Origin of the sequence: Streptomyces sp. MJM8645, from assembly GCF_001625365.1 — a bacterium.
Taxonomy (GTDB): Bacteria; Actinomycetota; Actinomycetes; order Streptomycetales; family Streptomycetaceae; genus Kitasatospora.
Genome location: NZ_LJJF01000001.1, coordinates 6,484,776 through 6,540,780 on the forward strand (window position 1 = coordinate 6,484,776; position 56,005 = coordinate 6,540,780).

At 73.9% G+C, this 56,005-nt stretch carries 49 protein-coding genes, 1 tRNA gene and 1 pseudogene (2 of these 51 only partly in view); 20 read left to right on the forward strand and 31 right to left on the reverse strand.

Translation table 11 applies throughout. The features are described from left to right. Nucleotides 1–149 carry the 5' end (the start) of an AEC family transporter gene (locus A6F73_RS27620; protein WP_063350247.1) on the reverse strand. 775 nt of this gene lie to the left of the window's left edge, so 149 of the gene's 924 nt are visible here — the first part of the coding sequence; it begins with the start codon at nt 147–149; its stop codon lies off the left edge, out of view. A gap of 108 nt (nt 150–257) precedes the next feature. On the opposite strand from A6F73_RS27620, the gene A6F73_RS27625 reads away from it, so the two are divergent. Next, nucleotides 258–737, forward strand: coding sequence for an HD domain-containing protein (locus A6F73_RS27625; protein WP_063350248.1), 480 nt, complete (start codon nt 258–260; stop codon nt 735–737). Between the two features lie 207 nt (nt 738–944). On the opposite strand, the gene A6F73_RS27630 is transcribed toward A6F73_RS27625, so the two are convergent. Beyond that, nucleotides 945–1,319: a transglycosylase SLT domain-containing protein gene (locus tag A6F73_RS27630; RefSeq protein WP_244293519.1), complete on the reverse strand. Its 375-nt coding sequence runs from the start codon at nt 1,317–1,319 to the stop codon at nt 945–947. 551 nt (nt 1,320–1,870) lie between these two features. After that, on the reverse strand, nt 1,871–3,514 hold the full coding sequence (locus A6F73_RS27635) for a carboxyl transferase domain-containing protein (RefSeq protein ID WP_167745877.1): 1,644 nt from the start codon (nt 3,512–3,514) through the stop codon (nt 1,871–1,873). Nucleotides 3,515–3,865: 351 nt separating this feature from the next. Here A6F73_RS27635 and A6F73_RS27640 point away from each other — a divergent pair, with 351 nt between their 5' ends. Then, nucleotides 3,866–4,198 (forward strand): ribonuclease, encoded by a 333-nt coding sequence (locus A6F73_RS27640; protein WP_244293725.1) that lies wholly within the window; start codon nt 3,866–3,868, stop codon nt 4,196–4,198. A gap of 108 nt (nt 4,199–4,306) precedes the next feature. Here the strand turns inward: A6F73_RS27640 and A6F73_RS27645 are convergent, their stop codons facing one another. Then, on the reverse strand, nt 4,307–5,125 hold the full coding sequence (locus tag A6F73_RS27645) for an MOSC N-terminal beta barrel domain-containing protein (protein WP_063350251.1): 819 nt from the start codon (nt 5,123–5,125) through the stop codon (nt 4,307–4,309). Between the two features lie 135 nt (nt 5,126–5,260). Between A6F73_RS27645 and A6F73_RS27650 the strand changes: the two genes are divergently transcribed. Together A6F73_RS27650 and A6F73_RS27655 are read left to right on the forward strand one after the other, a co-directional pair. Next, nucleotides 5,261–5,932: a TetR/AcrR family transcriptional regulator gene (locus A6F73_RS27650; RefSeq protein WP_063350252.1), complete on the forward strand. Its 672-nt coding sequence runs from the start codon at nt 5,261–5,263 to the stop codon at nt 5,930–5,932. A 166-nt stretch (nt 5,933–6,098) separates the two neighbouring features. After that, on the forward strand, nt 6,099–6,656 hold the full coding sequence (locus A6F73_RS27655) for a universal stress protein (protein ID WP_063350253.1): 558 nt from the start codon (nt 6,099–6,101) through the stop codon (nt 6,654–6,656). Between the two features lie 172 nt (nt 6,657–6,828). Here the strand turns inward: A6F73_RS27655 and A6F73_RS41685 are convergent. Both A6F73_RS41685 and A6F73_RS27665 read right to left on the reverse strand, forming a co-directional pair. Then, nucleotides 6,829–6,904: transfer RNA gene (locus tag A6F73_RS41685), tRNA-Ala, on the reverse strand. A gap of 1,419 nt (nt 6,905–8,323) precedes the next feature. Next, entirely contained in the window at nt 8,324–9,217 is an 894-nt protein-coding gene (locus tag A6F73_RS27665; protein ID WP_079136066.1) for an IclR family transcriptional regulator, read from the reverse strand. 426 nt (nt 9,218–9,643) lie between these two features. On the opposite strand from A6F73_RS27665, the gene A6F73_RS27670 reads away from it, so the two are divergent. The 4 genes from A6F73_RS27670 (at nt 9,644) to A6F73_RS27685 (ending at nt 15,619) form a co-directional block, all read left to right on the forward strand. Continuing rightward, nucleotides 9,644–10,954, forward strand: a complete 1,311-nt coding sequence (locus tag A6F73_RS27670; RefSeq protein ID WP_063350255.1) for an extracellular solute-binding protein — start codon at nt 9,644–9,646, stop codon at nt 10,952–10,954. A 94-nt stretch (nt 10,955–11,048) separates the two neighbouring features. Further along, nucleotides 11,049–12,029 (forward strand): sugar ABC transporter permease, encoded by a 981-nt coding sequence (locus tag A6F73_RS27675; protein WP_063350256.1) that lies wholly within the window; start codon nt 11,049–11,051, stop codon nt 12,027–12,029. Between the two features lie 131 nt (nt 12,030–12,160). Beyond that, nucleotides 12,161–12,964, forward strand: coding sequence for a carbohydrate ABC transporter permease (locus A6F73_RS27680; RefSeq protein ID WP_063351601.1), 804 nt, complete (start codon nt 12,161–12,163; stop codon nt 12,962–12,964). Between the two features lie 261 nt (nt 12,965–13,225). Beyond that, nucleotides 13,226–15,619: an excinuclease ABC subunit UvrA gene (locus A6F73_RS27685; protein ID WP_079136375.1), complete on the forward strand. Its 2,394-nt coding sequence runs from the start codon at nt 13,226–13,228 to the stop codon at nt 15,617–15,619. A gap of 128 nt (nt 15,620–15,747) precedes the next feature. On the opposite strand, the gene A6F73_RS27690 is transcribed toward A6F73_RS27685, so the two are convergent. The 13 genes and pseudogenes from A6F73_RS27690 to A6F73_RS27745 all read right to left on the reverse strand — a co-directional run bounded on the left by A6F73_RS27690 (nt 15,748) and on the right by A6F73_RS27745 (nt 31,055). Next, complete coding sequence (locus tag A6F73_RS27690; protein ID WP_063350257.1) at nt 15,748–17,373, reverse strand: amidohydrolase; 1,626 nt, start codon at nt 17,371–17,373, stop codon at nt 15,748–15,750. Then, entirely contained in the window at nt 17,370–18,224 is an 855-nt protein-coding gene (locus A6F73_RS27695; RefSeq protein ID WP_063350258.1) for a PaaX family transcriptional regulator C-terminal domain-containing protein, read from the reverse strand. Before A6F73_RS27695 ends, A6F73_RS27690 begins: the two co-directional genes overlap by 4 nt. Nucleotides 18,225–18,277: 53 nt before the next feature. Continuing rightward, nucleotides 18,278–19,036: a hypothetical protein gene (locus A6F73_RS27700; protein ID WP_063350259.1), complete on the reverse strand. Its 759-nt coding sequence runs from the start codon at nt 19,034–19,036 to the stop codon at nt 18,278–18,280. 48 nt (nt 19,037–19,084) lie between these two features. Then, nucleotides 19,085–19,987: a fumarylacetoacetate hydrolase family protein gene (locus tag A6F73_RS27705; RefSeq protein ID WP_063350260.1), complete on the reverse strand. Its 903-nt coding sequence runs from the start codon at nt 19,985–19,987 to the stop codon at nt 19,085–19,087. Nucleotides 19,988–20,042: 55 nt separating this feature from the next. After that, nucleotides 20,043–21,203, reverse strand: coding sequence for a cupin domain-containing protein (locus A6F73_RS27710; RefSeq protein WP_063350261.1), 1,161 nt, complete (start codon nt 21,201–21,203; stop codon nt 20,043–20,045). Next, entirely contained in the window at nt 21,200–22,171 is a 972-nt protein-coding gene (locus A6F73_RS27715; protein ID WP_063350262.1) for a carbon-nitrogen hydrolase family protein, read from the reverse strand. The genes A6F73_RS27710 and A6F73_RS27715 overlap by 4 nt, the downstream gene beginning before the upstream one ends. 17 nt (nt 22,172–22,188) lie before the next feature. Further along, nucleotides 22,189–24,588 carry an FAD-dependent monooxygenase gene (locus A6F73_RS27720; protein ID WP_079136067.1) on the reverse strand — a complete coding sequence of 800 codons (2,400 nt, stop codon included), beginning with the start codon at nt 24,586–24,588 and terminating at the stop codon, nt 22,189–22,191. Next, nucleotides 24,585–24,986, reverse strand: coding sequence for a thioesterase family protein (locus A6F73_RS43430; RefSeq protein ID WP_244293727.1), 402 nt, complete (start codon nt 24,984–24,986; stop codon nt 24,585–24,587). Before A6F73_RS43430 ends, A6F73_RS27720 begins: the two co-directional genes overlap by 4 nt. A 15-nt stretch (nt 24,987–25,001) precedes the next feature. Further along, nucleotides 25,002–26,612 (reverse strand): annotated as a pseudogene (locus tag A6F73_RS27725) (AMP-binding protein); the annotation flags it as partial. Nucleotides 26,613–26,830: 218 nt separating this feature from the next. Next, the gene (locus A6F73_RS27730) at nt 26,831–27,820 is read right to left on the reverse strand and encodes a hypothetical protein (protein WP_063350263.1); all 990 of its coding nucleotides are present in this window, start codon (nt 27,818–27,820) and stop codon (nt 26,831–26,833) included. A gap of 254 nt (nt 27,821–28,074) precedes the next feature. Then, nucleotides 28,075–29,088, reverse strand: a complete 1,014-nt coding sequence (gene adhP, locus A6F73_RS27735; protein ID WP_063350264.1) for an alcohol dehydrogenase AdhP — start codon at nt 29,086–29,088, stop codon at nt 28,075–28,077. Between the two features lie 141 nt (nt 29,089–29,229). After that, entirely contained in the window at nt 29,230–29,733 is a 504-nt protein-coding gene (locus tag A6F73_RS27740; RefSeq protein ID WP_063350265.1) for a GNAT family N-acetyltransferase, read from the reverse strand. After that, nucleotides 29,730–31,055 (reverse strand): DUF6271 family protein, encoded by a 1,326-nt coding sequence (locus A6F73_RS27745; RefSeq protein WP_063350266.1) that lies wholly within the window; start codon nt 31,053–31,055, stop codon nt 29,730–29,732. Before A6F73_RS27745 ends, A6F73_RS27740 begins: the two co-directional genes overlap by 4 nt. Nucleotides 31,056–31,429: 374 nt before the next feature. On the opposite strand from A6F73_RS27745, the gene A6F73_RS27750 reads away from it, so the two are divergent. Beyond that, nucleotides 31,430–32,629, forward strand: a complete 1,200-nt coding sequence (locus A6F73_RS27750; RefSeq protein ID WP_063350267.1) for a peptidoglycan-binding protein — start codon at nt 31,430–31,432, stop codon at nt 32,627–32,629. Nucleotides 32,630–32,700: 71 nt separating this feature from the next. After that, the gene (locus A6F73_RS27755; protein WP_063351604.1) at nt 32,701–33,708 is read left to right on the forward strand and encodes an MsnO8 family LLM class oxidoreductase; all 1,008 of its coding nucleotides are present in this window, start codon (nt 32,701–32,703) and stop codon (nt 33,706–33,708) included. Between the two features lie 74 nt (nt 33,709–33,782). On the opposite strand, the gene A6F73_RS27760 is transcribed toward A6F73_RS27755, so the two are convergent. Continuing rightward, the gene (locus tag A6F73_RS27760) at nt 33,783–35,345 is read right to left on the reverse strand and encodes an APC family permease (protein ID WP_079136069.1); all 1,563 of its coding nucleotides are present in this window, start codon (nt 35,343–35,345) and stop codon (nt 33,783–33,785) included. A 155-nt stretch (nt 35,346–35,500) separates the two neighbouring features. Then, complete coding sequence (locus A6F73_RS27765) at nt 35,501–37,111, reverse strand: amidohydrolase (RefSeq protein WP_063350268.1); 1,611 nt, start codon at nt 37,109–37,111, stop codon at nt 35,501–35,503. Between the two features lie 261 nt (nt 37,112–37,372). Between A6F73_RS27765 and A6F73_RS27770 the strand changes: the two genes are divergently transcribed. The 5 genes from A6F73_RS27770 to A6F73_RS27790 all read left to right on the forward strand — a co-directional run bounded on the left by A6F73_RS27770 (nt 37,373) and on the right by A6F73_RS27790 (nt 41,063). Next, nucleotides 37,373–37,981, forward strand: a complete 609-nt coding sequence (locus A6F73_RS27770) for a TetR/AcrR family transcriptional regulator C-terminal domain-containing protein (protein ID WP_063350269.1) — start codon at nt 37,373–37,375, stop codon at nt 37,979–37,981. 639 nt (nt 37,982–38,620) lie between these two features. Continuing rightward, the gene (locus tag A6F73_RS27775) at nt 38,621–39,004 is read left to right on the forward strand and encodes a hypothetical protein (protein WP_063350270.1); all 384 of its coding nucleotides are present in this window, start codon (nt 38,621–38,623) and stop codon (nt 39,002–39,004) included. 88 nt (nt 39,005–39,092) lie between these two features. After that, nucleotides 39,093–40,133: a hypothetical protein gene (locus tag A6F73_RS27780; RefSeq protein WP_079136070.1), complete on the forward strand. Its 1,041-nt coding sequence runs from the start codon at nt 39,093–39,095 to the stop codon at nt 40,131–40,133. 82 nt (nt 40,134–40,215) lie between these two features. Further along, nucleotides 40,216–40,611, forward strand: a complete 396-nt coding sequence (locus tag A6F73_RS27785) for a roadblock/LC7 domain-containing protein (RefSeq protein WP_347878555.1) — start codon at nt 40,216–40,218, stop codon at nt 40,609–40,611. Between the two features lie 77 nt (nt 40,612–40,688). Then, on the forward strand, nt 40,689–41,063 hold the full coding sequence (locus A6F73_RS27790; RefSeq protein ID WP_063350272.1) for a hypothetical protein: 375 nt from the start codon (nt 40,689–40,691) through the stop codon (nt 41,061–41,063). An 80-nt stretch (nt 41,064–41,143) separates the two neighbouring features. Here A6F73_RS27790 and A6F73_RS27795 read toward each other — a convergent pair whose 3' ends face one another. The 7 genes from A6F73_RS27795 to A6F73_RS27825 all read right to left on the reverse strand — a co-directional run bounded on the left by A6F73_RS27795 (nt 41,144) and on the right by A6F73_RS27825 (nt 48,441). Then, on the reverse strand, nt 41,144–41,560 hold the full coding sequence (locus tag A6F73_RS27795) for a DUF6188 family protein (protein WP_063350273.1): 417 nt from the start codon (nt 41,558–41,560) through the stop codon (nt 41,144–41,146). Nucleotides 41,561–41,697: 137 nt separating this feature from the next. Further along, nucleotides 41,698–42,813, reverse strand: coding sequence for an NUDIX domain-containing protein (locus tag A6F73_RS39605; RefSeq protein WP_079136071.1), 1,116 nt, complete (start codon nt 42,811–42,813; stop codon nt 41,698–41,700). Nucleotides 42,814–42,921: 108 nt separating this feature from the next. Next, nucleotides 42,922–43,803 carry an SGNH/GDSL hydrolase family protein gene (locus A6F73_RS27805; protein ID WP_063350274.1) on the reverse strand — a complete coding sequence of 294 codons (882 nt, stop codon included), beginning with the start codon at nt 43,801–43,803 and terminating at the stop codon, nt 42,922–42,924. Then, a complete protein-coding gene (locus A6F73_RS27810) occupies nt 43,778–45,004 on the reverse strand; it encodes a glycosyltransferase (protein ID WP_063350275.1) in 1,227 nt (408 codons plus the stop codon). The genes A6F73_RS27805 and A6F73_RS27810 overlap by 26 nt, the downstream gene beginning before the upstream one ends. Then, nucleotides 45,001–46,218 carry a glycosyltransferase family 1 protein gene (locus A6F73_RS27815; RefSeq protein WP_079136072.1) on the reverse strand — a complete coding sequence of 406 codons (1,218 nt, stop codon included), beginning with the start codon at nt 46,216–46,218 and terminating at the stop codon, nt 45,001–45,003. Before A6F73_RS27815 ends, A6F73_RS27810 begins: the two co-directional genes overlap by 4 nt. A gap of 108 nt (nt 46,219–46,326) precedes the next feature. Beyond that, the gene (locus A6F73_RS27820; RefSeq protein WP_063350276.1) at nt 46,327–46,515 is read right to left on the reverse strand and encodes a DUF1508 domain-containing protein; all 189 of its coding nucleotides are present in this window, start codon (nt 46,513–46,515) and stop codon (nt 46,327–46,329) included. Between the two features lie 204 nt (nt 46,516–46,719). After that, on the reverse strand, nt 46,720–48,441 hold the full coding sequence (locus A6F73_RS27825; protein ID WP_244293520.1) for a serine/threonine-protein kinase: 1,722 nt from the start codon (nt 48,439–48,441) through the stop codon (nt 46,720–46,722). Between the two features lie 141 nt (nt 48,442–48,582). Here A6F73_RS27825 and A6F73_RS27830 point away from each other — a divergent pair, with 141 nt between their 5' ends. Continuing rightward, a complete protein-coding gene (locus tag A6F73_RS27830; protein ID WP_244293521.1) occupies nt 48,583–49,377 on the forward strand; it encodes an FHA domain-containing protein in 795 nt (264 codons plus the stop codon). Between the two features lie 8 nt (nt 49,378–49,385). Here A6F73_RS27830 and A6F73_RS27835 read toward each other — a convergent pair whose 3' ends face one another. From A6F73_RS27835 to A6F73_RS27845, 3 genes are all read right to left on the reverse strand, one after another. Continuing rightward, nucleotides 49,386–49,619, reverse strand: coding sequence for a hypothetical protein (locus A6F73_RS27835; RefSeq protein WP_063350277.1), 234 nt, complete (start codon nt 49,617–49,619; stop codon nt 49,386–49,388). 31 nt (nt 49,620–49,650) lie between these two features. Next, the gene (locus A6F73_RS27840; protein WP_159398554.1) at nt 49,651–52,182 is read right to left on the reverse strand and encodes an ATP-binding protein; all 2,532 of its coding nucleotides are present in this window, start codon (nt 52,180–52,182) and stop codon (nt 49,651–49,653) included. 81 nt (nt 52,183–52,263) lie between these two features. After that, nucleotides 52,264–52,998, reverse strand: coding sequence for a Crp/Fnr family transcriptional regulator (locus A6F73_RS27845; protein WP_063350279.1), 735 nt, complete (start codon nt 52,996–52,998; stop codon nt 52,264–52,266). Between the two features lie 173 nt (nt 52,999–53,171). Between A6F73_RS27845 and A6F73_RS27850 the strand changes: the two genes are divergently transcribed. The 4 genes in view from A6F73_RS27850 to A6F73_RS27865 are tightly spaced (at most 7 nt apart) and all read left to right on the forward strand, a layout consistent with a single transcriptional unit that may run on beyond the window. After that, entirely contained in the window at nt 53,172–53,915 is a 744-nt protein-coding gene (locus A6F73_RS27850; protein ID WP_063350280.1) for a hypothetical protein, read from the forward strand. Between the two features lie 7 nt (nt 53,916–53,922). Continuing rightward, on the forward strand, nt 53,923–54,339 hold the full coding sequence (locus tag A6F73_RS27855; RefSeq protein ID WP_063350281.1) for a hypothetical protein: 417 nt from the start codon (nt 53,923–53,925) through the stop codon (nt 54,337–54,339). Beyond that, nucleotides 54,336–55,538 carry a protein phosphatase 2C domain-containing protein gene (locus A6F73_RS27860; protein ID WP_063350282.1) on the forward strand — a complete coding sequence of 401 codons (1,203 nt, stop codon included), beginning with the start codon at nt 54,336–54,338 and terminating at the stop codon, nt 55,536–55,538. The genes A6F73_RS27855 and A6F73_RS27860 overlap by 4 nt, the downstream gene beginning before the upstream one ends. Then, on the forward strand, nt 55,535–56,005 hold the start of the coding sequence (locus A6F73_RS27865) for a hypothetical protein (RefSeq protein ID WP_063350283.1). 663 nt of this gene lie beyond the right edge of the window; 471 of the gene's 1,134 nt are visible here — the first part of the coding sequence; the start codon lies at nt 55,535–55,537; the stop codon falls past the right edge of the window. Before A6F73_RS27860 ends, A6F73_RS27865 begins: the two co-directional genes overlap by 4 nt.

Consider the following 56,005-nt stretch of genomic DNA (forward strand, 5'->3'; position numbering starts at 1 on the left):
GAGGCCGGCATCGCCACGTGGAAGACGAACCGGTTGAGCACCGGCTCCGCGTGCGGCCCGAGCAGCCCGGTCCGGCCGACCAGGTAGCCGATCCCGGTCAGCGCCCAGATCGGGGCGAATCCGGACAGCAGGGGGTGCAGGGATGGCATGGTTCCTCGGATCGCTCGGACAGTCTGCCGGGTGGGCCGGGGGTCTCCCGCCCCGGGGCAGTAAACCAGTGAGCGTGAACGGGCAGACCACGGGCCTACGATGAGCCGATGGAGCCCGAGAACGCGCCGACGGAACCCGAGTACCTGAGCCTGGCCGAGGTGGAGGCGATCGCCCGCCGCGCGCACGAGGGGCAGGTCGACAAGAACGGCCACCCGTACGGCGAGCACATCGCGGCGGTCGCGCACGGGACGGCCGCGCGCGGTGGCAGCGACGCCCAGATCGCGGCGGGTTGGCTGCACGACACCGTCGAGGACGACCGGCTGAGCCGGGAGTGGCTGGCGGGGGCCGCGCTGCCGGGGGCCACCAAGACGATCGTGGACGCGCTCACCCGCCGCCCCGACGAGCCGGTCGAGGCGTACACCGCGCGGGTCCTGGCCACGCCGGGCGCGCTGCTGGTCAAGCGGGCCGACCTCGCCCACAACTCGGACCCGGCCCGGCTGGCCGCGCTGGACGCCGCCACCGCCGAGCGGTTGGCCGCCAAGTACGCGCGGATGCGGGAACTGCTCGGGCTCACCGGCGAGCTCTGAGCGGCGAGCCGGGGCGCGGGCTGGGCGAACGGCGGGAGGCGCCGCGCGACCTGCGAGAGGTGTGCGCGAACCACGAGAGGGCCCGGGCCACGCGGATCGCGCGGGCCCGGGCCCTCTGGGGTCACCCCGGTGATCCCTGTCCGACCCCCGGGGTGAGGGGGGAGTGGTCAGGATGCGGGTGGAGTCCGGTGAGCCGAGGTGGTCGGCTTAGTACCAGTGGTTGGCCTGCCAGAAGTTCCAGGCGGCGTTCGGGCTGCCGTAGCGGGTGTTCATGTAGTCCAGCGCCCACTTGATCTGGGTGGTCGCGTTGGTCTTCCAGTCGGAGCCGTGCGTCGCCATCTTGGAGCCCGGCAGCGCCTGGGCCAGGCCGTACGCGCCCGAGCTGGCGTTGGTCGCGGTCACGTTCCAGCTGGACTCGTGGGCGATGATCTGGCTGAAGGAGGCCAGCTGGTTCGCCGGGACGATCTGGGCGGCCACGGCCTGCGGGGACAGGGTGGCGGCGTTCGCGGTGGCGGGCAGCACACCCGCGCCCAGGGCGGTCAGACCGGCGGCGCCGGCGAGGATCGCGGCGGAAGTGCGCATACGGAGCTTGAAAGTGGGCATCTAGAACAGGACCTCAATCAGGTTGGGCCGGGTCACGCCCCGCCTTGGACCACGGCCGGACAGGGGCCGAAACGATCGTGGGGCGTGACCTGGCAGTAAGTCGCTACCGGCGGGACAGGTGCCGGTGCGGCTGACGACTGAGCCATTGTTGGCATGCCGGATCGGGCGCCGCCAAGACCCCCTTGTTACGACCCCCGGTCGTACGGGGGGCGGCCGCCGTGGATTCGAAGGGCCGGCTGCGCGGGGCGCGCCGACCGGTCGTGACCTGTGCGAACACCCCGTCGGCAGGCTGTGGCGCGGGTGCCCGGAAGCTGCCACTATCGCCCGTCGTGGACCGCATTCCGGTGTGAGCGCACTCACCGTTTGGGCCGCTGCGGCCGTCACCCGCCGGTCTGCGGCCGGCACGTTGGGTACAGACGATCTCGCCCCCGTTGAGACCGGCGCCACACCCGCTGGGGCCCGGGGGAGACCGTCGGGCTGCGGCGGAGATCGACGGCCCCCACCAGGGGTTCAGCGGCGGTCGCCGACGTTCAGCGGAGATCGCCGAGGCGGCGGTGACGCAGTGCCCGCGCCGCGAGGCGGTCCGGCTCCGGCAGCGCCGCCAGCCCGCCGAGCGCGGCACCGACCGCCCGTCCGAGCCGTGCGCAGAACGCCTCCGGCTCGTCCGCCGCGTCCGGCCGCTCCTCGACCACCTCGTCCACCAGCCCGACCTCCGCCAGGTGGCCCGCGCCGATGCCCTGGGAGCGGGCCAGCTCGGCGGCGTGCCCGCCGTCCCGGTGGACGATCGCGGACGCGCCCTCCGGCGGCAGTGGCGCCAGCCAGGCGTGCCCGGCGGCGAGCACCCGGTCGGCCGGGAGCAGCGCCAGCGCGCCGCCGCCCGAGCCCTGGCCGAGCAGCACAGCCAGGACGGGCGTGCGCAGCGCCAGCAGGGTGGTCAGGCAGTGCGCGATCTCGACCGCGATCCCGTCCAGCTCGGCCTGCGCGGACAGTTCGGCCCCGGCCGTGTCCACGACCGTGACCAGTGGCAGCCCCAGCTGCTCCGCGACCCGCGCGGTGCGCCGGACGGCCCGCAGGTCGGCGGCGGTGAACGGGCGCTCGTGCTCCGGGGTCTGCCGCTGCTGGCCGACCACCAGCACCGGCCGACCCCCGAGGACGGCGAGGGCGCGGACCAGCGCGCCGTCCCGCCCGCCGGGGGCGTCCAGCAGCACCAGTTCCTCGGCGGTGTGGCGCAGCAGCTCGCGGGTGCCCGGGCGGTCGGGGCGACGGGTGCGGCGCACGGAATCCCAGGCGTCGGGGCGTTCGGCGGTCTCGTCGGCGGTTTTGTCGGGGGTGTGGTCGGGGGTGTGGTCGGGGGTGTGGTCGGGGCCGGGGCCGGGAGCGCCGGTGCCGCCGGCGTCGGCGCTGCCCGGGGCGGGCGCGGTGGTGGCGAGCACGGCGAGCGTGCGGCGGACCAGCTCGCGCAGCTCCTGCGGCGGCACGACGGCGTCCACCAGGCCGCGCCCGGCGAGCGTCTCCGCCCGCTGCACGTCCGGGGGCAGTTCCACGCCGCGCAGCTCCTCGTACACGCGCGGGCCGAGGAAGCCGAGCCGGGCGCCCGGCTCGGCGAACACCAGCTGGCCGAGCGTGCCCCAGGAGGCGAAGACCCCGCCCATGGTCGGGTTCCGTAGATAGGTGAGATAGGGGAGACCGGCCGCGCGGTGCGCCTGGACAGCGGCGGTGATCCGCAGCATGCACAGGAAGGCCGCCGACCCCTCCTGCATGCGCGTCCCGCCGGAGACGGGCAGGGCGAGCAGCGGCAGCCGCTCGGCGGTGGCGCGCTCGACGGCGCGGGTGATCCGCTCGGCGGTGGCGACGCCGATCGAGCCGCCGAGGAAGCCGAACTCGGAGGCGACCAGCGCCACCGGTCGCCCGCCGACCAGGCCGGCACCGGTGAGGACGGCCTCGTCGAGACCGGTGCGTGCGCGGGCCCGGTCGAGTGAGGCGCGGTAGCCGGGGTCGGCGGGCGGGCCTGCGGGCGGGTCGGTCGGCGGGTCGTCCCAGCCCTGGAAGGCGCCCGGGTCGACCAGCAGTCCGATCAGCTGCCGCGCGGTCAGCGGCGCGCCCGTGCCCGTTCCCGCACTCGGGCTCGGGTGCGCTCCCGCGCCCGTTCCCGTGCCCGTTGTCCCCGTGTTCATGCCCACCCCGTCAGCGGTCGTTCCGGCCCGACATGATCCGTCACTCTATGCGGCGCGACTGGAGCGGGGAGCGAACGTGAGGAAGCTGTGAGGAGGCCGACAGCGGTCAGGTCGCTAGTTCGACGGCGGTCGACCCATGGGGTGTCCGGGCGGTTCGTGGACGGCTCCGGCGGGGCTCGGGCCGGGGTCGGGATACGGCTCAAGTCGCTGGTCAGGCAAGTGAGTTACCCGTCGGTTAATAGTTTGTCGCAGGGCTTCCGGAGTTGTCGGTGGCTGGTCACACTGGTGGACATGACCCGCACTCTACGCGCGTGGAAGACCCGCGCTGCCGCCGTCACCGCCGTCGCCCTGATGACCCTCGCGCCCGTCGCCGTCGCCACCGAGGCGCACGCCGACGTGAGCGGCACGGTGTGTCTGTCCACCCTCCCGCCCGAGGCGACCGACACCCTCAACCTGATCGCCACCGACGGGCCGTTCCCGTACTCCCAGGACGGCGTCGTGTTCCAGAACAGGGAGCACGTCCTGCCCGGCCAGTCCTACGGCTACTACCACGAGTACACCGTCATCACGCCCGGTGCCCCGACCCGCGGCACCCGCCGGATCATCACCGGCCAGGCGACCCAGGAGGACTACTACACCGGTGACCACTACGTCACGTTCTCGCTGATCGACCAGGGCTGCTGACACGCGCCCCACGCCCCTCCCGGCCCCGGCGCACGTCTCCGCCGGGGCCGCCGGGCCCGCAGGAACGCCAGGGGCGACCCCCGCCCCGGCGGCCCGCCGCGACCGGCCTCAGAGCTCGGACGGCCCCCAGGCGTCCACCACCAGCTCGTCCCCGACCCGCAGCGTGCCGGGCCGCAGCACAGCGAACTTGCTGCCGAACGCGACCCCGCCGCCCGCCGCCCGGCGGTAGCCGGCCAGCGTCCGCAGCGGCTCCGGACCGGCCTTGGCGCCCGTCGACTGGTCGACCAGCGTCACCGAGCAGCGGATCGCGAGCTTGGCGTAGGCCAGCTCGGCGCCGCCCACGGTGATCCGGCGGGTCAGGTCCTCGGTGTGCGGTTCGTCCCAGCCGTCCACCACCACGTTCGGGCGGAACCGGTCCACCGACATGGGGAGTTCGCCGCTCAGCGCGTTGAAGCGCTCCAGCGACGCACGGGACAGCAGGTGCACCGCGCAGCTGTCGGCGTAGCCGGACGTGCCCGGTACCAGCCCGTCGGACACCCGGTCGTGCTCCGGCGGCACCCGGACCAGCCGGCTGCGGACACCCAGCACCCCGGACAGCCAGCCGGCCACCTCCTCGCCCTGGTCGATCCCGAAGAACGGGGCGCCGAACAGCTGCACCGCCCGGCGCGGACCCTCGGTGTCCACGGTGACGGTCACCGGCTCCACGCCCGGGGCGTCGAGCGTCAGCCGGCGGCCGTCCTCCCCGACCGTCGGGCGGACCGTGGCCAGGAGGCGGTCCCGGCGCTGGGAACGGAACACCCCGTCCTCGTCCACCACCATGAACGCCCGGTCGTGGGCCAGCCCCGCCGGAGTCAGCTCCGCGCGCGCCACCTCGACCCCGGCACACCCCTTCACCGGGTAGTACCGCAACTCCACCACTTCGGCCATGGCCGCCCCCTCGACTCACCGCAGCCCCTCGCGGGCCGCCGCGGACCCCGTGCGGAATCAACGCCTCCGTAGGGTAGTTGACCGCCCCCCGACCGCCGCCCGACCGCCCGCCCCCGGGATTGCTAGGGTCGGGACATGGCACCGAGCAGCGCGAACCCCCCGGGACGGCTCCGGCGCGACGCCCAGCGCAACCGCGATCTGCTGCTCGCCGCCGCCCGCGGCATGTTCTCCCGGCACGGCCTCGACGTCCCGCTGGACCAGATCGCCAAGGAGGCCGGCGTCGGCAACGCCACCCTCTACCGCCACTTCCCGACCCGTGAGGCGCTGATCGGCGAGGTGTTCGCCGACGCCGCCGTCGGCCTGGCCGGGGCCGGTGAGGAAGCCCTCGCCGCCGCGGACGCCTGGACCGCCCTCGAACGCTACTTCGAGCGCATCTTCGAACTCGTCGCCGCGGACCGGGGCATCAACGACCTCGTCACCCAGGCCATCCCCACCATCCCCGGCATGATCGAGATCAGCCGCCGGAACGCCGCCACCGTCGGCGCCCTCATCGCCCGCGCCCAGGACCAGGGCACCATGCGGCGCGACGTGGTCGCCATGGACCTGCTCTTCCTGCTCGGCCCGCTCTGCCGCGCCCTGCCCGCCACCACCGACCTGCGCCCCGACCTCTGGCGCCGCTACCTCGCCCTGCTCCTCGACGGCTTCCGCGCCCAGGCCATCCACCCGCTGCCCGTCCCCCCGATCGGCGAGGAACACCTCGACCGGATGTTCGCCGACCTCTGGGAAGCCGAACCACCCGGGGCGTAGGCGAGCTGCTTCACGCCGTAGCGGCCCCGGAGCATCAGGGACACGTACGGAACGCCCGCGCGCGCGTCAGAGGCGTGTCAACGGGCGCCGGAGGTACGGTGCCGGCCCGCTTTGCTGGAGGACGACAGCACGGCACGGCGGTACGGACCGAGAGGCGGGGCGAACCATGGCGGACAGCGAGATATCCGGCGCGGACGAGGCAGCGGAGCGGGCCGACCGCGCGGGCCGGATCGTCGTCGGCGTCAGCGGCTCGCTCGGCAGCCTCGCCGCCCTCCACCACGCCGTCGCCGAAGCCCACCGCACCGACGCCGAGGTCCTCGCCCTCCTCTGCTGGACCTCACCCGGCGAAGAGATCGGCTACCGCCGCACACCCTGCCCGGCCGCCATCACCGCAGGCCGCGACGCCGCCGTCGCCCGGCTCCGGCAAGCCCTCGACGAGGCCTTCGCCGGCCGCTACGCCGGAGTCCGGCTGCGCTGCCAGGCCGTCCGCGGCGACACCGGACACACCCTGGTCCGCTTCGCCGACCACCCCGACGACCTGCTCGTCCTCGGCGCCGGCAGCAGCCGCGGCTGCCTCTCCCGCGCGTTGCGCCCCTCCGTCGCCGCCTACTGCGTCCGGCACGCGAGCTGCCCCGTCCTGGCCGTCCCCCGGCCGCCGCTGCAGCGCGACCTGGAGGCCATGGAACGCGGCCACGGCCTGCGCTCCCTCGTCGGGGGGCGGTAGGCCGCGCCCGCCCGCGGCGCCGCCCACCTACGACAGCTCGCCCACCTACGACAGCCCGGCCGCCTCGGCGAGGACGGCGGCGGTCCGGCGGCCGGCGCGCAGCACGGTTTCGGTGGTGGTGGGGAGGCAGCGGTCGGCGCCGGCGTCGTACACGGTCATGACGACGCCCGCGTGGTCGGTGGCGGGTTCGAGAACCCGTACCGCCGACCTCTGCTTTGCCAGAGCAGCGCTCAGTTGCCGGGTGTGCTCGATGTCCAGCACCCCGTCCTCCGTGCCGTGGACCAGCCAGAGCGGGACGGGGGAGGGCTGCTCGGCCAGCAGGTCGAGGGGGGCGTCCCCGGTGGTGATCGCCGGGCGGGCGTAGCTGGAGGCGATGCCGACGGCGGCGATGGGACGCTGCTCGGCGGGGGTGCCCGGGTGAGTGGCCACGGCTATGGCCTCCCGGCCGCCCAGCGACCAGCCGGCCAGGACCAGGCGGTCCGGGTCCCCGCCGTACGCGGCGGCGGTGCGGCGGGCGTGGGCGAGCGAGGCGAGCAGTTCGGCGCGGCCGCCGTCCGGCAGGTCGGAGCGCCAGTCCGGGACGAGCACCAGCAGGCCGAGCCCGGCGGCCTCCCGGGCGAGCGGCCGCAGCACGTCGCGCTCGTCAGGGCCCCGGCCGTGCCACAGCAGTACGACGGGCGCGGGCCCGACGGTGCCGGCGGGCGGGCGGTGCACGTCCATCAGCCGCCCGTCGGCGTACGGGATGGCCTCGGGTTGAGCGCTCGTCATGCGGGGTTCGCCTCCGGTTCGGTGCCTGATCACGGAGCTGGTACTGTACTTCTCGTCGCGAGGGAGATGATTCCTCGTCAGGCGTCAGTGGTGCTACCAGAGCACGTCCTACTTTCAGTAGGAAGAGTCCGTGCGATCCGGGCCTGGCGCTCCAATTGTCGGACGGGGTCCGGTGCCTTTCAAAGGGTGCCGGGCCTTGTTTGCTTTTGGGGTGCGGGTTGGCGGGGGTTCGGTGTGTGGCTGTGGGGCTGGTATTGTTCTGGGTGTCGCGAGGGAGATGATTCCTCGTCAGGCGTCAGTGGTGCTACCAGAGCACGTCCTACTTTCAGTAGGAAGAGTCCGTGCGATCCGGGCCTGGCGCTCCAATTGTCGGATGAGGTCCGGTGCCTTTCAAAGGGTGCCGGGCCTTGTTTGCTTTTGGGGTGCGGGTTGGCGGGGGTTCGGTGTGTGGCTGTGGGGCTGGTATTGTTCTGGGTGTCGCGAGGGAGATGATTCCTCGTCAGGCGTCAGTGGTGCTACCAGAGCACGTCCTACTTTCAGTAGGAAGAGTCCGTGCGATCCGGGCCTGGCGCTCCAATTGTCGGACGGGGTCCGGTGCCTTTCAAAGGGTGCCGGGCCTTGTTTGCTTTTGGGGTGCGGGTTGGCGGGGGTTCGGTGTGTGGCTGTGGGGCTGGTATTGTTCTGGGTGTCGCGAGGGAGATGATTCCTCGTCAGGCGTCAGTGGTGCTACCAGAGCACGTCCTACTTTCAGTAGGAAGAGTCCGTGCGACCCGGGCCTGGCGCTCCAATAGTCGGACGAGGTCCGGTGCCTTTCAAAAGGCGCCGGGCCTCATTCGCTTTTTCGGGCTGTTTCGGTGCGCGGTCAGGACTTGGTGGGGCGGGCGAGTTCCGCCGGGGATTCAGGACGGCTGGCGGTCGGAGCCGAGTTCGCGGGAGATCCGCAATCCGGCCTGGGCGACGACGGGGCCGAGGGCGCGGACGCGGGCGGCGGTCATGCGGGAGGTCAGGCCGGAGACCGACAGGGCGGCGGTGACCTCGCCGGCGTGGTCGAAGATCGGTGCGGCGACGCAGCGGACCTCGGGTTCGTTCTCGCGGTCGTCGATGGAGTAGCCGCGGGCGCGGATCCGGGCGAGGTCGGCGCGCAGCCGGGTCTCGTCGGAGATGGTCCAGGCGGTGACCGGGCGCAGGCCCGCGGCGACGACCTCGGTGACGGCCTCGTCGGGCAGCCAGGCGAGGATGGCCTTTCCGGTGGCGGTGCAGTAGGCGGGGGCCCGGCTGCCGACGCGGGAGGCCATGCGGACGTTGGTCTCGTCCTCGACCTTGTCCAGGTAGACGATTCCGGGGGCCTGCCAGACGGTCAGGTGGACGGTCTCGCCGGCCTCGCGCTGGAGCCGGCGCAGGTGTTCGGCGGCGACGCTGCGCAGGTCGAGGGTGGAGAGGTAGGCCTGGCCGAGGCGCAGTGAGCCGTGGCCGAGCCGGAACCAGCCGGTCTCGCGGTCGCGGTCGAGGAGGTGCTCGTCGAGCAGCGGGCCCGCGAGCCGCAGCACGGTGCTCTTGTTGAGGCCGAGCGCTTCGGCGAGCTGGGCGAGCGGGACGCCGCGCCCGTCGCTGTGGTCGCGGACGTGGCCGAGGACGGCGAGCGCGCGGCGCAGCGAGGACGACTGGTTGCGTTCGGTCGCGGGTTTGCGCCCGGCGGCCGCGCCCGAGGGCCGTTCGGCCGCCGCGCCGGTGGGTCTGTCGGCCGCCGTGCCCGCGGGCCGCTCGGTCTCCGCGTCGGGCCCCGTCTCCGTCATGGGTGGTCCGTCCCCTGTCTCGTTCCGCTGTCGAGTGCTACTGCCGTGTACTGCTGCCGTGTGCTGATGCCGCGTTCTGCCGGTGTTCCCCCGCTCGACGGCGGCGGTTGTCAGAAGGTACCCGTTCGCGTTCGCAACGCCGCTTCTTCGACACAACGTTGTGCAGTGCAAAACTTCCCGAACCCCCTCTTGTTGGCGCCGATCGCCCGCGCTTAACGTCCCTGCCATCGAGCAGGCGACGCCGCCCCACCCGAACGGTCCGCCCTGCCGCACCCCCGTACCGGCCTGCCCGGGACGCCCCCCAACGCGTCCGGGCCGTCCTCCACCCACACCCACCATCGGCCCCGGTCAGGGCCTGCTTCGACGTACCCGTCCCCAGCGGCGCACGTCTCGGCGGCAACTGTCGGGAGGGGAGGTTCTCCACCCATGCGACTCATCAGACGGACTGCCGCGGCCGCCGTGCTCGCCGCCAGCTGCCTCGCCGCGACCGCCTGCGCGCCGGGCACCGCCGCGCCGGCCGGCGACAAGGCCGCCGACGACCGGACCGGCACCCTCCAGGTCTGGCTGTACAACGAGGCGGGCAACGCGGCCAAGGAGGCCGTGGTCGGCAAGGCGGTGAGCGAGTTCCAGGCCTCCCACCAGGGCGTCACCGTCAAGGTCAGCTACATCGACACCGACGCCTCCGCCCGCGCGGCCAAGATGAAGGGCGCCTTCAACGACCCGGGCAGCGCCCCGGACCTGGTCGAGTTCGGCAACACCGACCTCCCCGGCTACGTCGCGGCCGGCGGCCTCGCCGAGATCGGCGCCGACCTCGACAAGTGGCAGGACAAGGGCGACCTCGACCCGGCGATCGTCAAGACCGCCGTGGTGGACGGCAAGACGTACGGCCTGCCCTGGTGGGTCGCCGTGCGCGCGCTCTACTACCGCAGCGACCTGTTCACCGAGGCCGGGCTGACCCCGCCGACCTCGTACGCCGAACTGGTCACCGCCACCCAGAAGATCCACGCCGCGCACCCCGACACCTTCGGCATCGCCGTCGGCGGCAAGTACACCTTCGGGGCGCTGCCGTTCGTCTGGGACGCGGGCGGCGACATCGCCGCCAAGGACGGCTCCGCGTACAAGGCGGCCATCAACTCGCCCGCCTCGCAGGCCGGGATCAAGCGCTACACCGATCTCTTCGGCGCCGACGGCTGCCCCGCCCAGCAGTGCGCCGACCTCACCGGCGGCAAGACCGTCGACCTGTTCGCGGCCGGCAAGTCGGCGATGGCGATCCTGCCCAACTCCAGCCGCAGCAAGGTCGACGGGGGCCCGGTGAAGGGCAAGTACGGTGTGGTGCCGCTGCCCGGGGAGAAGGCCGGCTCGATCGCCCCGGCGTTCGCGGGCGGCAACAACCTCGGCGTGATGAAGGCGGCCAAGCACCGCACGCTCGCCCTCGAATTCGCCGAACTGCTGGCGGGCCCGGCGTACCAGGAGCAGATGTACGACGCGATGGGCAACCTGCCGACGCTCAAGTCCGTCAGCGGCAAGGTCGCCGCCAAGGACGCCTTCCTGAAGCCCTTCACCGACACCATCGCGGCCGGCACCAGGTTCGTCCCGCTCGACCAGGCGTGGGCGCAGATCGACGCCCAGGCGGTGATCCCGACCATGCTGCAGCAGGTGGTCACCGGCAAGGCGGACGTGGCGAAGGCCTCGGGCGACGCCGCGAACCAGATCACCTCGGCCTTCGCCGCGCACTGACGGCGGCTGCCCACCCACCCCCAACCTCTGGTCCCGTACCACCTCCTGGTCCCGCACCGACCTCACGGTCCGCGGAAGAGAGCAGGTCCCGCACGTGTCCGCATCCACCACGACCGCCCCGACGGCGCCGCCTTCCCCGCGCGGGCGCCGTGGGGGCACGGCGCCGGCCGCACCCTCGGGCGGCCGGCGCCGCCGGCCCCCGCTGCTGCTGCTCCTGCCGGCCGCGGTCATCCTGATCCCGCTGGTCGCCTACCCGATCTACCAGCTGGGCCTGCTGTCCGTGCTGGACTTCGGGCAGGCCCAGGCCTCGGGGGGCGCCCCGACCTCCTTCGTCGGCTTCGGCAACTACTCGAAGATCCTGAGCGACGGCCAGTTCTGGTCGGTGCTGCTGCAGACGGTCGGCTTCGCCGCGTTCTGCGTGGTCGCCACCCTGGCCGTCGGCGCGACCCTCGCCGTCCTGCTGACCAAGGTCGGGCGGTGGCCCAGGCTGGTGCTGACCACCGCCGCGATGGCGGCCTGGGCGGCGCCGGCGATGACCGGTTCGACGGTGTGGAGCTTCCTGTTCGACACCAACCTTGGCCTGGTCAACCACACGCTGGTGAAGCTCGGGCTCACCGGCTTCCACGAGTTCAACTGGTTCTACGACAAGTGGACGGCGTTCCTGATCGTCGGCGCCGTCGTGGTGTGGCACTCCTTCCCCTTCGTGATGGTCACCCTCTACGCGGGGATCCGGGCGATCCCGGAGGAGATCATGGAGGCCGCCGCCCTGGACGGCGCCAACACCTGGACGACCTTCCGCCGGATCACCGCGCCGATGCTGCGGCCGATCCTGACCATCGTGGTGATCCAGTCGGTGATCTGGGACTTCAAGGTCTTCACCCAGATCTACGTGATGACCGAGGGCGGCGGCATCGCCGGCCAGAACCTGGTGCTCAACGTGTACGCGTACCAGAAGGCGTTCGCCTCCTCGCAGTACGGGCTCGGCGCGGCGATCGGCGTGATCATGCTGCTGATCCTGGTGATCCCGACGGTCCTCTACATCCGCACCCTGCGACGGACGGGGAACGAACTGTGAGCGCCCTGAACCCCGTCCGGGACTCCCGGACCGGCACCGGCGGAACCGGCACCACCCGGAGCCGCACCACCCGGAGCCGTAACACCCGTAACACCCGCGGCCGTTGGCGGCTCGCCGCCAACACCGGCGCGATCGTGCTGGCCGTGGTCACCGCCTTCCCGATCTTCTGGATGGTGCTGTCCGCGTTCAAGCCCAAGGGCGAGGTGCGGTCGCTGGACCCGAAGCCGTGGACGGCCCACCCCACGCTGGAGAGCTTCCGCCAGGTGCTCAGCGTGGACGGCTTCGGCCGGTACTTCGTGAACAGCCTGGTGATCGCGGTGTCGGTGGTGGTGCTCTCGGCCGTCGTGGTGTTCCTGGCGGCGGTGGCCGTGACCAGGTTCCGGTTCAGGTTCCGCACCACCATCATGGTGATGTTCCTGATCGCCCAGATGATCCCGGTCGAGGCGCTCACCATCCCGCTGTTCTTCATGTTCCGTGACGCCGGCCGGTTCGCGCCGGGCATCGGGCTGAACACCCTCGCCTCGCTGATCCTGGTGCAGTTGGCGTTCTCGCTGCCGTTCGGCATCTGGATGATGCGCGGCTTCGTCGCGGCCGTCCCGGTGTCGATCGAGGAGGCCGCGCAGATCGACGGCGCCAGCCGCACCCGCATCCTGTGGCGGATCCTGCTGCCGCTGGTGGCGCCGGGCCTCGCCGCGACCAGCGTGTTCTCCTTCATCGCCGCGTGGAACGACTTCGTCTTCGCGAAGACCTTCATCATCAGCGCCACCCAGAACCAGACCCTGCCGTCCGCGCTGCTGGTCTTCTTCAAGCCGGACGAGAACGACTGGGGCGGCATCATGGCGGCGTCGACGCTGATGACGGTGCCGGTGCTGATCTTCTTCATCGCGGTCCAGCGCAAGCTGGTGTCCGGGCTGGCGGGCGCGGTGAAGGACTGAGCCGTCCGGGGCGGTGAAGGACTGACGCCCGCCGGGGCGGTCGGGCGGGCTTCCCCCGTCCGGCCGCCCCGGCGGTCGTGCCACGCCATGCGGCCGGTACCGGACGCCGATCCGCGGGCCCACCGGCCGGGCCGTCTCCGGGGCGGCGGTTAGGCTTCCGCCATGCCTGGCCGGCACCGGTGGACGGGGCTCCCCTCCCGGGTGCGGCGGCTGGCGATCATCCACCGCGACGGCGGCTCCGCCGCACAGATGGGGAAGACGATGAGCAAGCCCACGAGGACGGCCGCGCAGCCGCCGGCGGCACCCGGTGCCGACAGTCACGACCTGATCCGCGTGCACGGCGCGCGCGAGAACAACCTCAAGGACGTCAGCGTCGAGCTCCCGAAGCGGCGGCTGACGGTGTTCACCGGCGTCTCCGGCTCCGGCAAGAGCTCCCTGGTGTTCGACACGATCGCCGCCGAGTCGCAGCGGCTGATCAACGAGACCTACAGCGCCTTCGTCCAGGGCTTCATGCCGACCCAGGCGCGGCCCGAGGTCGACGTGCTGGAGGGGCTGACCACCGCGATCATCGTCGACCAGCAGCGGATGGGCGCCGACCCCCGCTCCACGGTCGGCACCGCCACCGACGCCAACGCGATGCTGCGGATCCTCTTCAGCCGGCTCGGGCAGCCGCACATCGGCTCGCCCAAGGCGTTCTCCTTCAACGTCCCCTCGATCAGCGGGGCGGGCGCCGTCACCGTCGAACGCGGCGGGAAGACCGTCAAGGAGCGGCGCAGCTTCAGCATCACCGGCGGCATGTGTCCGCGTTGCGAGGGCCGCGGCAGCGTGTCCGACATCGACCTCACCCAGCTCTTCGACGACACCAAGTCGATCTCCGAGGGCGCGATCACCATCCCCGGCTGGAAGACCGACAGCTGGTGGACGGTGGGGATCTACGCGAACTCGGGCTTCCTCGACCCGGACAAGCCGATCCGCAAGTACACCAAGAAGGAGATGCAGGACTTCCTCCACCGCGAGCCGACCAAGGTCAAGGTCAACGGGGTCAACCTCACCTACGAGGGGCTGATCCCGAAGATCCAGAAGTCGATGCTCACCAAGGACCGGGACGCGCTGCAGCCGCACATCCGGGCGTTCGTCGACCGGGCGGTCACCTTCACCGCCTGCCCCGACTGCGGGGGCACCCGGCTCAGCGAGGCGGCCCGGTCGTCGCTGATCGGCGGGACCAGCATCGCCGACGCCTGCGCGATGCAGATCAGCGACCTGGCCGCCTGGGTCCGCGACCTCGACGAGCCGGCCGTGGCGCCGCTGCTCGGGACCCTGCGGCACACCCTCGACTCGTTCGTGGAGATCGGGCTGGGCTACCTCTCGCTCGACCGGCCCTCCGGCACGCTGTCCGGCGGCGAGGCGCAGCGGGTCAAGATGATCCGGCACCTCGGCTCGGCGCTCACCGACGTCACGTACGTCTTCGACGAGCCCACCACCGGCCTGCACCCGCACGACATCCAGCGGATGAACGAACTCCTGCTGCGGCTGCGGGACAAGGGCAACACGGTGCTGGTCGTGGAGCACAAGCCGGAGACCATCGCGATCGCCGACCACGTCGTCGACCTCGGCCCCGGCGCCGGGACGGCGGGCGGCTCGGTCTGCTTCGAGGGCACCGTCGAGGGGCTGCGGTCCAGCGGCACCGTCACCGGCCGCCACTTCGACGACCGGGCCGCCGTCCGCAAGGCGGTGCGCGAGCCGAACGGCACCCTGGAGATCCGCGGCGCGACGGCGAACAACCTGCGCGACGTCGACGTCGACATCCCGCTCGGGGTGCTGACCGTGATCACCGGCGTCGCCGGCTCCGGGAAGAGCTCGCTGGTACACGGTTCGATCCCGAAGGGCGCGGGCGTGGTGTCCGTCGACCAGGGCGCCATCCGCGGCTCCCGGCGCAGCAACCCGGCGACGTACACCGGGTTGTTGGAGCCGATCCGCAAGGCCTTCGCGAAGGCCAACGGCGTCAAGCCGGCCCTGTTCAGCGCCAACTCCGAAGGCGCCTGCCCCAACTGCAACGGCGCCGGGGTGGTCTTCACCGACCTGGCGATGATGGCCGGCGTGGCCAGCACCTGCGAGGAGTGCGAGGGCAAGCGCTACGACGCCTCGGTGCTGGAGTACCACCTCGGCGGCCGTGACATCAGCGAGGTGCTCGCGATGCCGGTGACCGAGGCCGAGGAGTTCTTCGGCACCGGCGAGGCGCGCATCCCGGCCGCGCACCGCATCCTCGCCAACCTCGCCGACGTCGGGCTCGGCTACCTCAGCCTCGGCCAGCCGCTCACCACGCTGTCCGGCGGCGAGCGGCAGCGGCTCAAGCTGGCCACCCACATGGCCGAGAAGGGCGGCGTCTACGTCCTCGACGAGCCGACCACCGGCCTGCACCTCGCCGACGTCGAGCAGTTGCTCGGGCTGCTCGACCGGCTGGTGGACTCCGGCAAGTCGGTCATCGTCATCGAGCACCACCAGGCGGTGATGGCACACGCCGACTGGATCATCGACCTCGGCCCGGGCGCCGGCCACGACGGCGGCCGGATCGTCTTCGAGGGCACGCCCGCCGACCTGATCGCCGCCCGCTCCACCCTCACCGGCGAGCACCTCGCGGCCTACGTCGGGGGCTGACGGCCCCGGCGGTCGAACGTTTCGGCGGCAGGGTGGTGCCACGCCCCGGGCACTGCCCTGCCGCCGTGGCGTTCCACCACCGGGTCCGGCTCGTGCTGCTGGACCCGGTGCGCGGTGGTGGTGGACCGTTACGCGGGAGCGGGGTGGACGGTCCGCCCGCCGACGACCGTGCGCTCGGGCCGCAGCTCGCGCAGCACGTCGACCGGGCAGCTCAGCGGATCGACCGGCCACACCGTCAGATCGGCCAGCGCCCCCGGCCGCAGGCTGCCGCGTTCGGCGCTCTCGCCCATCAGCCGGGCCGCGTGGACGGTGTGCAGCGCGACCGCCTCGGCCCGGTCGACGGCGTGCTCGGGCCCGACCACCCCGGCGGTGGTCCGGCGGGTCGTCATGCCCCACACCGACACCATCGCGCCGTACGGGCCGACCGGGAAGTCCGAGCCGGCGGCCAGCAGCGCGCCCTCGTCGAGCCATTCGCGCAGCGGGAAGATCCCGGCGGTGCGCTCCTCGCCCCAGGCCCGCTGCTGGGCGAGCGCGCCGTCGTGCAGCAGCGGATGCTGCACGGTGACGGGGATGCCGAGCGCGATCGCCCGGGCCCGCTGGTCGGCCCGGGCCAGCCCGCCGTGCTCGACCACCAGCGTGCCGGGCGGCAGGCCGGGGCGCTGGTCGAGTACCTCCTCGAAGACGTCCAGCAGGGTGCGCAGGCCGCGGTCGCCCCAGGCGTGCACGCCGACCCGCCAGCCGCGCCCGACCACCCGGTCGACGGCCGCGACCAGTTCCTTCGGCTCCCAGAGCAGCCGGCCGTGGTAGCAGGGCCGGTCCTGGTACGGCTCCTCCAGCGCGCCGGCCTCGAAGCCGCCGTCGATGCCGAACTTCACCCCCCACAGTCGCAGCAGGTCGTCGTCCTCGCCGGCGGCGCGCCAGGCGTCCATCCGGTCCAGCAGCTCGTCGACCTGTTCGGGGGTGCGGGCGGCGAAGCCGGAGACCAGCGCCCGGACCCGGACGGCGAGCGCGCCGGCCGCCCGGGCGGCGAGCAGCACGTCGAGGTCCTCGACCGGGACGAGGCAGTCGCGGACGGTGCCGATGCCGGTGGCGGCGTAGTCGGCGGAGGCGGCGCGCAGGCCGGCCACCCGTTCGGCGAGCGCGGGGCGCGGCAGCACCCGCTCGACCAGTTCGACCGCCTTGTTGACCAGCCGTCCGGTGAGCCGCCCCCGGTCGTCGCGTTCGAGCAGGCCGCCGGGCGGGTCGGGGGTGTCGTCGGTGATGCCGGCGAGGCGCAGCGCGGCCGAGTTGAGCACCATGTTGTAGGCGCCGCGGCGGACCAGGACGGGGTGGTCGGCGGTGGCCTCGTCCAGTTCCGCGGTGGTGGGCAGCCGCTGTTCGGCGAGCAGCACCTCCTGCCAGTTGACGGTGGTGTGGATCCACTGGCCGGGCGGGGTCCGGGCGGCGCGTTCGCGGATCAGGTCGAGGAAGGCGGCGAGGTCGCGGGCCCGGTGGACGGGGACGCCGTGGACGCTGTGGCCGGCCAGGATCAGGTGGGTGTGGGTGTCGTCGAAGGCGGGCAGCACCGTGGCGGCGGGGGCGTCCAGGACCTCGGTGTCCGGTCCGATCAGGTCGTCCAGGCCGTGCGGGTCGGCGGACAGGGCAGTGATCCGCGCTCCGGTGACGGCGATCGCCCGCTGCGGCGGCCGGCCGGGGACGAGGGTGTGGACGGCGGCGGCGCGGACGAGGAGGTCGGCGGGGGCGGGGTCGGTCATCGCGGCTCCTGGTGGGGTGGGGCGCCGGCCGGCAGGCCGGTGACCTTCTCGACGTGCCGCAGGCTGGGCTCGGCGAGCAGCGCGTGCAGCTCGGTGAAGACGGCCCGCGCGGCGACGGCGTTCCAGTCGGCGGGCAGCAGCGGTTCGGGTAGGCCCGGGTCCAGGTAGGGCAGCCGGCGCCACTGGGTGAGCATCGGGACGTAGTCGCGGAACGCCTCGACCGGGTCGACCCGCGGCCGGCCGCGCAGTTCGGCGGCGACCGGGCGCCAGGCGTCGTCGAAGGCCGCGTACTGCGCCTCGATCGCGGGGAAGTCCCACCAGCCGGCCACCGCGGTGCGTAGTTCGGCGAAGCCCGCGTACTCGGCGGACAGGAACAGGTGCACGTAGGCGCTCAGCCCGAGGCGCTCCAGCAGCCGCCGGGCGTCCGGCAGCAGCCGGGCGGGCGCCAGCCAGACGCCGGGGGCGGCGTTGCCGAAGCCGAGCCAGCTCAGCCGGGAGCGCAGCTGGTGGCGGTGGGCGCGCTCGGACTCGGGCACCGAGAAGACCGCGACCACCCAGCCGTCGGCGAGTTCGGCGGGCTCCAGGCTGTGGAAGATCCGGCGGTCGCCCTCCTCGAAGACCGGGCCCATCGCCGGGGCGAGCCGGTAGCCGGTGCCGTCGCGGCGCTCCTGGAACAGGGTGCCGGCCTTCTTCAGCCGGGAGATGGCCGAGCGCACCGCCGGGCCGTCGACGTCGAGTTCGGCCATCAGCGCGATCAGGTCGGCGATCGAGATCCAGCCGCCGAGGCGGCGCACGAACTCGCCGTACACGGTGTGGATGAGGGAGCTGGGCCGGGGCGTGCTCTCCGACATGGTGCGCCTCCTCCCCGGCAGCTCGTGGTGATCATAGCGGTGGGAGCCCCGCGTCAGGCGTGGGCGTAGGCGCCGGAGAGCAGGTGCCCGGCGCCGGGGGCGACGGCCGGCAGGCCGAGGGCGCGCAGCAGTTGGTGGGTGGTGCAGATCGCCGCCGAGACGACCGGCTTGCCGAGCTGCTGCTCGGCCTCCTCGACGGCGGACAGCGAGGGCAGCTGCACGCAGGCCGAGAGCACCACCACATCGGCCTCGGCGTGGGCGAGGCGCCGGGCGATGGCGGGGAGCCGCGCCGGATCGTGGGCGGCCACGTCGAGGTTGTCGGGGATCTCCAGGGCCGCGTAGTCGAGCACCTCGATGCCCTCGTGGGCCAGGTAGTCGACCACGGTCCGGGCCAGCGGCCGCAGGTACGGGGTGACGAGGGCGACCTTCTTGGCGCCGAGCGTGTGCAGGCCGGTCACCAGGGCGCCCGCGCTGGTGACCACGGGGGCGGGGGCGCCGTTCTCGGCGGTGCGCCGGTGCAGGCGCTGTTCGGCCTCGCGGTGGTAGCCGGGCCCGGTGGCCATCACGGCGACCAGGCAGGCGTAGCCGAGCACGTCGACCCGGGCGTCGGAGAGTTCGGCCGCGCAGCGGTCGGACTCGGCGTCCATGGCGCGCAGTTGTTCGGGGGTGACCCTGGTCATCCGCATCCGGCTGGAGTGGAAGGTGAACCGCTCGGGCGCGACCGCCTCGCGGGCCCGCAGCAGGGCGGGGACCTCGGTCTCCATGGTGACGTTGGAGCTGGGGACGATCTGGCCGATCCGGTAGGTGGTCATGGGGTGCTGGGGCTCCTCTCGGGAGCTGGCCGGGGTGGGGTGCTCCGCTCAGCGGGCGTCGACCACCGGGTTGGCGAGGGTGCCGATCCGCTCGATGGTGGCCTCGACCAGGTCGCCGGGTTGGAGGAACTGCGGTGGCACCAGGCCGGCGCCGACGCCGGACGGGGAGCCGGTGGCGATCACGTCGCCCGGTTCGAGGGTGACGCCGGAGGAGATGTCGGCGATCAGGCGGGCGATGCCGAACAGCATGTGGCGGGTGTTGGAGTCCTGCCGCAGCTCGCCGTTGACCCTGAGTGAGAGGTCGAGGTCCTGCGGGTCGGGGATCTCGTCGGCGGTGACCACGACCGGGCCGAACGGTGCGTAGCTGTCCTGCCCTTTGGAGAAGAACCACTGCCCGGAGCGGCGCTGGTCGCGGGCGCTGACGTCGTTGACGATGCTGTAGCCGAAGACGTGCCGCCAGGCGTCCTGCTCGGCCACCCGGAAGGCCGGTTCGCCGATCACCACGGCGAGTTCGCACTCCCAGTCGAGCTGCTTGGTCAGGTCGGCGTTGTGCCGGATGGGCTGGCCCGGGCCGGTGACGGCGGTCGCGGGCTTGCTGAACAGCACCGGCCGGTCGGGCAGTTCGCGTTCGGTGTCCAGGGTGCGGTGCGATTCGGCGACGTGCTCCACGTAGTTGAGGCCGACGCCGACGATCTTGCCGGGCCGCAGGGGTGCGCGCAGCGACACCTCGGCGAGCGGGCGGACGGCGGGGTGGCCGGGACCGGCGTGGGCCAGCAGCGTGCGGGCGGTGGTCAGCGCGGCCTCGCCGGCCCGGACCAGGCCGAGCAGGCCGTCGGGCAGCCGGGCGTCGGCGGCGGTGGCGAGGGCGGTCAGGTCGGCGACCTGGTCGCCGAGCCGGGCGCCGAGGCGCGGGGTCTCGTCGCCGTCCGTGCAGTAGGTCAACAGGTGCATGGTCGGGGCTCCTTGGGGGTGCCGGGCGCTGATGGGCCGGGGTGTGTCCTGCGGGTCAGGCCGGGCCCTGGTGCCCGTCGTGCGCGGGGTGGGCCTCCTCGCGGTAGAGGCCGAGCGAGTGCATCACCGGGAAGTCGTTGAAGGAGAACAGGCAGGCGTCCTCGCCGGGGTCGAGGTTCGCATGCTCGTGCCAGGCCCAGGACGGGACGACGAAGACGTCGCCCTGCTGCCACTCGAAGCGCCGCCCGGCGATCACCGAGACGCCCCGCCCCTTGGCCGCCGTGTAGACCACCGAGCCGGTGTGGCGGTGGGCGCGGGTGGCCTGGCCGGGGCGCAGCAGTTGCAAGTGGGCGGCCATGGTCGGCATCACCGGGCCGCCGGTGGCCGGGTTGGTGTATTCCATGATGACGCCGTCGTACGGCGATCCCCCGGTGGCGCGGGCGAGTTGGCGCAGCGCGTGGTAGCTGGGCTCCCAGGGCCAGCCGAGCAGGGGGGAGTAGGGCCTGCTCCAGGTCTCGACGCCGTACGGGAGGAGGTTGCCGCCGTAGCTCAGCAGGGAGGAGTTCACCACCGTGCCGGGCCGCTGGTACAGCTCCGGGTGGACCTCGTAGAAGTTCGCGTCGAGCATGTTGACCAGCGGGATGTCCAGGCCGTCCTGCCAGATCACCGGGGCGTCGTCGGACTCGTTTCCGTGCTCGTGCCAGGAGTTGTTGGGCGTGATGGCGAAGTCGCGCGGGCCGACCTTGAGCTTCTGGCCGTCCACGACCGTCCAGGCGCCGGTGCCCTCGTGGACGAAGCGCAGGGCGGCGGCCTGGTGGCGGTGCGCGGTCATCGCCTCACCGGGGCCCATGATCTGGAGGCCGGTGTACAGCAGGCCGACGGCGGCGCTCAGTTCGCGACGCCCGGGGTTGACCAGCATCACCACCCGGCGGCCGGCGTCGTCGGCCTTGACCAGCGGCAGCGCCTTGCGGACCAGCGGGCGCAGGTCGGCGTAGCGCCAGAGCACCGGCACCGACTTGGGCTGCGGGTACCAGGGCTCGATCTCGTTCGCCACCGTCCACAGGGCGCCGGCCTCGTGTTCGGCCAGTTCCTCGTAGTAGGCGGTGAGTTCGGGGCTGTCGGTGACCCTGGCGCGGCCGAGCTGGTCGTCGTCGTGGTCGGCCGTGCGCCCCTGGTCGGTGGTGTCGTGGGGGTCGGTGCCGTCGTGGCTGGTCATGCCTGCTCCTCCGGGAACACCAGCGGTCGCAGCGGGCGGTTGTCCACGTGCAGCCGGAAGACGTCGAAGCGGTTGTAGTGGCCGACGATGTCGTGCATCTGCTTGGGCTGGATGCACCGGCCGAGGTCGATCTCGGCGTAGACGATGCCCTCCTCGTCCACCAGCGGCTCGCCCACCGGGCGTCCGTCGGGGCCGAAGATTCCGGACAACGCGCTGCGCGGGCGGGCGAGTTGCTTGCGCACCTGGTGGTCGTCACCGGCGATCAGGTCCACCATCTCGGGCGAGATGGTGGAGCAGGAGACCACGGTGAACAGCTTGCCCTCGAAGCAGTGCGCGGCGGCGCGCAGCGCGATCGCCTCCGCCATGTCGTAGTCCTCGGGGGCCACCGGCAGGGCGATGTAGCTGGCGGCGTGGACGAGTTCGCCCTGGGCCAGCAGGGTGAAGCGGGCCAGGGTGTTGGTGTTCTCGCCGCAGGCCAGCGCGCCGAGCGGGCCGACGGCCGTGCGGTGCACCCGCAGGGAGCTGCCGTCGCCGGGCGTCCAGGTCAGCTTCTCGGCCCAGGTCGGCACCAACTTGCGGTGCACATCGAGGAGTTCTCCGTCCGCGCCGATGATCAGCAGGGTGTTGTAGAGCACCCCGAGGCTGTGCCGGCCGCGTTCGTTGACGCCGATCACCAGCACCACGCCGGCCTGCCGGGCGGCGGCGCGCAGCGTGTCCACGTACGGGCCGGGGACGTCGACGGCGGCGCGGTAGAGGCGCTCGTACCAGGGCGAGCCCTGCACCGGGTTCATCGTCCAGTTCCAGTACGGGTAGCCGGGGACGAAGACCTCGGGGAAGACCACCAGGGCGGCGCCGTGGCCGGCCGCCTCGTGGATCAGGGCGACGGCCTTGTCGACGGTGGCGGCCGGGTCCAGGTAGACGGGGGCGGCCTGGACGGCCGCGGCGGTGAAGCGGGGCAGGTCGGGCATGGTTCCTCCTCGGCTGCTCAGCGCGGTTCGGGGGTGGGCGGCGGCCAGCGGCGGTGCACCGGCGCGGCGGGCTCGGCCAGCAGGTGCAGGCGCGGTGCGACCCGGTCGGCGTTCGGGCCCGGCGGTCTGCGGCTGCCCGCCGACCAGGGGCCGGGCCAGCGCGCGCCCGGCCCGGTGTAGCCCTGCTCGGCGGCGGCGTGCAGCGTCCAGAGCGGGTCGTACAGCTGGGCCCGCCCGATCGCGACCAGGTCGGCCCGCCCGGCCAGCAGCACGGAGTTGGCGTCGTCGTGCCCGGAGATCGCGCCGACCGCGATGGTCGGCAGGCCGGTTGCGGCGCGGATCAGCTCGGCGAACGGGGTCTGGTAGCCGCGGCCGTACGGCGGCCGCTGGTGGGCGACCACCTCGCCGGTGGACACGTCCACCGCGTCCGCCCCGCCGTCGGCCAGCGCGCGGCCGATCGTGACGGCCTCCGGTGCGGTGGTGCCGCCGGGCGCCCAGTCGCAGGCCGAGATCCGCACCAGCAGCGGCCGCCCGGCCGGCCAGAGCGCGCGGACGGCCGCCAGCACCTCCAGCGGCAGCCGCAGCCGGTGCGCGAGCCGGCCACCGTAGCGGTCGGTGCGGTGGTTGGTCAGCGGTGAGAGGAAGCCGGAGACCAGGTGGCCGTGGCCGAACTGCAGCTCCAGCGCGTCGAAGCCGGCCCGCGCCGCGCGTTCCGCCGCCTCGGCGAAGTCGGCGACCACGGTGGCCAGTTGGGCGGCGGTGGCCGCGTGCGGGGCAGGGCTGTCGGGGCCCCAGGGGAGCGGGGAGGCGGCGAGCAGCGGCCAGCCGTCGGCGAGCGGGCGCCCGATCCCGTCCGGGCCGGGTGCGGCGGTGGCGCCCCGGCGGCCGGCGTGGGTCAGCTGGAGGCCGACCGGGGTGTCGCTCACCGCGCGGACGGCGTCGACGAGTTCGCGCCAGGCCGTCTCCTGGCGGTCGTTCCACAGCCCCGGGCAGCGGTCGGTGGCCCGGCCCCCGGGGCTGACGGCGGCCATCCCGGCGAGGACCAGCCCGGCGCCGCCGAGCGCGTGCGCGGTCAGCTGGGCCCGGTCGAAGCCGCTGGGCAGGGTGTCGGTGGAGGTGAAGGTGGCGAGCGGGGGCACCACGACGCGGTTGCGCAGCTCCAGGGCGCCGAGCTTCAGCGGCCGGAACATCGGCGGCACTCCGGGCGGGCCGCCGGCGGCGGCGTCCACCGCGTCGACGAAGCCGGGGTCGCGGGCCCGCAGGTTGCCGTAGGTGACCCGGCGGCTGCGGGTGAGCAGGTTGAACGTGAACCGGTCGGCGCCCTGCCCGGTGCGCCGCTCCACCGTCTCGAACCACTCCAGGCTCGCCTGCGCGGCCCGCTGGGTGGACTCCACCACCGGGCGCCGCTCCGCCTCGTAGGCGGCCAACGCCTGCTCCAGCGCCGGTTGTTCGTGCAGGCTCGCGGCGAGCGCGAGGGCGTCCTCCAGGGCGAGCTTGGTGCCCGAGCCGATCGAGAAGTGCGCGGAGTGCGCCGCGTCGCCGAGCAGCACCACGTTGCGGTGGCGCCAGCGGGCGTTGCGCACGGTGGTGAAGCGGATCCAGCGGGAGGCGTTCGGGATCAGCCGGTGGCCGTCCAGGTGTCCGGCGAGCAGGTCCGCGCAGCGCCGCACGCTGGCCTCGTCGCTCTCGCCGCGGGCCGGCTCCCGGGCGGCGAGGGCGTCGAACCCGGCCCGGCGCCAGGCGTCTTCGGCGATCTCCACGATGAAGGTGGAGCGGGTCGCGCTGTACGGGTAGGCGTGCACCTGGAGGGTGCCGAAGTCGAACCGCTCGACGATGAAGGTGAAGGCCTCGAAGACCTTGTCGGTGGCGAGCCAGATGTAGCGGCAGTGCCGCTCGTCCAGGTCGGGCCGGAAGGTGTCGGCGTAGGCCGCGCGGGTGCCCGAGTGGATGCCGTCGGCGGCGACCACCAGGTCGTACGCGGCGGCGAGCCGGTCGACCGGAGGGGCGGGGGTGCGGTAGCGCACGTCCACCACGAGCTGCTCGCAGCGCCGTTGCAGGATCGCGCGCAGCCGGTTGCGGTCGAGTGCCGCGAAGCCGTGCCCGCCGCAGGTGCGGACCTCGCCCGCGTAGCGCACGTCGATGTCGCTCCAGCGGGCGAACTCGGCGCCGATCGCGGCGAAGACCTCCGGGTCGGCCTGGGCGATGCCGTCCAGCGTCTCGTCGGAGAACACCACGCCGAAGCCGAACTCGTCCTGCCGGCCGTCGCGTTCGAAGACGGTGATCTCCCGGTGCGGTGCCAACCGCTTGGCGAGCGCGGCGAAGTAGAGCCCGCCCGGACCGGCGCCGATCACCGCGATGCGGCGGGCCGCGCTGGTGCGGGCGGCGGCGGGTGTGGTGGTGCGGGCCGCGGTGGTCACCGCACCACCTCCGGCTGTTGCGGTCCGGCCTCGGCCAGCGCGCGGCGCACCGGCGCGGGCCAGGGCTCGGCGCCCTTGGCGTTCGGCGCGGCGTGCACCACCGACATCCGCCCGGACGCGGCCAGGCCCTGCGGGCCGTGCACCTCGAAGGCGTAGTGCAGCGAGGAGCCGCCGACCCGGACCACCCGCAGCTCGGTGCGGACCAGGTCGCCGAACCAGAGCCGCTCGCGGTAGTCGGCCTCGAAGTGCACCCGGGGGATCCGCCCGAACAGCTCGGCCAGGCCCAGCCGGCGCAGCAGCGCCGCCTCCGCGGCCTCGGCCCAGCGCTGGACGGCCGAGAAGTGGTAGTGCCCGGCGGCGTCGGTGTCGGACCACTCGACCCGGCGCTCGATCGCCACGCTGGCCGGGGCGGTCGCGGCCCGCCGGCGCAGTTCGGCGCGGTGCAGCTTGCCGGTGGCGGTGCGCGGCAGCCGGGTGACGAACTCGACCGCGCGCGGGTACTTGTACGGGGCGATGGTCCGCTTGACGTGCTCCTGGAGGCTCCGCACCTGCTCCGGCCCGGCGGGCGCGCCCTCGCGCAGCACCACGTAGGCCTTCACCACCGTGCCGCGCCGTTCGTCCGGCGCCCCGACCACCGCGCAGTCGGCGACGTCGGGGTGGGCGGCGAGGGCCTGCTCGACCTCGGGGCCGGCGATGTTGTAGCCGGCCGAGACGATCATGTCGTCGTTGCGCGCCTGGTACCAGAAGTAGCCGTCCCGGTCGCGGAGGTAGGTGTCGCCGGTGAGGTTCCAGCCGTTGCGGACGTAGTCGCGCTGGTGCTCGTCGTCCAGGTAGCGGCAGCCGGTCGGGCCCTTGACGGCGAGCAGGCCGGGCACGCCGTCCGGCACCGGCCGGCCCTGCTCGTCGAGGACGGCGGCCCGGTATCCGGGGACGGGGCGGCCGGTCGCGCCGGGGCGGATGTCGCCGTCGGCGGCGGAGATGAACACGTGCAGCAGCTCGGTGGCGCCGAGGCCGTCGATCAGCCGCTGCCCGGTGGCCGCGTGGAAGGCCTCCCAGAGGGCGGCGGGCAGGTGCTCGCCGGCCGAGACGCAGCGCCGTACGCCGGACAGGCGGTCGGCGAGCCCGGCGGCCAGGATCGCCCGGTAGGCGGTCGGAGCGGTGAACAGCACGCCGACCCGGTGCCGGTGGACCTGCTCGGCGAGCTGCTCGGGGGTGGCCTGCTCCAGCAGCAGGCTGGCGGCGCCGGCGCGCAGAGGGAAGACCACCAGGCCGCCGAGCCCGAAGGTGAAGGCGAGCGGCGGGGTGCCGGCGAACAGGTCGTCGGGGGTGGGGCGCAGGAGGTGGCGGGAGAAGGTGTCGGCGTTGGCGAGCACGTCGCGGTGGAAGTGCAGGGTGGCCTTGGGCCGTCCGGTGGTTCCGGAGGTGAAGGCGATCAGCGCGACGTCGTCGGCGGCGGTCGGGACGGCGGTGAAGCCGCCGCTCTTGGCGGCGCAGCGGGCGGTCAGGTCCTGGGGGCCGGGCCCGCCGAAGGCGAGCACCCGCAGGCCGGGTGTCTCGGCCCGGGCGAGGTCGTCCAGGTAGCGGTGGTCGCACAGGGCGATGGCGGGCCGGGCGATCCGGTGCAGTCCGGTCAGTTCGGCGGCCCGCAGCAGCGGCATGGTGCTGACGGCCACGCCGCCGGCCTTCAGGACGCCGAGCCAGCAGGCCACCAGCCAGGGGGTGTTGGGGCCGCGGAGCAGGACCCGGTTGCCGGTGGCCAGGCCGAGGTCCTCGGTCAGCAGCCGGGCCACCCGGTCGGCGTGGTCGCGTAGTTCGCCGTAGGTCCACTGGCCGGTCGGGGTGAGCAGGCAGCGGCGGTCGGGGCCGTACCGGGTGATCGTTGCGTCGAGCAGCGCCTGGGCGCAGTTCAGTCGGTCCGGATAGGCCAACTCCGGTATGTCGAAGAGGAGTTCGGGCCACTGATCGAAGGGCGGGAGATGGTCGCGGCAGAACGTGTCCACGTGCGCGGAGGGGGATAGCTCCATGGGCGGGCACCTCATCGTGCGAGCGGGAGTGAGGCCAGTATGGCGTGTTGGTGACGCCAGTCAAGAGAGCGATACATGCATTCGGAGGAGCCGGCGCCGCGCGGCCTCACCGGTGGCCCCACCGGTGTCCCCACGCAACGGCAGCCGCACCCGGCGACCGGTGCGGTCGGGGTGCGGCGGGTTGGGTAGGGGCTGCGGCAGGCGGGGGTGCGGCCGGGTCAGGCGGTGGCCCCCTGGGCGGCGGCGTCGGGCTCGCGGCCGTCCTCGGCCTGCTGGGCGCGTTCGGCCAGCAGGCGGGCGAACAGAACCAGCACCGGCATGGCGGCGTCGGCGCCCGGGCCCGAATCGCGGACGTACAGCAGCGTGGTGCCGACCCGCACCAGGGCCTCCGCCCCTTCCGCGCCGTGCGTCCGGGCGGCCCGCTGGTCGCCGATCGAGGGGAGGGGGACGGCGGCGGCCGCGTCGGCGCCGCCGACGTGGGCGAGCATCGCGTCAAAGGCCCGGCCGGCGGCGTCGGCGGAGGCGAAGGTGACCACGGTGAACTGTGCGCTGTGCGTGGTCACGGCGCGGAACGTCACGGTGGCGTACGCGAGTTGCTGGTCGCAGGCGTCCGGGAGCAGGCAGGGCACGTCCTCGCCCGGGCCCGCTCCGGACTGCGGGCCGCTCTCCACCTGCCAGCCGCCCGGCATGGCCCGCAGATCGGGCAGTACGCCCTGCACCTGGGCGGGGTCGCGCAGCGTCCGCCCGGCGTGGGCCAGGTCGGGCCCGCCCGGCCGCAGCAGCGGGCGCGAGCCCAGGTTGATCCCGACGGCGACCAGGGCGGCGACCACGATCAGCGCCAGCGTGACGAGGACGGGGGCGGCGCCGATCCGGGCGGCCCGGGCCTGGGCCCCGGCGACGGCCGGATCGACCCGGAGGTGGACGGTCGGCGGGTCGGCGGGCCGGCCGAGTTCGGTGGTGGCCAGGTACCGGGCGAACGCCGGGTCCGAGGTGAGCAGTTCGCCGACGGCGGCGGTCAGCCCGGCCCGCGCCTGGGCATCCCCCGGGCTCGCGTCGACCGCGTCCACGGCCCGGGCGCCCTCCGGCGTGGCCCGCAGCCGCGCCCGCACCAGATCCGCGACCGCCCGCCCCGGGCCGCCCGCCACCCCCTCGGCCGCCCGCACCAGCACGCCCACCACCACGGGCACCAACTCCTGGCCGTCCCCCATGGCAACTCCCCCCGCCCCACGAGTCGTTGCCCCCACGATCCCGGACCGGACGGCGCCGTGCCCCCCACCGGACGGAACGGAGACGGAACTGCAACCGGGCCCGGACGGACGTGGGGCGGGCGTGACCCGGGGGGCCACTGGTGCCCGAACGGGCCGGCCGAGGGGGCGGATCGGCCGCGAGCTGTGTCCTGACAAGGGGGCGGACGGATGCCAGGCGCACCTGCTCGGCCGGGGCCGTGCTCAGCGCAGGCCGCTCAGCGCAGGTCGAAGACCAGACGGGCGGAGACCTTGCCGCCCAGCACCTCGTCGAAGCAGGCGTTCACCTCCTCCAGGCGGCGGGGCTCAAGAATGACGCGGGTGCGGCCGAGGGCGTGCAGGCGGAAGACCTCGGCGAGGTCCTGGCGGGTGCCGACGATCGAGCCGATCACCCTGGTGCCGTTCAACACGGTCTCGAACACCGGCAGTTCGAGCTTCCCGCCGGCCGGAAGCGCCACCAGCACGAGCGTGCCGCCGCGCCGCAGGGCCCCGTAAGCGGCCTGGAAGGAGGCGTTGCTGACGGCGAGGGCGATGGCCGCGTGGGCGCCGCCGAGCGCCTGGACCTCGGCCGCGACGTCCTGGGTGCGGGCGTCGAGGACGTGGTCGGCGCCGAGTTCGCGGGCCAGGGCGAGCTTGTCGTCGGTGACGTCGACCGCGATGGTCTCGGCGCCGAAGATCCGCGCGTACTGCAGCGCCAGGTGGCCGAGCCCGCCGATGCCGGAGACCAGGACCCGGGTGCCCGGGCGGGCGCCGGAGACCTTGAGCGCCTTGTAGGTGGTGACGCCCGCGCAGGACAGCGGCGCGGCGTCGAGCGGGTCGAGGCCGTCGGGGACGGGCACCACGTAGTCGCCGTGCGCCAGCGCGTACTCGGCGTAGGCGCCGTCCACCGAGTAGCCGCTGTTGTGCTGCTGGAGGCAGAGCGTCTCCCAGCCGGAGACGCACTGGTCGCAGCGCCCGCAGGCGTCGGCCAGCCAGGGGATGGCGACCCGTTCGCCGACCCGGACGTTGCGCACCTCCCCGCCGACCGCCTCGACGATCCCCACGCCCTCGTGGCCGGGCACGAACGGCGGGTTCGGCTTGACCGGCCAGTCGCCGTGGGCGGCGTGGATGTCGGTGTGGCAGAGGCCGGACGCCTCGATCCTGACCCGGACCTGGTGCGCCGCGGGCTCGGGGACGGGACGGTCCTCGATGACCAGCGGCGCGGTGAAGTCGTGGACGACGGCGGCCTTCATGCGCTCTCCCTCGGGCGGTGGTGATGCTGCTGGCGGCTGGGCGCAGCCGTCAGCAGCATCACTCGACGGGATGAGTGCCGCAGCCCGGACTACTCCGGACGAGTGGACGAGCGGACGAGTGGACGAGTGGACGAGTGAAGGTCAGCCGGCCGCCACCGGCATCGACATGTAGACGGCGCGCTTGCCGTAGCAGGCCGGCACCGCCACCTCGCGGTGGGCGCGGTAGCCGAGCAGCCGCAGCAGGATGTCGGTGCCGCGGACCGCGACCATGGAGATCCGCTCGAAGCCCTGCTCGGACGCCTGCTCCCGGAAGTGCCGGATGAACCCCAGCGCGACCTCCCGGCCGCGCAGGTCCTCGGCGATCACCAGGTCGTGCACGTGCAGGTTGTCCGACGCGAACACCGCCTCCTCCGGCCGGTCGAGGCTCGGGCAGCGCAGCGGCGGGTACGGCAGGCTCAGCAGGTAGCCGCGGACGGTGCCGTCCTGCTCCAGCACGAAGCAGGTCCGCGGCGAGGCGAGGGCGCGGGACTGCAGCGCCTCCCGGCCCTCCGACAGGCCGTCGGCCGCGTAGGCGTCGTGCTCCAGTGCGACCACGGCGTCCCAGTCGCCGTCGGCCAGGAGCCGGATCCGGAGGTCCTCGCTCACCCGGCCGCGACCTCCGAGGCGGTGCCGAGCCCTTCCGCGCGGGAGGCGGCCACCAGCGCCGCCCAGGCTCCCATCAGCACCGCCCAGCGCTCGGCGTCCTCCTGCGCCTCGTCCAGGAGCTGCTCGCGCTGCTCGGCCACCGCGTCGGCGAGCTCGGTGTACTTGCCGCCCAGCTTGCGGTAGGAGCGGTCCAGGACGTCCAGGCAGTGCTCGTTCCCGGCCCGGTCCCAGTCGACGCTGCCCCGCACCAGGTCGAGGATCGGCTCGATCTTCAGCCCGTGCCGCTCGTCCAGCAGGTCGCGGCCGAGGTCGATCATGCCGCCGTAGACCGGGTACAGGTACAGCATCGAGAGCAGGAACTTGACGAACCGCATCTGGTAGGAGATGAAGCCGTCGCCGATGCGGCGTTCGGGCGTGTAGTAGTTGACGATGTGGCGGTTGTGGACGACGCCGGGCAGCCGGGAGTGGACCATGGCGTGCAGCAGGGCGTAGTCGCTGCCGATGGTCTTGACCGAGGGCAGCAGCGGCAGCACCTCGTAGGCCCGGTGGTCCAGGGCGATGTTGCACATGTAGACGTCCCAGATGTCGGGCACGCCGAGGACGGATTCGTCGGTGGTGAACGGCTCGGAGCCGGCGCCCTTGAAGGAGACGTCCACCATCGCGTCCCGGTCCTCCTCCGGCCACACCGGCGGGGTCCACAGGCGCACCACGTCGCGGTAGATGTCCGGGTCCAACTCGTGGATCTCGCTGATGTCCACGTTGAGTTCGCCGATGAAGGAGCCGCTGACCAGCATCACCGGCTTGTCGGCGTCGGCCGGGTCGAGCTCGGAGCGGGTCACGCCGGCCGCCGCCTCGCCGGCCGGTCGGCCGATCGAGAGCAGCTCGTGGTGGATCGGGAAGATCTTCCGACCGTCGACGACCTGGAAGTCGGCGTCGTCGTTGCGCAGGTGCGCCGAGGTGCAGCCCAGGGCGGCCGCGCCCAGGAAGAGCCGGTTGACGCAGGAGCCGTACGCGACGGCCGGCGGGAGCATCATGTCGAGCAGCAGTCCGGGGTCGGCGGCGCCGGAGCGCTCGGCGACCCGGCGCAGGAACTCCCGCTGCTGCGCGTTGCCGAGGTGGTGGACGACCACGCCGGGGGTGGGCTCCAGGGCGGCCACGGCGCCCGCGTTCTTCGCGAACTGGACGGCGTCGGTGGTGTCGAGGATGAGGAGGTGCACCTCGACGTCGAAGTTCGCGACGGCGTAGGCCGCTTCCTCGGCGAGTTCCACGATGGTGTCGGGGCAGGATCGCATGGTGGGCAGGGCGAGGCAGACTCGTTGCATAACGGTGGAATCTCCGTCGGTTCGTCAGAATCGTGGCGGTGATGACGGTATGAGTGCTTTTCGCGCACCACCGTGGACTAGACCAGTTCCGAAGTCAACGATTGACAGAGCGGCTGCGGCGGGGTGGAATGCGCCCCCGCCCGACGGCTTTCCGGAGCCTCTCGGGCTTCCTTCCGGGCAGGGCGGAGCGCGGGTCCGGTGGCACGCGGTGCGGGCCCCCGGGTCCGTACGCGAGGACGAATTCCCGTTACAGATCCGAACGGGCGCGCGAGCATGGGTGGTTCATTGCCGTGTATTGCGCCGTTGGGGTCAATCCGGAGGGTGAACCTGCCGATACCCGCAACGACGTCCGTTCGCCGCCTGGAGGAGACCGCATGTCCGACCTGTGGCTGCCCGGTGCCGAGATCCACGACCTCGGCGACCACGCGCCGACCGACCAGCAGTACCCCCCGAGGGCCATCGCCCACATCACCTGGGACCGCAACGCGACCGCCGCCGCGCCGCAGGACTGGTGCACCTACGAGGACCTGGTGAGCTACTTCACCGGCAGCGGCGCCGGCGACGCGCCACACCTCATCTGGGACCCGTTCAGCGGCCGGATCGCCCAGCTGTTCCCGGCCGACTCCCGCTCGAAGAGCCTGCTCAGCCCGACGACGAGCCCGACCCGCACCAACCGGGCCGGGCGCGTGGTGATCCAGATCGAGGCGGTGTTCTTCCCCTACTGCAACTACCAGGGCACCGTGTACGCGCGGCTGGTCGACACCCCGTGCGCGGGCTGGGACCGGATCCACGCCTGGATCGCCTCCTGGGGCGTGCCCGACGTCTGGCCGATGGGCCACCCGGCCGACTTCACCAGCCACCGCGACGAGCAGGTGTGGGAGGCCAGCGGCGGCTGGTACGCACACGCCCACGTCCCGTTCAACGACCACACCGACCCCGGCTCCTGGCCCGACTTCACGGCCGGCCCCGGCACCCCGATCCCCTCGCCCTCGCAGCACCCCCCGGTGCCCCCGGCGGACCCGACCCCGGCCCGGTACCAGACCACCATCAACGGCCTCCCGTACGGCTACGGCGCCCAGGGCTACCAGGTCACCGTGGTCGGCCGGGGGCTCGTCGCCCAGGGCTTCGGCGCCCACTACCGCTCCGGCCCCGGGCCGAACTGGAGCGACGCGGACACCGAGAACTACGCGGACTACCAGCAGAGCCTGGGCTACTCCGGCCAGGCGGCGGACGGCGTGCCGGGGGAGAGCTCGCTGCGGCGGCTGCTCGGCTACCTGCCCGGTCCCCGGACGGTGTCGCTCGCGCACATCGTGGCGGCCGCCCGCACCGACCCCGGCGCCGAACAGGGGCACCGGACGTACGGCGCCGAGGTGGCGATCGTCGAGCAGGCCCTGGCGGACGAGGGGCTGCTCGAACAGCGCTGGGTGGACGGCTCGTTCGGCAGCCTGACGGTCACCGCCTACGCCGGGTGGCAGCGCCGGTGCGGGTACACCGACGCCGCCGCCGACGGGATCCCCGGGCAGGACTCGCTACACCGGCTGGGCGCGGCACAGGGCTTCGCCGTCACGGACTGACCGGGGCCCCTCCGTATCCGGGGCGTGGTGGTGGGGGAATGCTCGGCTCGGCGGCGGGCGTTGTCCACCGCGTGACCAGCGCTGCGCCCATCACCAGGCTCTCCGTCCTCGACCGCTCCCGGACCAGACGGGGCGAGGAGCCGGCGCAGGCGCTGCGGGACACGGTGGCCTTCGCCCGCGAGGCCGAGCGGCTCGGGTACCACCGCTTCTGGGTCTCCGAGCACCACGGCGTGCCCGGGGTCGCGGGATCGGCGCCGACGGTGCTCGCCGCGGCGGTGGCGGCGGCCACCACCCGGATCCGGGTCGGCACGGGCGGGGTGATGCTGCCCAACCACCAGCCCATGGTGGTGGCCGAGCAGTTCGGGGTGCTCGCCTCGCTCTTCCCCGGCCGGATCGACATGGGGCTCGGCCGCTCGGTCGGGTTCACCGACGGCGTGCGGCGGGCGCTGGGCCGGGAGAAGGACTCCGCGGACGACTTCGGCGCCCAGCTGGTCGAACTGCTCGGCTACTTCGACGGCTCGCAGCGGGCCCACCCCGGCGTCCACGCCCGCCCGGCCGAGGGCCTGCGGGTGCCCGCCTTCGTCCTGGCCACCGGCGCGGGCGCCGACCTGGCCGCCGACGCCGGGCTGCCGCTGGTCATCGCCGCCGCCCGGGGAGAGGAGCGGATGCTCGCGGCGATCGACCGCTACCGCAGCCTGTTCCGCCCCTCGGCGCAGGCCGCCGAGCCGTACGTGGTGGTCTCGGGCACGGTCGCGGTCGCCGAGAGCGCCGACCGGGCCCGGGAGCTGCTCGTCCCGGAGGCGTGGTCCGGCGCGTACTCCCGCACCCACGGCGAGTTCCCGCCGCTGGCGCCCGCCGCCGAGATCCTGGCCCGGCCGATGAGCCCGCGCGAGCACGCCGCCTACGAGCAGTCGCTGAAGGGCCACATCGCGGGCACCCCGGAGCGGGCCGCCGCCGAACTCGCCGCCCTGGTGGCGCGCAGCGGCGCGGACGAGTTCCTGGTCACCACCAGCACCTACGACCGCGCCGCCCTCCTCGACTCCTACCGGCTGCTCGCCGAGGCGGTCGGCCAGGCCTGAAGGCCGCCGGCCGGGTGTGCGGCGGTCGGGCCAGGCCTGAGGAGGTGAGCCGGCCCTGCGGCGGCGCCGCCCGCTCAGCCCGCGTCGACCTCCGACGTCCCGAGCCGGGCGTACACCTCGGGCCGCCGCGCCCGCAGCCGCAGCGCGATGGCGACGCCCGTCAGGAACACGACCGGCACGATCGCCACCAGCGGCCAGTTGACCTCCGGCCCGGCATTGGTGAACAGGTCGAGCCGCCACACCACCAGCGCCGTCGCCCCGCACAGCAGCACGGTGGCGGCGACCGGCGCCACGACCGTCCGGAACACCCCGGCGCTCGCGGCCGCCTCGCGATTGCGGCGGAAGAAGGCGTACACGGACAGCCCGGCGAGTGCCTGCAGCACCAGGATGCCGACCACGCCGGGGGAGTTCACCCAGAGGAAGAACTGGTTGTACGGGTCGGCCCCGATCAGCGCCGCCACCACGACGGCCACCGCCGCCAGCACCGACTGCGCGATGCCGCCGATCCACGGGGAGCCGTGGCGCGGGTGGACCCGGCCGAGCGCGGCCGGGGCGGCCTGCTCGGTGGCGAGGGCGTAGCCGTAGCGGGTGATGGTGTTGTGGAAGGCGAGCAGCGCGGCGAGCAGGCTGGTCACGATCAGCACCCGCTGGAGGTCGGTGGCCCAGGCGCCGACGTAGTCGGTCATCGCGGTGAAGAACATCCCGGCCGGGTCGGCGGTGGCGGTCGCGACGGCCTCGGTGGCGCCGAAGGCCTGCACGATCATCCAGGTGATGAAGGTGTAGAAGAGGCCGAGGAAGGCGATCGCCGCGTAGGTGGCGCGCGGCACCGTCCGCCGTGGTTCGCGGGCCTCCTCGCGGTAGATGGCGGTGGCCTCGAAGCCGATGAACGCGGCGAAGGAGAGCCCGAGCACCCCGCCCATGCCCCCGGAGAACATGTTGTGCGGGGCGAACGAGGACAGGTCGAGCCCGTGCGCGCCGCCGCGCACCAGCACCGCCACGGCGAGCACGAGCAGGATGCCGGTCTCGGCGATCAGCAGCGCGCCGAGCACCTTGGCGCCGAGGTCTATCGAGCGGTAGCCGAGGAGCCAGACCACCGCGACGCCGAGCAGCGCCCAGACCGGCCAGGGCAGGTCCAGGCCGAGCAGGTCGGCGGCGGTGGTGTGGGCGAAGAAGCCGAAGGCGCCGTACATGCCGATCTGGATGGCGTTGTACGAGAGCACCGCGAGCAGCGCGGCGCCGAGCCCGGCGGGGCGGCCGAGGCCGCGGGTGACGTAGGCGTAGAACGCGCCGGCGTTGCGGATGTGCGCGGTCATGGTGGTGAAGCCGACCGCGAAGAGCGCCAGGATGACGCCGGTGGCCAGGTAGGCGACGGGCGTGCCGATGCCGCCGAAGGCGATCGCGAACGGCGCCACGCCGGCCATCACGGTCAGCGGTGCGGCGGCGGCCACGACGAAGAAGACGATGTCGCCGGTGCCGAGCACGCCGCCTTCCAGGCGGGCGGGGCCGGTGGAGCCGGCGGCTGCGGTGCCGGGCCCGGTGGTGCCGGGCCCGGCGCTGGGTCCGGCGCGGCCGGTGTCGGGGCCGGTGCGGGGGGAGCCGGGTGCGGTCGGGGAGGCCGCGTCGGAGGGCAGAGTCATGGGGGAGCTCTCCTGGGGTCGTACGGACGAGGGTAGAGCGGTCGGCCGCCGATCGGGTGCGGGCGGTCGACGGGGGGAGCGGACGCCGTGGGGGGGTTCCGGCGGGCGGGTACCGGGGGGGGGGGGGGGGGGGGGGGGGGGGGGATCCCGGGGGGTCAGTGCGTGCGTCGGCCGCCGAGCCAGGTCCCGGCCACCGGGACGGCGGCCAGCTCGGCGGCCGGCACCGCGTAGGGATCGGCCGCCAGGTGCACCAGGTCGGCCCGCATCCCGGGGCGCAGCACGCCCCACTCCGCCTCCTCGAAGGCCTGGTGAGCGACGCCCGCCGAGTACGCCGCGAGTGCCTCGGTGAGGCCGATCCGCTCCTGGGGCAGCCAGCCGCCGGCCGGCAGGCCGTCCGGGGTCTGCCGGGTGACGGCCGTGGCGAGACCGGCCAGCGGCTCGTAACGGGTGACCGGCCAGTCGCTGCCGAAGGAGACCCGGGCGCCACCGCGCAGCAGGGCGGCGATCTGGTACTGCCGGGCGCCGCGCTCGGGGCCGAGCCGGGGGAGGGTGAGTTCGGTCATCAGCGGGTCGGTCTGGGCCCACAGCGGTTCGAAGTTGGCGATCACGCCGAGTTCGGCGAAGCGGGGCAGGTCGGCCGGGTCGACGAGCTGGACGTGGGCGATCACCGGGCGGCGGGCGCGCAGGCCGTTGCGGCGGGTGGCGGCCTCGACGGCGTCCAGGGCGATCCGGACGCCGTGGTCGCCGATGGCGTGGATGTGCGGCTGGAAGCCGAGCGCGTCGACGGCGGTGACGGCGTCGGCCAGTTCGGCGCCGGTCCAGTTGGCGACGCCGTGGGAGTGCGGGCAGTCGCTGTAGGGCGCCAGGAGGGCGGCTGTCCCGGACTCGACGACGCCGTCGGCGAAGAACTTGACCGCCCGGGCGGTGAGCCGGCCGCGCCCGCCGGCCTCGACCCGCTCCCGGTCGGCGGCCAGGGCGGGGAGCCGTGCGCGCCAGCCGTCCGGTTCGAGCAGCAGCGCCAGCCCGGCCCGGACGGGCAGGTCGTGCTCGGCGACGGCGGCGAGCCAGGTGTCGACCTGCGTGGGCTCGATCCAGGCGTCCTGGAGCCAGGTGAGCCCGGCGGCGGCGAGCGCGGCGGTGGTCTCGCGCAGGGCGGCGACCTGCTCGGCGAGCGGGAGCGGCGGGACGAGCGCGAGGACGGGGTTGAGGGCGCCGAACTCGCGCAGGGTGCCGAGCGGGGCGCCGTCCGGGCGGCGGACGATCTCGCCGCCCACGGGGTCGGGCGTGTCCGGCCCGTACCCGGCGCGGCGCAGCGCCTCGCTGTTGGCCCAGCCGGTGTGGTGGTCCATGGTGCGCAGCAGGACGGGCCGGTCGGGGACGGCGGCGTCGAGCAGCCGGGCGTCGAACAGGCCGCCCTCGGCGAGCCACGGGTCGACGGCGTCCCCGGTGATCCACTCGGCCTCGGGGTGCCGGGCGGCCCAGGTGCGGACGGCCTCGACGACCTCCTCCAGGCTGGTGCAGTCGCGCACCGGCACGCCGCGCAGCCCGATGGCGCCGATCAGCGGGTGGAGGTGGCCGTCGCCGAAGGAGGGCAACAGGGCGCCGCCCGCCAGGTCGACGGTCTCGGTGCGGTCGTCGCGCAGGGCGAGCGCCGCGTCGCCGAGGGCGGTGATCCGCCCGGCGGTGACGGCGAGGGCGTGGGTGGCGGGGTGGGCGGGGTCTCCGGTGTGGATCCGGCCGCCGGTGAAGATCGTGTCGGCACGCATGGGGGAGCGTCCTCTCCGGGTCGCGGCAGGCGACGAGGGCGACCTGCCTAAACCGAATGGGGTTCGGTTACCGTAGGCGCGGCACCGGCGGGTGCGGAAGAGTTTTATTGAAAGCCATTCAGTAACGCTTGGGTAACTATGATCTTGAGGGTTCTCCGGAAGGCTCCCGGCCCCTCGCCCTCCCGAAGATCCTCCGGAAGGCTCCCCGAGCGACTTCCCGAAGGACTCCCCGAAAGACTCTCCGAAAGGCGAGGAACCGGCATGGCCAGGCCGCGCACACCCCTGCTGGACCGGCAGCGCATCGTCGACACCGCGCTGCGGCTGGTCGACGAGTCGGGCGACCTCACCATCCCCGGCCTCGCCGGCGCCCTCAAGGTCGGCCCCTCCGCGCTCTACCACCACGTCGCCGGCCGGGCCGAGATCGTCGCCCTGATGCGCGCCGAACTCGTCCGCACCATCGGCGAGCAGTCGATGTGGGACCAGCGCTGGGACGCGGCGCTGCGCACCTGGGCGCACGCCTACCGGGACGCCTTCGCCGAACACCCCGGCATCGTCCGCCTGCTCGCCACCGCCCCGCTCGCCGAACCGTTCATGCACGAGCTGTACGAGCGTGCCGTCGCCACCCTGGAGGGCGCGGGCTTCGCCGCCCGGGACGTGATGGGCGTGATCACCGCCCTGGAGAGCTTCATCCTCGGCTCCGCCCTCGACCTGGTCGCCCCGGACGTCATGGTCGACGCCGTCGACCGTGACGCCACCCCTCGCCTGGCCGACGCCCTCGATGCCGTCCCCGCCGGCCGCGAACGCGCCGACCGGGCCTTCGAGCTGGGCCTCACCGCCTTGATCGCGGGCTACCGGGCGCTGCTGCCCTGACCGCCCTCCGTGCTGGAGCCGGGGCGCGCCGGGGTCGGGTCGCCGCAGTTCCGCCGGGTCCGGTCCCGTTCCTCCATCCGGTTTCTGAGCAGGCGTGATGACCTGCTAATGTTCTTCTCGTCGGGAGGGAAACAAACTCCCGAGCAGGCGTCAGCGGTGCTACCAGAGCACGTCCTACTTTCAGTAGGAAGAGTCCGTGCGACCCGGGCCTGGCGCTCCACCCGAAGGGGCTCGTTCCGTCCAGCGGAACGGGCCCCTTCGTCATGCCCGGGGGCTCCGGCGGCAGTCGGGCGGCGACCCGGTGGTGTAGACCTGTTTGCCCGGGCCCCTATCGCATGTCGGCGGTCGAAACCCTGCCGTGCGGCCGGTTCTCGGCCAAGCTCCCCTGCCAGGTGGTCGGCGGGTGGCGGTGGGCTGCGGTCCGCGACCGTCCCCGGGCCAGCGGGTTCGCCCGGCAGCGGTGGCTGACGCCTTGTCACACCTTGGCCGGAAGTGGACGCTACTGATGTGAATATGCCATTGGAATGTTCGTCATATGGAATCCGGCAGTAGCCTTCCGTGTCGAGCCCGCCACTGCTGGTGGCGGCCCGGCCGTGCCGTGCTGCGCCCGGCTGCCCAGACCCCCTCGAAGGAGCCGGTGTGCCGGGTATCGACGAATGCCTCGCCGGAGCGATGTCGATCTCCGGGGCACGCTCCGCGAGCCTGGTCGACTGGAGCAGCGGACTAGCACTCGGCAGCCTCGGCGAGTGCCCGACCGGTGACCACGAGACCGCGGCCGCCGAGACAACCGACTTGGTACGGGCGGCCGTTGAGAGCCAGACCTTCACCGGGGCGGAGGATCGGCGGTCGCCGTTACAGGACGTCATCGTCACCGCCGGACGCAGCTACCACCTCATCTGCTTCATCGACACCGTCTTCGACAGCCGCCTCGTCCTCCACCTCTGGCTCGACCGCGCCCAGGGCAACCTCGCCGCCGCCCGCTACCGCCTCCAGGCGCTCGCCGAGGAACTGGTGCTGGGGTGAGCGGGACGCCCATCGCGGCCATCGGGTTTCGGCCAGCACGCCGGACGGGCCGCCCCCGCCGCCCGCGCTCCACCGGGCGGTGGCCCCGATGAACGCCGCGCCCGCCGCCGTCCGCCCGCCCGCCATGCCGCAGACCCCCGGCGAGGCCCTTGGCCTGCTCGCGACCCGCCGCGCCACCGGCGCCCTGTGCGGCCCGCTCGGCAGCCTGCACCTCGTCGACGGCCAGGTGGCGCACGCCGACTCCCCGCGCGCGCCCGGCCTGGCCGAACTGCTTACCGGCTGCGGCCGGATCACCCCCGGGCAGTGGGCGGAGCTGCTCCGGCTCGACGGCCCGCGCGCCCGGGTCGGTGAGGCACTGGTCGAACGGCGGCTGCTCACCCGGGGCGAGCTCGAACTCGGCCACCTGGGCACGCTCTTCGACGCCGCGTTCTTCGTCCTCGCCGACCGGACCGGCGGCGTCTGGCGGTTCGAGTCCGACGCCCGGCACTGGCTGGGCCCGGTGGCCACGGTCGACCCCGGCCGGCTGCGCCGCGAGGTCGAGCGCCGGGGCCGGCTGCTGGAACGCATCTGGCCCTGGCCGCAGCTCGACACCGCGCCGGTCCGCCCGGTGGTGCCGGTCCCACGGCCGTCGCACCGCCCGCCCGGCCGCCGCCGGCGCGAACTGCTGGACCACGCCGACGGCCGAAGAACCCCGGCGGACCTGGCGCGCCTGCTCGGCCGGTCCGGCTTCGGCGTCACGGCGGACGTCCGCCGCCTGGCCGCCGCCGGGCTGCTCGACGCCCCGCGGTACGCCGCACCGGCGGCCGCGCCGGCGGTGGCACCGAGCGCCGCGACACCTGTGGCACCGGTGACGCCCGTGGCACCTGGGGCGCCGAGGCCCGCGGCGCCCGTCGCGGAAGCCGAGGCGCCGGCTCCCGAGGCGCCGGCCCCCGCCCGCCCGCCGGGAGGAGGCCTGCACCGCCGGGTCCCCGGCGCCACCCTCACCGGCGCCACGCCGTCCGGTCCCGTGGCCCCCGCCCGCTCCGATCGCCCGCCCACCACGGCAGCGGCCCACCCGCCGCTGGCCGTCCCCGACCCGGACATCGCGCTGCTGACCCGGGTCCGAACCCTTCTGGAGGCCCGACTTTGAACCACTCTCCACCCGCGACCCCGCCGTCCCGGCCATGAGGCGGGTGCTCAAGCAGCGTGTCGGAAGGAGACAACTGATCGCCTTGGAGACCGAACTGCTCGCCGAGCTCCGCGCCGTCAAGCAGCGCGTCCCGCACCTCGCGGGTGGCCTGGTGGCCAGCGTGGACGGCCTGTTGGTCGCGCACGACACCCACGGGGCGGAACCCTCCGGCCTGGCCGCGATGACGGCGGCCTCGCTGTCGCTGGCCCAACGGCTCGCCGACACCACCGGCCAGGGCGAGTTCCGCGAGTCGCTGGTGCGCGGCGAGCACGGCTACGTCGCCACCTACGCGGCCGGGGGCAGCTGCGTGCTGGCCCTGCTGGCGCACCCGGACGTCAACGTCGGCCGGCTGCACCTGGAGGCCCGCCGCTCGGCCCAGCGGATCGCCGGGCTGCTCAGCGACAGCCTCCTGCCGAAGGACCCCCGCGACCCGACCTGACCGGCCTGACCGGCCAGGCCCCCGGCCCGACCTCACCTATCACCCCAGCACCCCACCATCGAAAGGGAGTTACCCAGATGACCGACGCAGCCGGCGCGCTCAAGCAGGCCATGACCAGCATCGAGGGCGCCATCGGCGCGGCACTCGTGGACTACAACAGCGGCATGGCGCTCGCCACCCTCGACGGCCCCGGCGGGCTGGACCTCAACGTGGCCGCGGCGGGGAACACCGACGTGGTCCGCGCCAAGATGCGCACCATGGACATGCTCGGCCTACAGGACGGGATCGAGGACATCCTGATCACCCTCAGCAGCCAGTACCACCTGATCCGGCCGCTCGCCGGCCGCACCGGCAAGGGCCTCTTCCTCTACCTGGCGCTGGACAAGGCGCGGGCCAACCTGGCGATGGCCCGCCACCAGCTCACCAGGATCGAGGCCGACCTGGAGGTCTGACAGGTCGGACAGGCGGACAGCTCGAAAAGCTCGGACAGGCCGGAGAGTCCGACCGGACGACGCGTCGGCCCGGCGCCGGCTCAGGCCGCGCCGGGCGCCGTCCACCGGACCTCGCCGCCCGGTAGCCCCGCGCACACCGCCCCCTCGGCGGTCTCCACGCTCCACGGCGCGAGCTGCGCGTGCGGCGGGACGGACAGCGCGCCGCCCTCCGCGAAGGCCAGCTCCAGGCCGCCGGCGAGGGTGATCTCGGCGGTGTCGACGGTCCGGCCGACGAGCGCGAGCAGGGTGCCGGTCGGACGGACGGTCAGCGCCGGAAAGTAGTGCTCGACCTCCGCCGGGGCGGTGAAGGAGGGCGCGGCGAGGCGGAACTCGTGCGCCACCCGGACGGTCACCGGTCCGTCGAGGGTGAGGTCCAGCCGGTCGCCGCCGCTGACCGACGCCACTCGGCGGCCGGCCAGCGCCTCCGTGATCCCGTGCTGCGTGATCCCGTTCTGCATGGCCCCAGTGTGACCCACCCGACCCGGCCTTGTCCGCCCTGCCCAACAGCCCCGCCCAACAGCCCCGCCCGACCGGCCGGTCCCCCTGCCGCGCCCTCCTGAACCCTCCTGAACCCGCTCGACCCGCCCGCCCGCCGCTACCCGGCGGCGCGTCCGCGCACCAGCTCGGCCGGCCCGCCCGCCCGCTCCCGCGCGGCCAGCGCGGCGGCCGTCCGGGCCCAGGACGGGCCGGTCAGCAGCGCCCGTGCCTCGGCGGGGCCGCAGAGCCGCCACTCCACCAGCTCCTCCTCCGGCAGTGCGATCGAACCGAGCATCCGTTCCGTCACCGTGCCCCCGTCGAACACGGACACCAGCACGGCGGTGTCCCGCCCGGTCGCCGGGTCGGCCTCCGGATCGGCGGCCGCCCCGGGCTGCCAGTCCAGCGCCAGCAGCCGCCCCGGTTCGACCTCCCAGCCGAGTTCCTCGCGGATCTCGCGTCGGACGGCCGCCCGGGGCAGTTCCCGGTCCGCCTCGATCCCGCCGCCCGGCAGCGTCCAGTACGGCACCCGGCCGCGCGGCCCGTCCCACGGCCGCAGCCGGACCAGCAGGACCCGCCCGGCGTCGTCGGTGAACAGGGCCCGGGCCTTGGCCCGGATCCGCGGGCGGGTGGCGATGTAGGTGGCCCGGTCCATCGGCGGCTCGTACCCGGGCCCGCCGGGGGCGGAGCCCAGGGCGGGCGCGTCGGCCAGCCCGGTGTACGCGGGCGGCGATTCGTCCGCCGGCAGGTGGTCGAGGGTGTGCCCCACGGGCCTGCTGTCCTCCAGCTCCAGCGGACCGGCCGACCGCGGCGCCCGCAGGCAGGCCGTGACCCGGCGGGACAGCAGGGGCGGCAGCGCGTGGCCCGCCTGTTCCGGGGTCAGCCAGGCCCAGCCGCCGACCTCCGCCGCGTCCGGCCGGATCGCCGCGGCCTGTTCGGCGGTGAGCGGCTGCGCCCAGTACAGGTACGCGGCGATCGGCGGCCGGAAGTGGTCGAGCGTCCAGTCGACGCAGGCCAGCGGCCCCAGCCGGGGCGTGAACCCGAGTTCCTCCACCACCTCGCGCAGCGCGGTCTCCCGCGGCGAGCGGTCCTGCGGCTCCCACCCGCCGCCCGGGATCGCCACAGGATGCTTCCGGTCGTACGGCAACCGCACCACCAGCACCCGCCTCCGCTCGTCCGGGAACAGCACCCCCGCCGCCGCCAGCAACTCCCGCCCGCTCCCGGATGACGCGTCCACCGCTGCTCCCTCCGTCAGGCCCGGTTCGAAGGCCGTGTCCCCCCGACGACTCGGCGGACCCCTTTCATGGTTCCCCCCACGAGCCGTCCTAGCCGAGCCCCCGCCGCCTCACCCCAGTGACGCGAGGGCCTGGGCCGCCGCGCGGGCCATCTGCTCGTCGTGCCGCCCGCTGGACCCGCGCAGCCGGGCGAGGCCTTCGGCCGCCGCCAGGGCGAGCAGCCCGGGCAGCAGGTCGGTGCTGCGGGCGGCGACCCAGCGGGTGCCCTGGGTGGCCATCCACCACAGGTCGGCGGCCCGGCCGGGCGGGGCCTCGGCGGGGGTGTCGACGGGCGGCGGGCCGAGGGGGTGGCCGGTGGCGGCGAGCAGTTCGTGGAACCGGCGGGCGATCAGGTGGTGGCCCTCGGCGCTGGGGTGCAGCCGGTCGACGCTGAGCAGCCGGCGCTGCGCGCACCAGGGCAGCTCGGCGATGTGCAGGTGCACCGCCCGGTGCCGGGCGGCGAGGGCGTGCACGACGGTGTTGACGGCCTGCATCCGCCGCGCCAGCGGTCGGGCCAGCGGCGCGGGCAGGCGGAGCAGGGTGCCCGGATCGGGCAGGCAGGCGGTCAGCAGGACGGCGCCGTGGCTGGAGAGTTCGCCCAGGGTGGCGTCCAGCTCCAGGGTGGTGCGCCGGATGTCGAAGCCCGCCCGTAGGGTGTCGTTGCCGCCGACCACCACGGCCGCGAACCGCGGCCGCAGTGCCAGTGCGGCGGGGAGTTGACGATTCGTCAGATCAGCGGTCAGGGCGCCGCTGCACGCCAGGTTGGTGAACTCGACGCCGCCCTCGGGTGCCAGCGACCGGGCCAGGACGGCGGCCCAGCCGCGCCACCCCTCGCCGACCGGGTCCCCGACCCCTTCGGTCAGCGAGTCCCCGAGCGCGACGAACCGCACCGGCCCGCTGGTGGCCGGGCGGCCGTCCGCGGACCGGTCACGCCCGGTGCCGAGCACGCTCATCCCAACCCTCCTCCACCGCACCGGGGTTGCGCACGCCGGGGTTCCGCATGCCGGGGTTCCGAACGCTGTGGGCCGCGAGGAACGCGGCCACCGCGGCCGGCCAGCCGTACCGCTCGGCCTGGGCCCGGGCGCCGGCCCGCCGCGCCTGCTCCGGGCGTGCCAGCAACTCCCGTACCGCCGAGGCGAATCCGGCCCCGGTGTCGGCGGCGGCCATCCCGGCCAGGCCGATCAGCCCGGGCAGCGCGGAGGAGCGGCTGACCGCCACCGGAGTCCCGCAGGCCAGCGCCTCCAGCGCGGCGAGCCCGAAGGTCTCCACCGGCCCGGGCGCGAGCACCACGTCCGCGCAGCCCAGCAGCCTGGCCAGTTCCTCCCGCCGGCCCAGGTGCCCGAGGAGGCGCACCGGCAGTCGCAGCCGCTCCGCCCGGGCCGCCAGCCGGTCCCGCAACGGTCCGGCCCCGGCCACCACCAGGACGGCCGGCAGCCCCCGGGCCCGCAGCGCGGCCAGCGCCTCGACGGCCCGTTCGGGCCGCTTCTCGGCCGAGAGCCGGGAGCAGAGCACCAGCAGCACGTCGTCCGGCCCGCAGTACCGTGCCCGCTCCCGGGCCCGCGCGGCCGGCGGCAGCGGGCGCATCGCGTCCAGGTCCACGCCGAGCGGGGCCCGGACCAGGTTGGGCACGCCGATCCGCCGGAACTCCGCCGCCGCCCAGTCGGTGGTGCAGAGCACCGCGTCGTACGTACGGGCCGTCGCCGCGTTGAGCCGGTCGGCGGCCGCGTCGGCGAGCGGGCGGGGCAGCCCCCAGGCGCGCAGCAGCCCGACGGCGCTCTCGTGCGACACCATCACCGAGCGGACGCCGTGCCGCCGGGCCCAACTGCCGGTCCAGCGCAGCGTGGTGCGGTCGGACACCTCCAGCCGGTCGGGTTTCAGCCGGGTCAGTTCGGCGGCCACCGCCCGCCGGTCGGTGAGCACCCGGTAGCCGCCGCTGGCCGGCAGCACCGGCCCGGGCAGGGTGACCACCAGGCCCTGCTCGCACTCCTCCTCGCTGCGCCGCTCCCCGGGCACGATCAGCACCGGCCGGTGCCCGGCGGCCAGGTAGCCGGCGCCGAGGTGGCGCAGCGCGGTGCGCAGGCCCCCGGAGACCGGGGTGACGAAGTTCGCGAGCCGCACGATGGTCAGTGGCTCGCGGTCGGCGGTGTCCGTCATGCCGGCAGCTCCTCCACGACGGCGACCGGCTCGACGACCGCCGGGGGAGCGGCAGGGGGAGCCACCGGTGTGCCCCGGTGCTCGGCGAGGACCTCCGCGTAGTGCCGCAGCAGCAGGTCGCCGACCGCCTCCCAGGTCCGCGCGGTCACCTCGGCCCGTCCGGCGCGCCCGTACGCGGCCCGCCGCCCGGGGTCGGCGGCCAGTTCCGCCACCGCCCGGGCCACCGCGGCGCCGTCCCGGGGCGGCACCAGCAGGCCCGTCCGGTGGTGCGCGACCAGGTCCAGCGGGCCGCCGGCGGCCGGGCCGATCACCGGCACGCCGCTCGCCATCGCCTCCTGGATGGTCTGGCAGAAGGTCTCCAGCGGGCCGGTGTGCACGAACACGTCCAGGGTCGCGAAACAGCGGGCCAGTTCCTCGCCGGTCCGGCGGCCGAGGAACACCGCGCCGGGCATCGAGGCCCGCAGCCCGGGCCCGGACGGCCCGTCCCCGATCACCACCACCCGCACCCCGGGCAGGGCCGACGCGGCGGCCAGCAGGTCGACCCGCTTCTCGGGCGCCAGCCGCCCGACGTACCCGACCAGCACCTCGCCGCCCGGGGCGAGCGCCCGGTGCAGCGCCTCGTCCCGGTGCCGGGGGTGGAACCGCACCGAGTCCACCCCGCGCGGCCACAGCTGCACCCGGGGCACCCCGTGCGCGGTGAGGTCCTGGGCGGCGGGCGTGGACGGCGCCAGCGTCCGGGCCGCGGCCCGGTGCACGGCCCGGATCCGCCGCCAGGCGGCCGCCTCCCCGAGGCCCCGCCCGGCCCGGTAGGCGTGCGCGTACCCGGCGAGGTCGGTCTGGTAGACGGCCACGGCGGGGACGCCGAGGCGGGCCGCGGCCTGCATCCCGCGCGCGCCGAGCACGAACGGGCTGGCCAGGTGCACGATGTCCGGCCGGTGCCCGGCGACGGCGGCCGCCAACTGCCGGCTCGGCAGCGCGATCCGCACCTGCGGGTACCCGGGCAGCGGCACCGACGGAATGCGCACCACCGGCAGCTCCACCGCTTCGGAGCCGCCGAAGGTGTGCGGCGGGCACGTGGCGCCCCGCGCGGGTGCGGGGGTGACGACGAGTGGCTGGTGGCCCCGGCGGACCAGATGCTCGGCCGTCCGCAGCACGCTGTGGGCGACTCCGTTGACCTCGGGCGGGAAGGATTCGGTGACGATGACGACGCGCATGCCAGAGTTCTGTCCGCGCCCGGCGTGCACCCGGCCAAAGGGATCTGTCGTACAAGCGAACGCGGGTCGGCGATTTGCACCGCCGACCCGCGCCCGCACCGCGCCGCCTCAGTGCGACCCGGCCGCCTCCTTGAGCTCCGCGTACGGCGCGAGCTTGCGGAGCGACTCGATGCTCCTGAGGCACTCGTCCTTGCTCTCGTGCGGGTCCCCGGTGACGATGACCGTCCCGTTGCTCGCCTTGAGTCGGAAGCGGTGCATCCCGCTCTCGTCCTTGTACAGCTCGAACTTTCCAGCCATGCCTGTAACAGCCTTCCGTTCAGGTGACCCCCTCGCACCGCACCGTAGGGCCAGCCCGGTTGCTCCGCCCGCCGGCTGGGGCATCCGAGTCATCCGGCCCTGCCCACCTGGCCCGTTCGGGTCAGGTGGTGCTCGCGGGGGAGCTGTGGGCCTGCGGGCGGTTGGGCGTGGTGGCCCGGGAGTGCTCCTCGCGGAAGCCTCGTTTCACCGGCGGACCGGGGTGGTGCCGTTCATGCCGAAGCGAGCGGAGCACTGCTCGCCGGATCGGTTGTTCGCGTTCCACACGCAGATCCACATCGTGTAGCCGATGTCCGGGACGAAGCTCGTCTTCGCGGCGCCCACGGAGGCGCGGAAGGTGTAGGTGATGCCGTCACTGCGGGCGAGCTCGGCGACGCAGGTCTGGGTCAGGGAGGTGTTGAGCACGCCCGCGAGCGAGCCGGAGCCGTTGTCGTCCAGCCAGGCGGAACAGGCGGCGGTGGGGCCGAGCCAGTCGGTGTCCGCCTCGGAGCCCTTGACCTGTGCCGGGTCGTCGCTGCCGTTGATGCCGCGGATCGATGACGAGGTGGGGCTGGGGGCGGCCGTTGAGGGTGCGGCGGTGGCCGTGTTCGGTGGGGTGGCCGTTTCGCCAGGCGGGGTGGTCGGGGGCTGGGTAGCGGGTTTGGCGGCAGCGAAGGTCGAGGGCCGCGGGCTCGGGGAGGGCGCCCGCGTGGTGGCGGCCGGGGCGGTTGAAGGCGGGGGAGAGGGTTCGGCGGTGGCGGTGGCGGTGGCGGAGATCGAGGCGCTCGGGCTCGCGGAGGGTCCTTGCGTCGTCCCGGCCAAGGGCTCGACGGCGACCTGCACGCCGCCGGACTCCTGCGCGTCGTGGTGCTGCGGGGAGGTGGACGGGCTGAGGACGAACACCGCGACCGCGCCGAGGGCGGTCGCCGCGGCGATCGGCAACAGGAACAGGTGCTTGCGCGGGCGGCGAGGTGATGCGAGGGGTGCGGGCCCGACGTCGGGCTTCGGGTCCGTGCTCGTATCCGGTGGCGGGACGGTCTCCAGCTTGCCGACGGGCGTTTCGGCGAACGCACGTCGAGCGCCGATGCGTGACATGACCTCGGGCGGCCAGGACGGGGGAGGGGCGGGCCGGTGCGTGCGCGTCGCCAGGACGATCTCGTCGGCGGTGGGGCGTGCGCCGGGGTCGGTGGCGAGACAGGGCCCGAGGAGGGCGGCGAGGTCGGCGTCCACGGCGCGCAGCGGCTCCACGTCGGGGACGGCGCCGGGTGTGCGACCCGAGGCGGCGTAGAGCAGGAGCGCCGCGAGCGAGTAGACGTCCGCGGGCGCTGCCACGTCCTCCTCCCCGGCCTGCTGTTCCGGTGCCGAGAAGCCCTGCGTTCCGTAGCTGCCACCGCTCCTGGTGAGCCTCGCCTGGTCCGCGGCGCGCGCGATGCCGAAGTCGATCAGCTTCACGCCGTCGCGCACCAGCATGACGTTGGCGGGCTTGATGTCGCGGTGCGCGATCCGGGACGCGTGTACGGCCCGCAGTTGAGCGGCCGTCTCGGCCAGCAGTAGCCACAGCGCCCCGGCGGGCAGCGGGCCGTGCAGCCGGACCGCCTCGTCCACCGTGAGCCCGGGGACGTACTCGGTGGCGAACCACGGGCGTTCCTGAGTGGCGTCGCTCGCCAGCACCCGCGGTCCGACTCCGAGCGGCACACGGTAGAGGATGCCGACCTCTCGTTCGAAGCGCTCGCCGGGGACCAGCCGCGGCCGGACGAGCTTGACAGCGGCGTAGCCCCTGTCCGAGACCCCGAGGTAGACCTCGCCCATGCCGCCGGTGCCGAGCAGGCCGATGATGCTGAAGCTGCCGATCTCCTGCGGATCGCCCGGACCGAGTGGTTCGGCGACCACGCTGTCGATCGCAGCAGCTCGCCGGCTGATCTCGCTCACGGCGGGCAGGCTATCGGGCAAGTCCACTCCGGACAAGCGGAGTTGGTGGTTCCGCAAGCTCGGCACGCCGCATGCTCGCAGGAGGACTGGTCCTCCCGGTGCGCTCATACACTGGCGCGACCCGAGGCGGAGGTATGTGAGATGGCGTACGAAAACTTCCCACCCCAGATGCTGCCGCCGGGCAGTCCTTCCGGCAGAGTGCCCTCGGCGCCACCCGGGACGATCTTCGTGCTCGGCCCGGAGGGTGGGTACGCCGTGCCGCCGCGCCGGTACACCTTGCTGTTCGGGCGCGACCGCGAGGACGTGCACGTACCGGTCGGTGTCGACGACCCGACCGTCAGCCGTCGGCACGGCGTCTTCACCTGCGCTGGCGCGGACGGCGACTGGTGGCTGGTCAACACCGGCAATCTGCCGATCGAACTGCCCGACGGCGTGCTGATGCTCACCAGCCACAAGCGGATCATCGGGCCCGGGTACACCCCGTTGGTGATCAACTCGTCCAAGCGGCGGTCCCACCTGGTGGAGGTCCGCGTCGTGGACGGGGACGACCTGCACCCCCGTTCCACGAGCGGCGCCGATACCGCGGCCCCCGAGACGGTCTACCTGCTCTCCCTCCAGGAGCGGCTGGTGCTCACCGCGCTCGCCCGGCGCTACCTGGAGGGCCAGGACGCCTTCCCGCTCCCGTCGGCCTGGGAGGAGACCGCCCGGCTGGTCAACGCCTCGCCCCACGTGACCAAGTTCTGGACCCACAAGTCGGTCGCCAACACGGTCGAGGACGTGCGCGAACGGCTGCGCCGACGGGGCGTGCGCGGACTGACGCGCGACGAGGTCGGCGAGCCGGTCGGCTCGACGCTCAGCGTCAACCTGATCAGGGAACTGCTGAAGACGGCGACGCTGAACGCCCAGGACTTGGAGTTGCTGGCCGATCAGGGTTGACGCGTTTCTCAGGCCTCCGTCCCGGGCGTGGCTTCGGCGTTGTGGTTGTAGGTGACGTGCATGGTGCCGTGTTCCACGGCGAAGACGGCTGCCTGGTCCTCGGCCGAGTTCTGCTGGCGCGGTTGGGGCTGCGGTTGTTCGGGGTGATGCTTCGTGTTCGTCACGTGGTTGTTGTCGCCCACGATGAAGGTGCCGGAGACGTCTCCGGCGTGGATGGTGCCGGGGGTGGATTCCGTAGGCATGGTCGGCCTTTCTCGGTTGGTCCTGTGGAGGTCAGCCTCCGCAGTGGGTTACCAGGCTGCGCCAGGCCGAGTTATATGCCGACGCCTGGCTATTCGTGTCGATCGTGGCACCGGACGGATGGTTCCGAAACGAGCGGAACTGGTTCTCCTCCTGCTGGCTAGCGGTCAGAAGGCCCTTGAGGTCGGATACCACGGATCCGTCCCGCGCTTGCGATAGGGCTCCCCGCAACGTGGACTCGCTGGTGCGCAGGTCTTTGAGGATGATGTCGATACGGGATTTCACCGTGCTGTCGTCGGGAACGGTGGAGGTCCGTCGTGAGTTGTACGCGGCTACGGCGTTGTTGTACGAGTCGAGGGCGCTGTGAACGGCGGTCAGGTCGGTGTTGTGCTGCTGGATCTCTTTTCCCAATTCCGGTGCCACCGTTGCGCACACGGGATCGACGGGGTCCGGTGTGACGACGGGGGCAGGGATCGGCGGCTTGGGGGTGTAGACCGGCCGGGTCGGGATCGGTGGGTAGGTGGGCTGGGCCGGCTTGGCCAGGTTCGACTGGTTCTGGGTGTAGACCATGGCGCCCACGCCGAGTACGGCTGAGGCGCCGACCACGCAGGCGACGGCGAGGGCTGCTCCGCCCTTGGCGGCCGCTGCGCCGGCGGTGGTGACCGCGTGGCCCGTGCTGGACGTGGTGGTGGCGCTCGCGGTGTGCGGGTGGTGCGCCCCCGAGAGGTCGATTCGGTGCGGCGCCGCCTGCGAGTGGGAGTGTGCGCCGGCCACATGGCCCCCGGGCGGGGGCTGTTGGGCGGACTGGGACAGGTCGATCACGTGCGGTGTACCCGGCGGGTGCACGGGCGCCGGAGCGCCGGAGGCGGGGACGGGGTGGGTGACGGCCGGCGGCTGGACGACCGGGTGGGTGACGGGCGGTGGTTGGACGACGGGGTGGGTGACGGCCGGTGGTTGGACGACGGGGTGGGTGACGGTCGGCGGCTGGACGACCGGCTGGACGACGGGGTGGGTGACCGTCGGCGGGCTGACCGCCGGGTGTGTGATCAGCGGGGACTGGCCGATGGCGTGTGCCGTGGTGGCCGGGTCGATCGGCGGCACGGCGGTGATCGTCGTCGTGGCGGCCTGGTGGGCCACCGAGTGCGCTTGCAGGGCGGCGAGTTCCTGCCAGAGCGCCCCCGCCTCCAGCACCAGGGTCGTCGTCAGTGCCGCCCGGCCGATCGCCTTGCGGCGGGTGCGCGCCTCCCCCAGGAAGAACTCCTCGCCCGCGCGGTCTCCCGCGCTCTTCGCGGCGGCCCAGCCGGCTCCGAGGAGGCTGCCCCAGGCGTCGAACTGCCGGGAGAGCGCCAGTTTCGGCGAGGCGGCACGGGCCAACTCCACGCCGAGCTGCGCCTGTCCGCTCCGCTCCGCTCCCAGCACCGCGACGTCCAGGGCCTGGAAGTGGGCCGCGACCTCGTCCGGGGTGGTCTCCCGCGACTGGACCCACGCGGTGAGCGCCCGGCAGAGCGGCGCGGCGGGGTACTGCGTCATCCGGCTCTTGAGCACGCACTCGGCGACGTCCGGCGGACACCCGTAGCCGGTTTCCGAGGCGACCAGCAGGCCGTGCCGCACCAGCCCGCTGGCGAGCGCGTCGCTGTCCGTCCGGCTGAGCAGGGCGTCGAGCTGCCGGGCGGCCAACTCGGCGCCGGAGAGCGAGCCGAGCAGGTACAGCAGGTCCCGCTCCTCCGGCCGGAGCCTGTTGAGCAGCGCGGGAAGGAGCGCGGGGAGATCGGCGATGCCCGGCAGGCCCTTGCCGGTCGCGGCCGACAGGGCGATGCGCCGCAGTCGGAGCGGATTGCCGTGCAGGGCGTCGCACAGCGCCGTCACGGTCCGCGCTTCGTCGGGCCGCAGCGCGCGGGCCAGGACCGTCTGGACCAGGACCACCCCTGCCGGGGCCGCCAGTCCGTCGAGCCGGATCGGGTGGACGCCGGTGACCGACGACCGGCGTTGCGAGGTGAAGACGAACGTGGAGTGCTCGGCCAGGTCGAAGAGCCGGTGCAGGTCCTTCTCGTCGAGTCCCGCGTCGTCCAGGTAGATCCGCAGCCGCAGGGTCTTCAGGTGCTCCTTCAGCACCTCCAGCGACGGCTTGTAGTTCGGTGCGTCGAAGCTGATGTCGAAGATCGCCTGCGCGAGGTCGTCGGCCGTCCGGCCGCCGGCTTCGATGTAGGCCGCGCCTTCGGGCCCGCGCGGCAGGGTGCGGGCGAGGTGGCGCAGCAGCGCACTCTTGCCGACCCCGGAGGCGCCCCAGATCTGCACCAACTGGCGTGCCCCGATGGCCTGTTGCAGTTCCTGGAGCTCCCGGTCCCGGCCGATCAGCGGATCGGCGGCGGAACGCGGCAGGTGGGAGATCGGCTGACGTTTGACCGGGTTGGGCGGAGGCCCCGCGTTCACGGTGATGGCCGAACCGTGTCCGGTGGTGATGTTGAGGTTGGTCACGGTGTTCCGGTTGCCGACGATCATCGTTCCGGACACGTCGCCCGCCCGGATTCGCGTGGAACCGTCCGGAGCACCGTTGTTCTCTGGCATCTGTTTCTCCGGTCCTCTCCAACGCTCGGGTTCCGGCACTCGGTCATGCTGGCGCCGACCCGTCGTCGGAACCCGGCGCTTTTACCTGTTTGGTGAGATCGCCCGTGAACCGGCCGGTTCGGCCGCGGCGGCGATCCGGGCGAGGTGGTCCAGGTCGAGGATCGTGATCCTGCGGTAGCCCGTGACGACCGCGCCCGACTCCCGCAGGGCCCGCAGGGCCTTGTGGATCGACGACTCCGCGGCGCCGACCAGCGTGGCCATCTCCGGCTGCGACAGCGGGAGATGGGCTTCGTTGCGGCCGGGGCGCCCGTAGGTGACGGCGAGGTGGTGCAGGATCCTGGCCAGCCGCCCGAGCACGTCGCAACCGGTGAAGTCGACGATCCGGCTGGTCGCCGTGCGCAGCTTGGCCACCACGCTCGCGTTGAGTGCGAGCCCGATGGCGGGGTGCTGCTTCGTGCACGCCAGCAGTTCGGTGGGCAGGATGTAGCGGGCCAGCACCCGGCCGCAGGCGGTCACGGTGCCGATGCGCGGTTGACCGTCGATCCCGGCGAACTCCCCGACGAGGTCCCCGGCCATCCGCACGGCCAGCAGTGCGTCCCGACCGTCCTGTGCGTGCGCGGTGACCTTCACCGTGCCGCCGATCAGGAGCAGCGAGAAGTCCGAGGTGTCGGCCTCGCGGATGGTGATCTGACCGGCCGGGTAGGCCACGCCGTGGCCGAGCTCCAGCAGGACTCGGCGATCGGCCTCGCCGACCCGGCCGAGCAGTCCGGTCGTCGGCCAGTAGGCCCCGGCCCCGCGCATCCGTGTGTTGCTCATCGGTCACTCCTCCTCCTCGTCCGGCCGAAGCCGGACAAGCCGTATTAGTAGCCGGTTTACCCGAGGACCCCTCCTCTACGTTCTGGTTAACCATCGTGTCGGCACCGGGAATTCGGTGCCGACGGCAGTTCGATCCTCGAACCGCCGGCCCTCGTCGTGATCGCGGAGGGAATGTGAATCCGAGGTACGAGTACCGAGCTCTGCTGGCGTGCGACATCGCGGGTTCCGCGGGCCGCGGGCAGCAGCGGCTGCAGGAGATCCGCGGCGTGCTGCGGTCCGCGCTGTTCGGCGCCCTCGGCGTCGCGGAGCTGGACCGGCGGGACTTCGCGTACGTGGACACCGGCGACGGCTGCCGGCTCGTCGCCCCGGCCGGGTTGCCCAAGGCCGGACTGCTGGTCCCGCTGCTGCCGGAGCTGGGCGCGCGGATCCGCGAGCACAACCGGCACGCCGGCCCGGACACCCGGCTGCGGGTACGGGCCGCCGCGCACGCGGGGGAGGTTCGGCTCGATCCGGACGGCACGGTCTCGGGCACCCCGTTCGAGGCGCTCGCCCGGCTGCTCGACTCGCCCCCGCTGCGGCATGCGCTCCTGGACGGTCCGGACGGCACCCCGGTGGCCGCGGTGCTGTCGCAGCACTACTACGAGGAGACGGTCGGGCACGGCTACGAGGGGCTCGAAGCCGGCGCCTTCACCGCGGCCGAGGTCCGGGTCAAGGAGTACGCCGCACGGGCCTGGCTCTGGTACCCGGGCAGTCCGGTCGGGCCGCACGGCGGTCCCGGCCCGGAATCCGGCTCCCGCGAGCGGCCTGCGGAAGCCGAGCCGCGGGCCGTGGAGCAACTCGTCCAAGCCACGGGGAAGGGCACGGTCTTCGCCGTCGGCCGAGGTGGCCAGCACATCCACTACAACGAAGGGGGCTGAAGCGCCGATGAACCAGGAACTCGCCGAGCTGGCCGCGAGCGGAGCCACCGCTCTGGTGTCCGCGATGGGCACCGATCTGTGGAACGAGGCGAGGCGACTGATGAGCGGCGTCATCGCCCGGGCCCACGGCAGCCGCCGCAGGGAACTGTCCGTCGCGCTGGAGCGGGGGTCGACCGCCACGAGGGGAGCGGTCGACGCCGCGGCCGTGGACTTCTGGACCGAGGCCCTGCTCCAGTTGCTCGACCGGGACCCGGTTCTCGCCCAGGACGTCATAGCTCTGGCGACGCTGCGGACCGCGCAACGGCCGGACGTCGTGGTCCAGGTCAACTCCGCCACCGGTTCCGGTGAGGTGTTCGCGGTGCAGCACGGTGACCAGCACTTCGCCTCGGGGCCGAGGTCCCGCGATCGTGAGGAGCGGCCGTGAGCGGGGGCGACGGCCGGCGGGACGGCCTGACGGACGGCTGGGTGCGGGCGGGGCTGCTCGCAGCCGTCGTCATCGGGGCCTTCGCCGAGGTCGGCACGCCGCACCGGCACTACGGCTGGCTGGTGGACGCGTTCGCCCTCGCGGCGGTGGGTGTCGTCGGCGCGGCGGCCGCACTGGGGTCCGAGGCCGCCGCGCCGCCCGCCCGGCAGCGGGACCGGCCCGAACGGGGGCCCCGGCCCGACGCGACGGCGCCGGTCTGCCGCTTCGTCGCGGCACCGGCGGTGTCGACGGCCCAGCCCGGCAGGCCCCGGCCGTTCCTGCGCGAGCGGCCGACCGACCTGAGCGTGCCCCGCTTCGGCGAAGGCGCGCGGGCACAGGGCTACCCCTGGCTGCTGCCGGAGCGCACGGTGCAGAACGGCATCGCCGCCGACGAAGCCAGGGTCGGTGCCCTCACCATCCGCGCCGCCTCCGTCGTCGGGCCCGGCCACCGCTGCGGCCAGCCCGCCGAGCCGCGACAGGACTCCTACCGGATCGGGCGGAGCCCGGACAGCCGGTACGCGATCGTGGCCGTGGCCGACGGCCTGTCCAGCGCTGCCTGGTCCGACATCGGGGCCACCGCGGCCTCCAGCCAGGCCGTCACCCTGCTGCGCGAGCAGATCGAGGCGGTCGGCTTCGACCGGCTCGACGTCAAGGCGCTGTACGGGCGGGTCGCTGAATCGATCGCCGCGCACGCGGCCGGACGCGGCGTCGGCACCTCGCACCTGGCGACCGTGCTGATCACCGCGGTGATCGCCGAGCCGGACGCGAACGGCGTGGCGCGGGCATGGGTCGGCTGGCTCGGTGACAGTTCGGCCTGGACACTCGACCCGCGTGTCCCGCTGTGGCAGTTCTCCGCCGGCGAAGCCAAGGACCGCGCGGCCGCGGTGGTCTCGAACGAGGTCGCCGGCCGACTGCCGGACACGCCGCACCTGGCCGTGGACGGTTACGTCAACCTGGCGGCCGGTGCCGCCCTCGCCCTGGTCACGGACGGGATCGGCGACGCGTGGGCGGACCGGGCGGGCAACGTCAACGAGTACTTCGCGAACGCCTGGCGCTCGCCGGTCCCGGCCACCCGGTTCACCGCCGACGTCGGCTTCGACGCACCGCAGTGCCTCGACGACCGCACCGCCGTCGTGGTGTGGAACGGCAGCGGGACATGACCGACTCCGATCCCGTCGCCGGCGGCGGCGCCCCGGCGGTGGACCCGCGGGGCTGGGCGTTGCCGAGGACCGTGGGCCTCGGCGATCTCGGACCGCTCGCCGAGCCGATCTCCGAACACAACGGCCAGGCCGTCGCCGTACGGCCGCTGACGGACCACCCGGGCTGGCTGGCCAAGCTCTACCGGCCCGGCCCGCACCAGGAGGACGGCCACCGGATCGACCTGCTGATCTCCGCTCCGGACACGCTGCCGGAGGCGGAGCGGGCGAGCCTGTACGCCGGGACGTGCTGGCCCGCGGCCCGGATCCGCGAGCCGGGGAACCCGGCCGTCGGGTGCGTGATCCCGATGGCGCCCGAGCAGTACCGTTCCGAGCTGCGGCGCGGCAAGTTCAGCGAGCGCCGGTTCCTGGAGATCGACTGGCTGGCGAAGTCCGACGAGTCGATCCGGCGCGTCGGCCTGCCGTGCCCC

What these genes read in the sequence shown, in the direction of transcription:
- A6F73_RS27625 (WP_063350248.1), top strand. Translation starts at nt 258, where the DNA reads ATGGAGCCCGAGAACGCGCCGACGGAACCCGAGTACCTGAGCCTGGCC.
- A6F73_RS27630 (WP_244293519.1), bottom strand. Translation starts at nt 1,319, where the DNA reads ATGCGCACTTCCGCCGCGATCCTCGCCGGCGCCGCCGGTCTGACCGCC.
- A6F73_RS27635 (WP_167745877.1), bottom strand. Translation starts at nt 3,514, where the DNA reads ATGAACACGGGGACAACGGGCACGGGAACGGGCGCGGGAGCGCACCCG.
- A6F73_RS27640 (WP_244293725.1), top strand. Translation starts at nt 3,866, where the DNA reads ATGACCCTCGCGCCCGTCGCCGTCGCCACCGAGGCGCACGCCGACGTG.
- A6F73_RS27645 (WP_063350251.1), bottom strand. Translation starts at nt 5,125, where the DNA reads ATGGCCGAAGTGGTGGAGTTGCGGTACTACCCGGTGAAGGGGTGTGCC.
- A6F73_RS27650 (WP_063350252.1), top strand. Translation starts at nt 5,261, where the DNA reads ATGGCACCGAGCAGCGCGAACCCCCCGGGACGGCTCCGGCGCGACGCC.
- A6F73_RS27655 (WP_063350253.1), top strand. Translation starts at nt 6,099, where the DNA reads ATGGCGGACAGCGAGATATCCGGCGCGGACGAGGCAGCGGAGCGGGCC.
- A6F73_RS27665 (WP_079136066.1), bottom strand. Translation starts at nt 9,217, where the DNA reads ATGACGGAGACGGGGCCCGACGCGGAGACCGAGCGGCCCGCGGGCACG.
- A6F73_RS27670 (WP_063350255.1), top strand. Translation starts at nt 9,644, where the DNA reads ATGCGACTCATCAGACGGACTGCCGCGGCCGCCGTGCTCGCCGCCAGC.
- A6F73_RS27685 (WP_079136375.1), top strand. Translation starts at nt 13,226, where the DNA reads ATGAGCAAGCCCACGAGGACGGCCGCGCAGCCGCCGGCGGCACCCGGT.
- A6F73_RS27690 (WP_063350257.1), bottom strand. Translation starts at nt 17,373, where the DNA reads ATGACCGACCCCGCCCCCGCCGACCTCCTCGTCCGCGCCGCCGCCGTC.
- A6F73_RS27695 (WP_063350258.1), bottom strand. Translation starts at nt 18,224, where the DNA reads ATGTCGGAGAGCACGCCCCGGCCCAGCTCCCTCATCCACACCGTGTAC.
- A6F73_RS27700 (WP_063350259.1), bottom strand. Translation starts at nt 19,036, where the DNA reads ATGACCACCTACCGGATCGGCCAGATCGTCCCCAGCTCCAACGTCACC.
- A6F73_RS27705 (WP_063350260.1), bottom strand. Translation starts at nt 19,987, where the DNA reads ATGCACCTGTTGACCTACTGCACGGACGGCGACGAGACCCCGCGCCTC.
- A6F73_RS27710 (WP_063350261.1), bottom strand. Translation starts at nt 21,203, where the DNA reads ATGACCAGCCACGACGGCACCGACCCCCACGACACCACCGACCAGGGG.
- A6F73_RS27715 (WP_063350262.1), bottom strand. Translation starts at nt 22,171, where the DNA reads ATGCCCGACCTGCCCCGCTTCACCGCCGCGGCCGTCCAGGCCGCCCCC.
- A6F73_RS27730 (WP_063350263.1), bottom strand. Translation starts at nt 27,820, where the DNA reads ATGGGGGACGGCCAGGAGTTGGTGCCCGTGGTGGTGGGCGTGCTGGTG.
- adhP (WP_063350264.1), bottom strand. Translation starts at nt 29,088, where the DNA reads ATGAAGGCCGCCGTCGTCCACGACTTCACCGCGCCGCTGGTCATCGAG.
- A6F73_RS27745 (WP_063350266.1), bottom strand. Translation starts at nt 31,055, where the DNA reads ATGCAACGAGTCTGCCTCGCCCTGCCCACCATGCGATCCTGCCCCGAC.
- A6F73_RS27750 (WP_063350267.1), top strand. Translation starts at nt 31,430, where the DNA reads ATGTCCGACCTGTGGCTGCCCGGTGCCGAGATCCACGACCTCGGCGAC.
- A6F73_RS27760 (WP_079136069.1), bottom strand. Translation starts at nt 35,345, where the DNA reads ATGACTCTGCCCTCCGACGCGGCCTCCCCGACCGCACCCGGCTCCCCC.
- A6F73_RS27765 (WP_063350268.1), bottom strand. Translation starts at nt 37,111, where the DNA reads ATGCGTGCCGACACGATCTTCACCGGCGGCCGGATCCACACCGGAGAC.
- A6F73_RS27770 (WP_063350269.1), top strand. Translation starts at nt 37,373, where the DNA reads ATGGCCAGGCCGCGCACACCCCTGCTGGACCGGCAGCGCATCGTCGAC.
- A6F73_RS27780 (WP_079136070.1), top strand. Translation starts at nt 39,093, where the DNA reads ATGAACGCCGCGCCCGCCGCCGTCCGCCCGCCCGCCATGCCGCAGACC.
- A6F73_RS27790 (WP_063350272.1), top strand. Translation starts at nt 40,689, where the DNA reads ATGACCGACGCAGCCGGCGCGCTCAAGCAGGCCATGACCAGCATCGAG.
- A6F73_RS27795 (WP_063350273.1), bottom strand. Translation starts at nt 41,560, where the DNA reads ATGCAGAACGGGATCACGCAGCACGGGATCACGGAGGCGCTGGCCGGC.
- A6F73_RS27805 (WP_063350274.1), bottom strand. Translation starts at nt 43,803, where the DNA reads ATGAGCGTGCTCGGCACCGGGCGTGACCGGTCCGCGGACGGCCGCCCG.
- A6F73_RS27810 (WP_063350275.1), bottom strand. Translation starts at nt 45,004, where the DNA reads ATGACGGACACCGCCGACCGCGAGCCACTGACCATCGTGCGGCTCGCG.
- A6F73_RS27815 (WP_079136072.1), bottom strand. Translation starts at nt 46,218, where the DNA reads ATGCGCGTCGTCATCGTCACCGAATCCTTCCCGCCCGAGGTCAACGGA.
- A6F73_RS27820 (WP_063350276.1), bottom strand. Translation starts at nt 46,515, where the DNA reads ATGGCTGGAAAGTTCGAGCTGTACAAGGACGAGAGCGGGATGCACCGC.
- A6F73_RS27830 (WP_244293521.1), top strand. Translation starts at nt 48,583, where the DNA reads ATGGCGTACGAAAACTTCCCACCCCAGATGCTGCCGCCGGGCAGTCCT.
- A6F73_RS27835 (WP_063350277.1), bottom strand. Translation starts at nt 49,619, where the DNA reads ATGCCTACGGAATCCACCCCCGGCACCATCCACGCCGGAGACGTCTCC.
- A6F73_RS27840 (WP_159398554.1), bottom strand. Translation starts at nt 52,182, where the DNA reads ATGCCAGAGAACAACGGTGCTCCGGACGGTTCCACGCGAATCCGGGCG.
- A6F73_RS27845 (WP_063350279.1), bottom strand. Translation starts at nt 52,998, where the DNA reads ATGAGCAACACACGGATGCGCGGGGCCGGGGCCTACTGGCCGACGACC.
- A6F73_RS27855 (WP_063350281.1), top strand. Translation starts at nt 53,923, where the DNA reads ATGAACCAGGAACTCGCCGAGCTGGCCGCGAGCGGAGCCACCGCTCTG.